58 protein-coding genes, 3 tRNA genes and 1 pseudogene (2 of these 62 cut by a window edge) are annotated in these 57,157 nt (G+C 62.9%); 33 read left to right on the forward strand and 29 right to left on the reverse strand.

Annotated elements, in window-relative coordinates:
- From CH271_RS21030 to CH271_RS21050, 5 genes are all read left to right on the forward strand, one after another.
- A protein-coding gene (locus CH271_RS21030) for a Mu transposase C-terminal domain-containing protein (RefSeq protein WP_032389201.1) crosses the window boundary here: on the forward strand, nucleotides 1-849 show its 3' portion. It extends 834 nt beyond the left edge of the window; only the last 849 of its 1,683 coding nucleotides appear in the window; its start codon lies off the left edge, out of view; the stop codon is at nucleotides 847-849.
- A 4-nt stretch (nucleotides 850-853) separates the two neighbouring features.
- Nucleotides 854-1,819 (forward strand): TniB family NTP-binding protein, encoded by a 966-nt coding sequence (locus CH271_RS21035; RefSeq protein ID WP_230074848.1) that lies wholly within the window; start codon nucleotides 854-856, stop codon nucleotides 1,817-1,819.
- A complete protein-coding gene (locus CH271_RS21040) occupies nucleotides 1,816-3,057 on the forward strand; it encodes a TniQ family protein (protein WP_052047645.1) in 1,242 nt (413 codons plus the stop codon). The genes CH271_RS21035 and CH271_RS21040 overlap by 4 nt, the downstream gene beginning before the upstream one ends.
- 190 nt (nucleotides 3,058-3,247) lie before the next feature.
- The gene (locus CH271_RS21045; RefSeq protein ID WP_032364181.1) at nucleotides 3,248-4,414 is read left to right on the forward strand and encodes a site-specific integrase; all 1,167 of its coding nucleotides are present in this window, start codon (nucleotides 3,248-3,250) and stop codon (nucleotides 4,412-4,414) included.
- Between the two features lie 368 nt (nucleotides 4,415-4,782).
- Entirely contained in the window at nucleotides 4,783-5,526 is a 744-nt protein-coding gene (locus tag CH271_RS21050; RefSeq protein ID WP_230591063.1) for a recombinase, read from the forward strand.
- Between the two features lie 137 nt (nucleotides 5,527-5,663).
- On the opposite strand, the gene CH271_RS21055 is transcribed toward CH271_RS21050, so the two are convergent.
- The gene (locus tag CH271_RS21055; protein ID WP_052047647.1) at nucleotides 5,664-6,692 is read right to left on the reverse strand and encodes a helix-turn-helix domain-containing protein; all 1,029 of its coding nucleotides are present in this window, start codon (nucleotides 6,690-6,692) and stop codon (nucleotides 5,664-5,666) included.
- Between the two features lie 109 nt (nucleotides 6,693-6,801).
- On the opposite strand from CH271_RS21055, the gene CH271_RS21060 reads away from it, so the two are divergent.
- From CH271_RS21060 to CH271_RS21085, 6 genes are all read left to right on the forward strand, one after another.
- Nucleotides 6,802-7,122, forward strand: a complete 321-nt coding sequence (locus CH271_RS21060) for a 2Fe-2S iron-sulfur cluster-binding protein (RefSeq protein ID WP_024793405.1) — start codon at nucleotides 6,802-6,804, stop codon at nucleotides 7,120-7,122.
- 24 nt (nucleotides 7,123-7,146) lie between these two features.
- Nucleotides 7,147-8,535, forward strand: a complete 1,389-nt coding sequence (locus CH271_RS21065; RefSeq protein ID WP_032364182.1) for a cytochrome P450 — start codon at nucleotides 7,147-7,149, stop codon at nucleotides 8,533-8,535.
- Nucleotides 8,532-9,740, forward strand: a complete 1,209-nt coding sequence (locus CH271_RS21070; RefSeq protein ID WP_032370840.1) for an NAD(P)/FAD-dependent oxidoreductase — start codon at nucleotides 8,532-8,534, stop codon at nucleotides 9,738-9,740. The genes CH271_RS21065 and CH271_RS21070 overlap by 4 nt, the downstream gene beginning before the upstream one ends.
- 69 nt (nucleotides 9,741-9,809) lie before the next feature.
- On the forward strand, nucleotides 9,810-10,550 hold the full coding sequence (locus tag CH271_RS21075; protein ID WP_032370982.1) for a transglutaminase-like domain-containing protein: 741 nt from the start codon (nucleotides 9,810-9,812) through the stop codon (nucleotides 10,548-10,550).
- Between the two features lie 396 nt (nucleotides 10,551-10,946).
- Complete coding sequence (locus CH271_RS21080; RefSeq protein WP_032364247.1) at nucleotides 10,947-11,783, forward strand: SDR family oxidoreductase; 837 nt, start codon at nucleotides 10,947-10,949, stop codon at nucleotides 11,781-11,783.
- A gap of 46 nt (nucleotides 11,784-11,829) precedes the next feature.
- Nucleotides 11,830-12,894: a BtrH N-terminal domain-containing protein gene (locus CH271_RS21085; RefSeq protein WP_032382558.1), complete on the forward strand. Its 1,065-nt coding sequence runs from the start codon at nucleotides 11,830-11,832 to the stop codon at nucleotides 12,892-12,894.
- Between the two features lie 55 nt (nucleotides 12,895-12,949).
- On the opposite strand, the pseudogene CH271_RS29385 reads toward CH271_RS21085, so the two are convergent.
- Nucleotides 12,950-13,069 (reverse strand): annotated as a pseudogene (locus tag CH271_RS29385) (transposase); the annotation flags it as partial.
- A gap of 242 nt (nucleotides 13,070-13,311) precedes the next feature.
- Here CH271_RS29385 and CH271_RS21095 point away from each other — a divergent pair.
- On the forward strand, nucleotides 13,312-13,866 hold the full coding sequence (locus CH271_RS21095) for a PaaI family thioesterase (RefSeq protein ID WP_032364186.1): 555 nt from the start codon (nucleotides 13,312-13,314) through the stop codon (nucleotides 13,864-13,866).
- Nucleotides 13,867-13,882: 16 nt separating this feature from the next.
- Here the strand turns inward: CH271_RS21095 and CH271_RS21100 are convergent, their stop codons facing one another.
- On the reverse strand, nucleotides 13,883-15,358 hold the full coding sequence (locus CH271_RS21100; protein WP_371828070.1) for an MFS transporter: 1,476 nt from the start codon (nucleotides 15,356-15,358) through the stop codon (nucleotides 13,883-13,885).
- Nucleotides 15,359-15,561: 203 nt separating this feature from the next.
- On the opposite strand from CH271_RS21100, the gene CH271_RS21105 reads away from it, so the two are divergent.
- From CH271_RS21105 to CH271_RS21155, 10 genes are all read left to right on the forward strand, one after another.
- The gene (locus CH271_RS21105; RefSeq protein WP_032364248.1) at nucleotides 15,562-16,266 is read left to right on the forward strand and encodes a TetR/AcrR family transcriptional regulator; all 705 of its coding nucleotides are present in this window, start codon (nucleotides 15,562-15,564) and stop codon (nucleotides 16,264-16,266) included.
- A 1,095-nt stretch (nucleotides 16,267-17,361) separates the two neighbouring features.
- Nucleotides 17,362-17,847 (forward strand): fluoride efflux transporter FluC, encoded by a 486-nt coding sequence (locus CH271_RS21110; RefSeq protein WP_027494245.1) that lies wholly within the window; start codon nucleotides 17,362-17,364, stop codon nucleotides 17,845-17,847.
- Complete coding sequence (gene crcB, locus CH271_RS21115) at nucleotides 17,844-18,209, forward strand: fluoride efflux transporter CrcB (RefSeq protein WP_027494244.1); 366 nt, start codon at nucleotides 17,844-17,846, stop codon at nucleotides 18,207-18,209. Before CH271_RS21110 ends, crcB begins: the two co-directional genes overlap by 4 nt.
- Before the next feature lie 26 nt (nucleotides 18,210-18,235).
- Nucleotides 18,236-18,796, forward strand: coding sequence for a universal stress protein (locus CH271_RS21120; protein WP_027494243.1), 561 nt, complete (start codon nucleotides 18,236-18,238; stop codon nucleotides 18,794-18,796).
- 367 nt (nucleotides 18,797-19,163) lie between these two features.
- Entirely contained in the window at nucleotides 19,164-20,042 is an 879-nt protein-coding gene (locus tag CH271_RS21130; RefSeq protein ID WP_051364869.1) for a phosphatase PAP2 family protein, read from the forward strand.
- A gap of 312 nt (nucleotides 20,043-20,354) precedes the next feature.
- The gene (locus CH271_RS21135) at nucleotides 20,355-20,786 is read left to right on the forward strand and encodes a MerR family transcriptional regulator (RefSeq protein WP_027494242.1); all 432 of its coding nucleotides are present in this window, start codon (nucleotides 20,355-20,357) and stop codon (nucleotides 20,784-20,786) included.
- Complete coding sequence (locus CH271_RS21140) at nucleotides 20,783-21,817, forward strand: arsenic resistance protein (protein WP_051364866.1); 1,035 nt, start codon at nucleotides 20,783-20,785, stop codon at nucleotides 21,815-21,817. The genes CH271_RS21135 and CH271_RS21140 overlap by 4 nt, the downstream gene beginning before the upstream one ends.
- Before the next feature lie 170 nt (nucleotides 21,818-21,987).
- Nucleotides 21,988-22,893 carry a LysR family transcriptional regulator gene (locus CH271_RS21145; RefSeq protein WP_230074817.1) on the forward strand — a complete coding sequence of 302 codons (906 nt, stop codon included), beginning with the start codon at nucleotides 21,988-21,990 and terminating at the stop codon, nucleotides 22,891-22,893.
- Between the two features lie 69 nt (nucleotides 22,894-22,962).
- Nucleotides 22,963-24,135 carry a TDT family transporter gene (locus CH271_RS21150; protein WP_080729195.1) on the forward strand — a complete coding sequence of 391 codons (1,173 nt, stop codon included), beginning with the start codon at nucleotides 22,963-22,965 and terminating at the stop codon, nucleotides 24,133-24,135.
- Between the two features lie 95 nt (nucleotides 24,136-24,230).
- Nucleotides 24,231-24,578, forward strand: a complete 348-nt coding sequence (locus CH271_RS21155; RefSeq protein ID WP_051364864.1) for a hypothetical protein — start codon at nucleotides 24,231-24,233, stop codon at nucleotides 24,576-24,578.
- Between the two features lie 31 nt (nucleotides 24,579-24,609).
- Here the strand turns inward: CH271_RS21155 and CH271_RS21160 are convergent, their stop codons facing one another.
- The 10 genes from CH271_RS21160 to CH271_RS21205 all read right to left on the reverse strand — a co-directional run bounded on the left by CH271_RS21160 (nucleotide 24,610) and on the right by CH271_RS21205 (nucleotide 35,758).
- Complete coding sequence (locus tag CH271_RS21160) at nucleotides 24,610-25,245, reverse strand: uracil-DNA glycosylase (protein WP_051364861.1); 636 nt, start codon at nucleotides 25,243-25,245, stop codon at nucleotides 24,610-24,612.
- 504 nt (nucleotides 25,246-25,749) lie between these two features.
- Nucleotides 25,750-26,427: a zf-HC2 domain-containing protein gene (locus CH271_RS21165; protein WP_027494239.1), complete on the reverse strand. Its 678-nt coding sequence runs from the start codon at nucleotides 26,425-26,427 to the stop codon at nucleotides 25,750-25,752.
- A complete protein-coding gene (locus CH271_RS21170) occupies nucleotides 26,424-26,975 on the reverse strand; it encodes a sigma-70 family RNA polymerase sigma factor (protein WP_027494238.1) in 552 nt (183 codons plus the stop codon). The genes CH271_RS21165 and CH271_RS21170 overlap by 4 nt, the downstream gene beginning before the upstream one ends.
- The gene (locus tag CH271_RS21175; RefSeq protein WP_080729192.1) at nucleotides 26,976-27,962 is read right to left on the reverse strand and encodes a DUF302 domain-containing protein; all 987 of its coding nucleotides are present in this window, start codon (nucleotides 27,960-27,962) and stop codon (nucleotides 26,976-26,978) included.
- Nucleotides 27,963-28,221: 259 nt separating this feature from the next.
- Nucleotides 28,222-29,211, reverse strand: a complete 990-nt coding sequence (locus tag CH271_RS21180; protein ID WP_052059180.1) for a hypothetical protein — start codon at nucleotides 29,209-29,211, stop codon at nucleotides 28,222-28,224.
- Between the two features lie 101 nt (nucleotides 29,212-29,312).
- On the reverse strand, nucleotides 29,313-30,485 hold the full coding sequence (locus CH271_RS21185) for a site-specific integrase (protein ID WP_027494235.1): 1,173 nt from the start codon (nucleotides 30,483-30,485) through the stop codon (nucleotides 29,313-29,315).
- A 204-nt stretch (nucleotides 30,486-30,689) separates the two neighbouring features.
- Nucleotides 30,690-31,922: a TniQ family protein gene (locus CH271_RS21190; RefSeq protein WP_179274840.1), complete on the reverse strand. Its 1,233-nt coding sequence runs from the start codon at nucleotides 31,920-31,922 to the stop codon at nucleotides 30,690-30,692.
- Entirely contained in the window at nucleotides 31,919-32,857 is a 939-nt protein-coding gene (locus tag CH271_RS21195) for a TniB family NTP-binding protein (RefSeq protein WP_094634705.1), read from the reverse strand. Before CH271_RS21195 ends, CH271_RS21190 begins: the two co-directional genes overlap by 4 nt.
- Before the next feature lie 4 nt (nucleotides 32,858-32,861).
- Nucleotides 32,862-34,544, reverse strand: a complete 1,683-nt coding sequence (locus CH271_RS21200; protein WP_094634706.1) for a Mu transposase C-terminal domain-containing protein — start codon at nucleotides 34,542-34,544, stop codon at nucleotides 32,862-32,864.
- A gap of 386 nt (nucleotides 34,545-34,930) precedes the next feature.
- Entirely contained in the window at nucleotides 34,931-35,758 is an 828-nt protein-coding gene (locus tag CH271_RS21205) for a hypothetical protein (protein WP_143546089.1), read from the reverse strand.
- 747 nt (nucleotides 35,759-36,505) lie between these two features.
- Between CH271_RS21205 and CH271_RS21210 the strand changes: the two genes are divergently transcribed.
- Nucleotides 36,506-37,384 (forward strand): serine/threonine-protein kinase, encoded by an 879-nt coding sequence (locus CH271_RS21210; protein ID WP_170944868.1) that lies wholly within the window; start codon nucleotides 36,506-36,508, stop codon nucleotides 37,382-37,384.
- Nucleotides 37,381-38,550 (forward strand): hypothetical protein, encoded by a 1,170-nt coding sequence (locus tag CH271_RS28505; protein WP_094681423.1) that lies wholly within the window; start codon nucleotides 37,381-37,383, stop codon nucleotides 38,548-38,550. Before CH271_RS21210 ends, CH271_RS28505 begins: the two co-directional genes overlap by 4 nt.
- Here the strand turns inward: CH271_RS28505 and CH271_RS29130 are convergent.
- The 5 genes from CH271_RS29130 to CH271_RS21235 form a co-directional block, all read right to left on the reverse strand.
- Nucleotides 38,511-39,248: a hypothetical protein gene (locus CH271_RS29130; RefSeq protein WP_143546090.1), complete on the reverse strand. Its 738-nt coding sequence runs from the start codon at nucleotides 39,246-39,248 to the stop codon at nucleotides 38,511-38,513. The genes CH271_RS28505 and CH271_RS29130 overlap by 40 nt on opposite strands.
- A gap of 414 nt (nucleotides 39,249-39,662) precedes the next feature.
- On the reverse strand, nucleotides 39,663-40,127 hold the full coding sequence (locus tag CH271_RS21220) for a hypothetical protein (protein WP_094634710.1): 465 nt from the start codon (nucleotides 40,125-40,127) through the stop codon (nucleotides 39,663-39,665).
- Between the two features lie 116 nt (nucleotides 40,128-40,243).
- A complete protein-coding gene (locus CH271_RS29390; RefSeq protein WP_249305506.1) occupies nucleotides 40,244-40,474 on the reverse strand; it encodes a hypothetical protein in 231 nt (76 codons plus the stop codon).
- Between the two features lie 128 nt (nucleotides 40,475-40,602).
- Nucleotides 40,603-41,454, reverse strand: a complete 852-nt coding sequence (locus CH271_RS21230; protein ID WP_256986480.1) for a ParA family protein — start codon at nucleotides 41,452-41,454, stop codon at nucleotides 40,603-40,605.
- Between the two features lie 1,060 nt (nucleotides 41,455-42,514).
- Nucleotides 42,515-42,727, reverse strand: coding sequence for a helix-turn-helix transcriptional regulator (locus tag CH271_RS21235; protein WP_230595287.1), 213 nt, complete (start codon nucleotides 42,725-42,727; stop codon nucleotides 42,515-42,517).
- A gap of 123 nt (nucleotides 42,728-42,850) precedes the next feature.
- Between CH271_RS21235 and CH271_RS21240 the strand changes: the two genes are divergently transcribed.
- Nucleotides 42,851-43,483 carry a helix-turn-helix domain-containing protein gene (locus tag CH271_RS21240; protein WP_094634712.1) on the forward strand — a complete coding sequence of 211 codons (633 nt, stop codon included), beginning with the start codon at nucleotides 42,851-42,853 and terminating at the stop codon, nucleotides 43,481-43,483.
- Nucleotides 43,476-44,693, forward strand: a complete 1,218-nt coding sequence (locus tag CH271_RS29630) for a tyrosine-type recombinase/integrase (RefSeq protein ID WP_094634713.1) — start codon at nucleotides 43,476-43,478, stop codon at nucleotides 44,691-44,693. The genes CH271_RS21240 and CH271_RS29630 overlap by 8 nt, the downstream gene beginning before the upstream one ends.
- A gap of 113 nt (nucleotides 44,694-44,806) precedes the next feature.
- On the opposite strand, the gene CH271_RS21250 is transcribed toward CH271_RS29630, so the two are convergent.
- From CH271_RS21250 to CH271_RS21265, 5 genes are all read right to left on the reverse strand, one after another.
- On the reverse strand, nucleotides 44,807-45,472 hold the full coding sequence (locus CH271_RS21250; RefSeq protein WP_141216546.1) for a hypothetical protein: 666 nt from the start codon (nucleotides 45,470-45,472) through the stop codon (nucleotides 44,807-44,809).
- Between the two features lie 22 nt (nucleotides 45,473-45,494).
- A complete protein-coding gene (locus CH271_RS28515; RefSeq protein ID WP_141216545.1) occupies nucleotides 45,495-45,731 on the reverse strand; it encodes a hypothetical protein in 237 nt (78 codons plus the stop codon).
- Between the two features lie 190 nt (nucleotides 45,732-45,921).
- Nucleotides 45,922-45,994 (reverse strand) — tRNA-Arg (locus CH271_RS21255).
- Between the two features lie 50 nt (nucleotides 45,995-46,044).
- Nucleotides 46,045-46,134, reverse strand: a tRNA-Ser gene (locus CH271_RS21260).
- A 123-nt stretch (nucleotides 46,135-46,257) separates the two neighbouring features.
- Complete coding sequence (locus CH271_RS21265) at nucleotides 46,258-47,022, reverse strand: dienelactone hydrolase family protein (protein ID WP_037187291.1); 765 nt, start codon at nucleotides 47,020-47,022, stop codon at nucleotides 46,258-46,260.
- Nucleotides 47,023-47,115: 93 nt separating this feature from the next.
- Between CH271_RS21265 and hisC the strand changes: the two genes are divergently transcribed.
- A complete protein-coding gene (gene hisC / locus CH271_RS21270; protein ID WP_094634735.1) occupies nucleotides 47,116-48,168 on the forward strand; it encodes a histidinol-phosphate transaminase in 1,053 nt (350 codons plus the stop codon).
- Here hisC and CH271_RS21275 read toward each other — a convergent pair.
- Nucleotides 48,157-49,203 (reverse strand): alpha/beta hydrolase, encoded by a 1,047-nt coding sequence (locus tag CH271_RS21275; RefSeq protein ID WP_037188761.1) that lies wholly within the window; start codon nucleotides 49,201-49,203, stop codon nucleotides 48,157-48,159. The two genes, hisC and CH271_RS21275, sit on opposite strands and share 12 nt — an antisense overlap.
- Before the next feature lie 291 nt (nucleotides 49,204-49,494).
- Nucleotides 49,495-49,698 (reverse strand): DUF3072 domain-containing protein, encoded by a 204-nt coding sequence (locus CH271_RS21280; RefSeq protein ID WP_037187289.1) that lies wholly within the window; start codon nucleotides 49,696-49,698, stop codon nucleotides 49,495-49,497.
- Between the two features lie 142 nt (nucleotides 49,699-49,840).
- Between CH271_RS21280 and CH271_RS21285 the strand changes: the two genes are divergently transcribed.
- Nucleotides 49,841-50,155, forward strand: coding sequence for an excalibur calcium-binding domain-containing protein (locus CH271_RS21285; RefSeq protein WP_094634715.1), 315 nt, complete (start codon nucleotides 49,841-49,843; stop codon nucleotides 50,153-50,155).
- A 78-nt stretch (nucleotides 50,156-50,233) separates the two neighbouring features.
- Entirely contained in the window at nucleotides 50,234-51,169 is a 936-nt protein-coding gene (locus CH271_RS21290; protein WP_179274842.1) for a pseudouridine synthase, read from the forward strand.
- Here CH271_RS21290 and CH271_RS21295 read toward each other — a convergent pair.
- From CH271_RS21295 to CH271_RS21305, 3 genes are all read right to left on the reverse strand, one after another.
- Nucleotides 51,155-52,117 (reverse strand): GGDEF domain-containing protein, encoded by a 963-nt coding sequence (locus CH271_RS21295; RefSeq protein WP_052047306.1) that lies wholly within the window; start codon nucleotides 52,115-52,117, stop codon nucleotides 51,155-51,157. The two genes, CH271_RS21290 and CH271_RS21295, sit on opposite strands and share 15 nt — an antisense overlap.
- 161 nt (nucleotides 52,118-52,278) lie before the next feature.
- Nucleotides 52,279-52,368 (reverse strand) — tRNA-Ser (locus tag CH271_RS21300).
- Nucleotides 52,369-52,427: 59 nt separating this feature from the next.
- Entirely contained in the window at nucleotides 52,428-52,940 is a 513-nt protein-coding gene (locus tag CH271_RS21305; RefSeq protein ID WP_373453606.1) for a MarR family winged helix-turn-helix transcriptional regulator, read from the reverse strand.
- Between the two features lie 77 nt (nucleotides 52,941-53,017).
- On the opposite strand from CH271_RS21305, the gene mgrA reads away from it, so the two are divergent.
- Both mgrA and CH271_RS21315 read left to right on the forward strand, forming a co-directional pair.
- The gene (gene mgrA / locus CH271_RS21310) at nucleotides 53,018-54,052 is read left to right on the forward strand and encodes an L-glyceraldehyde 3-phosphate reductase (protein WP_094634718.1); all 1,035 of its coding nucleotides are present in this window, start codon (nucleotides 53,018-53,020) and stop codon (nucleotides 54,050-54,052) included.
- 35 nt (nucleotides 54,053-54,087) lie between these two features.
- Nucleotides 54,088-55,077 carry an NAD(P)H-quinone oxidoreductase gene (locus CH271_RS21315; RefSeq protein WP_094634736.1) on the forward strand — a complete coding sequence of 330 codons (990 nt, stop codon included), beginning with the start codon at nucleotides 54,088-54,090 and terminating at the stop codon, nucleotides 55,075-55,077.
- Between the two features lie 39 nt (nucleotides 55,078-55,116).
- On the opposite strand, the gene CH271_RS21320 is transcribed toward CH271_RS21315, so the two are convergent.
- Complete coding sequence (locus CH271_RS21320) at nucleotides 55,117-56,322, reverse strand: cysteine desulfurase-like protein (protein WP_094634719.1); 1,206 nt, start codon at nucleotides 56,320-56,322, stop codon at nucleotides 55,117-55,119.
- 175 nt (nucleotides 56,323-56,497) lie between these two features.
- Between CH271_RS21320 and CH271_RS21325 the strand changes: the two genes are divergently transcribed.
- Together CH271_RS21325 and wzm are read left to right on the forward strand one after the other, a co-directional pair.
- Entirely contained in the window at nucleotides 56,498-57,094 is a 597-nt protein-coding gene (locus tag CH271_RS21325) for a bacterial proteasome activator family protein (RefSeq protein WP_037187254.1), read from the forward strand.
- Nucleotides 57,095-57,142: 48 nt separating this feature from the next.
- Nucleotides 57,143-57,157, forward strand: the beginning of a protein-coding gene (gene wzm / locus CH271_RS21330) for a galactan export ABC transporter permease subunit Wzm/RfbD (protein ID WP_094634737.1). Its footprint extends 867 nt past the window's final position; 15 of the gene's 882 nt are visible here — the first part of the coding sequence; it begins with the start codon at nucleotides 57,143-57,145; the stop codon falls past the right edge of the window.

Genomic DNA, 57,157 nt, shown 5'->3' on the forward strand with positions numbered 1-57,157 from the left:
CTCCAGCGCGGTTGCGAGCAACACGGCATCGACCTCGGCTACCGCCCACCCGGCAGGCCGCATTACGGCGGGATCGTCGAACGCATCATCGGCACCGTCATGACCCAGGTCCACGAACTCCCCGGCACCACATTCTCGAACCCAACTCAGCGGGGCAGCTACGACTCGGATAGTAAGGCGGCGTTGACGTTACGAGAACTGGAACGCTGGCTGGTCCTGGCGGTCGCGGCGTATCACGCAGAGGTGCACACCGGCCTCCGGCAGAGCCCGGCTGCGCGGTGGACCAGCAGCACCGACGCTGACAGTGCTCTGGCGAGCTCGACGGTGGTGGACGAGACCGCATTCCTGGTGGACTTCCTTCCCGTCATCCGCCGTCGCCTGACGCGGACGGGGTTCGTCATCGACCACATCCAGTACTTCGCGAACGCTCTGAAACCGTGGATCGCCCGACGAGAGACCCTGGGCCAGTTTGTGATCCGCCGGGACCCACGAGATCTGAGCAGGGTGTGGGTCCTGGACCCCGACAGCGGCGGCGGATACATCGAGGTGCCGTATCGAACGATGTCACATCCAGCGGTGACCTTGTGGGAACATCGCGCAGCAGTGACACGACTGCGCGAACACGGCCGAGCACATATCGACGAACACGCCTTGTTCTCGATGATCGACAAGATGCGAGAGATCGCAACATCGGCGCAGAAGGACACCAGACGGGCTCGACGTAACCGCAGTCGTCGTGCGCACCTGAGCAGCGTCGTGACATCACCGAACGCGATGGGCCCGCCCGAGCTTGGCCCAGGCACCGACGACGTGTCGGTTCCGATCTTCGACGACATCGAAGAATGGTGAAACGGTGAACAACGACCCCCGAATCACGCCCGCAGGCGACGGCGACGACCGTAGCTGCCAAGACATCGACCCCGGTAGTGCGGACCTCAACCATCTGCGCAGTTCGGTCAGACCGATCGCGGTTCTCCCTGCCGCGCAACGCATCAGGCACATTCGCACGGAACGGTGGATCGGGTATCCGCGTGCACGGTCGGTGATCGAGCACCTCGAGACGTTGCTGGGGTGGCCGGATCGGCAACGAATGCCGAACCTGCTTCTGATCGGACCGACGAACAACGGCAAGTCGATGATCATCGAGAAGTTCCGGCGTGCGCACCCTGCGGTCACCTTGCCCGACCGTGAGCAGATACCGGTGCTGTGTATGCAGATGCCCCCGGACCCAGCACCCGGACGGTTCTACCTGGCGATGCTCGCGGCACTCGGAACGCCGATGCGCCCGCGAAGCCGCGTTCACGAACTCGAACAGCAAGCGGTTACGCTGCTGCGAGCGACCGGGGTGCGGATGCTGATCATCGACGAGCTCCACAATGTTCTTGCCGGCCGCGACAACGTGCGCCGAGAATTTCTGAACCTGTTGCGGTTTCTTGGCAACGAGCTGCGGATCCCTCTCGTCGGAGTCGGTACCCGAGAGGCGTACCTCGCTATCCGCAGCGATGGGCAGTTGGAGAACCGTTTTCACCCCATGACGCTGCCGATCTGGACCAACGACACCGACACCCGCTCCCTGCTGGCGAGTTTCACCGCCAGCTTCCCATTGCGTGCGCCCTCGCATCTGACATCGGCGGAGATGACCGACTACCTCCTCACCCGGTGTGAGGGCACCATCGGCGAACTGGCCACGCTGTTGACCGCGGCCGCAGTGACCGCATTAGAGGCCGGAGAGGAAGCGATCACCTCACAGGTGTTGACGCAGACCGTCTACTCCGGGCCTACCGAACGCCGCCGCCACTTCGAGCGGCACCTGGCATGACAATTCCATCCGATGCCCCTGCAGCGCACACAGCGCTCGCCCACAGTGCGTATCCGCGGTGGCCCCTTCACCCGCAACCACTACCTGGTGAGACTCTGATGTCGTGGCTGGCCCGGACCAGCGCACTGTATTCGTTGATCAATACAGCGGACCTTCTCGACGGGCTCGGCTTCGAGAGTCCGGGCGTGGACCTGGACCGCTACACACCCGAGCCGGTGCTGGACGCCCTCGCCCAGAGGAGCACCTGTGCGGCGGAACGGCTGCGTGAGATGACGCTAGCGGGGTGCACGCCCTGGCTCCTCGACAGCACCGACCCCGCCGAATGTGACTTCGACACCTACGCCCATCAGTTCTCTGTCCTACTACCGGCGGGTCTGGCGATGGCAGATCGACGTCGACGCGCACCGCCCGCCGGCATGTGGCTTCCCTGGGTGAGCAAGCTCGATACGCGGGCATGTCCCTTGTGTATCGACGACCTCGACACAGACGCCGATATCGCGGTCATGATGGCTCATCAGTACCCGATGCTGACCAGCTGCACGAAACATCACTGTCGACTGGAATTCTGCAGTGTCGTACCCGGCAGGCTGGTCTTCTGGGAGAGGACACCAGCAGGCTCGGACGATCACGCATCACCGATACCGGTACCGGCAGTCGTCGCAGAAATCGACCGGCGCACCGCCGCCGCATTGACGAGCGGGTCGGTCGAGCTCGGCGCGGGCCGTGTTCATGCCGCAGTGTGGTTCAGGCTGCTGCGTACCGTCGTCGACGAGGTATCGACGCCGCTGGTCCGCACCGGATGGTGGGCGAAGCCACTGAGCGCGATCTGGAAGTCCACCGGCCATTCTCGCCCGCTCCGGACATCATGGGTTCCGTTCGAGCAACTGCGGTGGGACGAGCAAGCGAAGGTTTTGTTTGCCGCCGCGACCGCGATCATCGCGGTGGAGAACGATGAGATGGCCGCGAGCGGTGCTGATGCCTGCTTGCTGCGGCCGCGACGGTACGAGCCGGTCGATCCGGGGACCGCTCCGACAAGGTCTCGCAGTCCGGTACCCGCCCGCAGCGCTTGGGACGGTGTGATTGCGGCGATCGATGCCGCTGTCGCCGCCGCCCGCGTCGACAGCGACGCCGCCCGATCTCTGTTCGGATTGGCGAGAACGGGTTGCCGCACCGAAGAAGACATCGATGAGCTGGCCTATGCCTTCGTCGAGCTCGGCATCCGACTGGACTGGGACTGAAGCGCGCATGATCACCCCACGTTTTTCTACGCCCGCTTTTACGCGGGAATCAATCGCCTCCTGTAGTCACCCACGGTCTGTGTGCGGTGACCGACGAGAATTTCCGTTCCCGCACCGTCTTCGTCTAAATCCCTGCTCAGCGCGTTTCAACTCGAAAGAGCTGTCGGGGGTGCTCGCTACAGTCCCTGTCATGGCAGATCGGCAGCTAGGTGAGGTCCTGGACACGGATTCAGTCGTCCCGGTGAGGAGTGCGGAGGTGTTTCCGGACCTGTCGGGCGAGGTCGCCGCTCGGATCGAACGGTCGATGGCGTCGGCACGGTCCGGTGCTACCCGCCGCGCCTACGATTCGGCGTGGCGACGCTTCGAGACCTGGTGCACCGTCGCCGGGCACCACGCGTTGCCGGCGCATCCCGCTACGGTGGCGGCCTATCTCGTTGCGGCTGCCGACACGCTCACCGTCGACGGGACGCGGGCGTATGCGCCGTCGACGTTCGGCAAATGGATCGCGGCGGTCGCGGACCGCCACCGCGCTACCGGCTACGACAACCCGTGCGGGCACGAGATGGTGCGCGCCACTCTCTCGGGTATTCGGCGGGATTACGCGTCTGCGGGGGAGCGGCCCCGTAACCCGCGCGCACCGCTGCTGACCTCCGACATCACTACGATCGTCGATTACGCGCGTCGAGGTGGGGCCGGGTGGGCGTCGGAGGTCCTCGAACGCCGCGACACTGCGCTGCTCCTGATGGGCTACACCGGCGCATTCCGCCGCAGCGAACTCGTAGCGCTCGAATGCCGCGATGTCCACCGCGACCGCCTCGACGGCGCGCACGTACGTATCCGCAAATCGAAGACCGACCAGGACGGCACCGGAACCGTGAAAGCACTCCCGTTCACCGACCGCCACGAGTCATGTCCGGTCTGCGCGTGGGTGCGATGGCTGCAGATCGTCGCAGCGTTCGACACCGGCGGCAGAGTTGCTGTCATCCGAATACTTTCCCGCGCAGTGGAATTCGACTCCCATATCTGCCGCGGCACCCTTCCTGTAGTCGAGAAACGGTCCCCTCTGTTTCGGTCCGTCCGCAAGAACGGCAACCTCTCCGACACAGCCCTGTCCGGAGCCGCGGTGCACGCGGCGATCCGCCGCCGCGCTACTCGAGCTGGATACGGCCCCGACACCGTCGCCCAGCTCGGCGGGCATTCCCTCCGTTCCGGCTTCGTCACGCAGGCCTTCCGCAACGGTGCCGACGCGCATGCGATCATGCGCCAAACCGGGCACACCACACCCGCAATGGTCGAAACATACGCTCACGAGAATGCGCCACTGGTCGGCAACGCCGTCACCGAGCTCGGCCTATGACCAGGCACCCGACCGAACCAGTGAGCGGCGACGGGACGACAGGGGTAGATGCTGACCACGACGACCGCCCTTGTCCGATACGTGCATCGGACATCACGAACACGTCGATACCGAGGCGGGATCGGCACACGTGGTCACTGTTCGAGGACTGGTGCACCGCCCATGGCGAACCCCCATTGGCGGCCTCTCCTGAGTCACTTGCTCGGTTCCTGTATGCGCACCCCGCCGCGCCGACGACCCAACGCCGCCGGATCGCGGTGATCGACTCCGCTCATCATCGGCATCTATTACCTCCTCCAGGGCGCGCTGAGACCGTCCGGGCTGCGCTGGATGGGGCCCGCACGTCGCGCCTGCAGGAGGTGGCAGCCGTGATCGGCGGAATCATCGCCCGACTCCCCGAATACGGTTGGCCGTCAGCGTTGTTCGCGCGCAGAGACGCGCTGATCCTCACGCTCGCTACGACAGGTCTGCCGTACACGCAGATCGCGGCCCTGCGGGCATGCGATGTCACCGCCGATGCGGGTCTCGACGCCCTTCGCATCGAGACAGGCCGCGGCGTTCATACCCTCACCTCCCTCGCGCTGGCGGGGACGGGCATTTCTCCGCGCACGGTGTACCAGCGCTGGTGTGAGGTGCTCGGCCATCAGGCCCGGTATCCGAGCACCCGAATGCTCGCCGACGCTTTCGATGCCGTGGACGGCACCGGGCTCGGCGGATACGACCGGTATTTCGACCCGGCCGGTCAACATCCGCTGTCGACTGCGATCGACCGGTGGGGCCACACCCCGTTGGCTGCGACCCCGCTGACCGCCCGTGCGGTAGCGGGCATCGTGCGAATGCACTGGGACGGAAGGGCACCCACCCACCTGCAGCCCACTGCGCGGTCACAACATCCGGAGCAGATCGCGGCACCGGATCCAGTACCGCGGGTTCTACTCGACCCCGGCTACTACGAACGCGGAACGCTTGCGCGTAGACACGCCCACGGTCTTCTCGACGACGTGGACTCTGTCCTGGCCGATGTCGAAACCCGCGCGGACAGCCTGTTGGAAGCTCTCGTCGACTTTCTCGAATCGGAGACCGCACGCGTGCCGGCCGACACCGTCGAGTGACTAGTGGTTGGTACTCGGGTTTGCACACACTCTTCTTCTCACGGCAGGGAGGCGGTGACGTCTCAGAAATCTCCGAGATGAAGATCGATCAGGCCGCGAACGAACGAGGCATCGATCTCGACCCCGTTCTGCGGGGTCTACGTCGAATCCGGGTCGTCTGAGAGTCGGGGATTTCGGAAATCTTTCGGAGAGCGTCCGGTCCAGCGTTTGAAGGCGTGAGAGAAGTTGGCGAGGTCGCTGTATCCGAGTTCGGTAGCGATCTCGCTGACCGAAACCGATCGGTCGAGGAGCCGTAGCATCGCGCGCTCGTACAGCAGCGAGTGGCGCACCTTGCTATAGGTGGTTCCTTCTTCGGCAAGCCGCCGTTTCAACGTGCTACTCGACATCGACAATGCTTGTGCAACATCATGGTTGGTTCGCTGTCCGAGGTCCTTTTCCAACTGTTGCCTCACCTTCTCGGCGGATGACATGGACCCACTCCGCTGGGCGAGTGTTCGCTGCAGATCAGCGATAGCGAGACGATATGCGAGGGGGTCCGAGAAGCGACAAGCCTTGTTGAGGGTCTCCTCGGGTACGTGGACGAAGGAAATCGGAGCGTCGAAGAACCGGCGATTCGCCCCCGGACCTTCGTCGTGGCTCACCTCGGCCGGCTCCGGCCAGCTCAGATGGAGTGTCACCGGCGATATGTCACCGGCGAGCATGTCCAGCAGTCGTAGTAACGCCGACCCACCGTAGGTGATGACCAAGCAGTCCAGTGCGGAATCGCCTGTGTGCGCAGTGAGCCCGACGATCAGACCGTAGTCGCCGGTGTGGAACTGCGACTTCAACGCCGTGGAGATCAATGGTAGGTATGTCAGGAGATCGACGATCTCGGCGACCGAACCAGCGCTGATCAAAGGTGAACTCAGAGGCCCGAACGATGTCAACTGGGCCTGCTCGGCAAACGCAAATCCGAGTCGAGTGGCCTGGGCGATATCGAGTTCGGGATAGACCTCCCGAAACCACCGTATCGGTGCCTGAACGTCATGCTGAATGAGCGTCGCTTCACTGGTTCCTTCGCGGTGCATGATCACACGAAGCCGCGCGGCGGCGTCAGGGTCGAGTGCGCGGCGTTCGAGCAACTGAACGAACGCAAGCGGTGGCACGCCCTCGTCGCTCAGCTTCACGGTGACCCCTTTGACCCGAATTCACAAGTTTATGACTCCACCGAACATAGCCGTCACCCGCGTTTGCGACGACACTTTCGTCAATCACGCCGGAAAACGAGGAGTTGACATGGCAGCTGTAATTTTCGTCGCCCACGATGGTGAGAAGCACGAGGCGGCTCTGGTCGAAGGTCGCTCGCTGATGCAGATTGCAACCGACAATGCTGTGCCGGGGATCGATGGAGACTGTGGGGGCGAAACGGCCTGTGGCACCTGCCATGTGATCGTCGACCCGCAGTGGTCAGGAGAGGTGGGTCTGTCCGGCGCCGACGAGGAGGAGATGCTGGCGATGAACCCCGAGCGTGAACCCACGTCTCGGTTGTCGTGCCAGATGGTGGCCTCGGAAGCGTGGGATGGCCTGATCGTTCGAACACCTGAATTCCAATTGTGATGTGCGAAAGGCAGGCACGACAGCATGAAAGTTTCTGAGTCGATCGCCGACAAGGTCCAGTCGACCATCCCGATAGGGCTGCAGATCCAGGGCGCTCATTTGTACGACAAGACCCGACGGTGGGTGACTGGCACGAATGGCAAGAAGATCTTCGTCGAAAGTCCCATCCCACCGGTCGAGGATGTCGAGCTCGCCGACATCGACCTCAGTAACCCCTTTCTTTACAGACAAGGGCGGTGGCAGTCGTACTTCGAGCGCGTGCGGAACGAGGCACCGGTGCACTACCAACCCAATAGTCCGTTCGGCCCGTTCTGGTCGGTCACGCGCCATGCCGATATCGTGGCCGTCGACAAGAATCACGCTGTGTTCTCGGCCGAACCGTTCATCGTCATCGGCGTTCCGCCCCGGTTTCTCGATATCGAGATGTTCATCGCGATGGACCCACCACACCACGACAAGCAGCGCGCTGCCGTCCAGGGGGTTGTCGCACCGAAGAACCTCCGGGAGATGGAGGGACTGATCCGATCGCGCGTACGGGAGGTATTGGACGACCTCCCCTTGAACGAGCCGTTCGACTGGGTGCAGAATGTCTCGATCGAGTTGACAGCTCGGATGCTCGCAACTCTTCTGGATTTCCCCTACGAACAACGCCGCAAACTCGTCTACTGGTCCGATTTGGCAACCTCGATGGAGCAAGCCAACGGTGGGCCCTCGGACAACGACGAGGTGTTCGAAGGCATGCGTGACATGGCCCGTGGCCTCAGCGCTCTCTGGCATGACAAAGCAGCCAGGAGGTCTGCAGGGGAAGAGTCCGGTTTCGATCTGATCACCATGTTGCAGAGCAACGAGGACACCAAGGATCTGATCGATCGTCCGATGGAATTTCTGGGCAACCTCGTCCTGCTGATCGTCGGTGGCAACGACACCACGCGAAACTCGATGAGCGGTGGCGTTCTTGCGTTGAACCAATTCCCCGACCAGTTCGAGAAATTGAAGGCCAATCCCGATTTGATCCCCAACATGAACTCGGAAATCATCCGATGGCAAACACCCTTGGCGTACATGCGCCGAATCGCCAAAGCCGACACCGTTCTGAACGGACAATTCATCCGCAAGGGTGACAAATTGGTGATGTGGTATGCCTCGGGTAACCGCGACGAACGCGTTTTCGAGAATCCTGATGATTTCATCATCGATCGTGCCAATGCGCGCAATCACATCGCGTTCGGATTCGGTGTGCACCGGTGTATGGGCAATCGGCTGGCCGAAATGCAGCTGCGGATTCTGTGGGAGGAGTTGCTTCCCCGCTTCGAGAACATCGAGGTCGTCGGCGACCCCGAGTATGTTCAGTCGAATTTCGTGCGGGGCATCAGCAAGATGATGGTGCGCCTGACGCCTACTTCCAGCGTATGACATCGCAACGGGCGATCATCGTCGGCGCAAGCCATGCTGGGGCACAACTGGCAGCTAGTTTGCGCCAAGAAGGTTGGACAGGCGACATCGTCCTCATCGGTAACGAGTCTGCCGCTCCCTATCAACGCCCCCCGCTGTCGAAGGCATACCTGGCGGGCAAATGCGTACTCGACGATATCGCCATTCGCAGCACGGACTTCTACTCCAAGCAAGGTATTCAGCTCCTGAACGCGCAGGTGGAGACCATCGTTCGGTCGGAAGGCAACGTCGTTCTCGACACCGGGGAGAAGCTGGCCTACGACAAGCTCGCGCTGTGCACGGGAGCCCGCCCTCGTCGGCTCACCGTTCCCGGGGCCGATCTCCACGGGGTCTACTACCTGCGCACCGCAGCGGACGTCGAGAGGATACGTATGGCCACCGGCCCTGGCCAGCGGGTGGTGATCGTCGGAGGCGGCTACATCGGACTCGAGACAGCGGCATCGCTGCGCGCACTGGGCGTACAGGTCACAGTCCTCGAGGCAACTGGGCGTGTGCTCGAGCGGGTCACTGCTCCCGAGGTATCGACGTTCTTCGAGCGGATACATCGCGAACAGGGAGTCGACATCAGAACGAACGCGATGGTTCAGGGCCTGTCCGGTGACCGTGAGGTTCGTGAAATCACCTTGGCCAGCGGAGAATCGATCCCCGCAGATCTGGTCATCGTCGGTGTCGGCGTCGAGCCGAACACCGACCTCGCCGCCGATGCGGGTCTTGTCATCGACAACGGCATCGTGATCGACGATCACACTCGGACCAACGACCCCGACATCATGGCGGCGGGGGACTGCGCGAGCCACGACATGGCCCGTTACGGCCGTCGACTACGGTTGGAGTCCGTCTCGAGCGCAGGAGAGCAGGCCAAAGTCGCTGCGTCGACCGCCTGCGGGAAGTCCAGAAAAATCGAAGCGTTGCCGTGGTTCTGGTCGGATCAGTATCACTTCAAGCTGCAGATCGCCGGCCTCAACACTGGATACGACGAAGTGGTTCTCAGCGGTGACCCCACCCGCGACAGTGATTTCAGTTGCTTCTATCTCCAGGCCGGTGAGCTCATTGCCGCCGACTGCATAGGTCGCCCGCGCGAGTTCATGTACAGCAAACGGGTGATCGCCCAGCGACTCCCCGTCCAACGCGAAGACCTGATGCTCGGCGGACTCGCGCGCAACTGACCGATCCTTCGGTCGTTGTGCACACAACAGCAACCGGTTTGCTCAGAGAAGGGAACATCAGCGATGACCATGACAGACCGCCCGCCCGGAGCACATACTACGCAGCCACCACACGCATACCTGGGAGCAACGGACTTCCTCGACATCGAGCACGAATCCGTGCGGGCGTTCACCGCCGCGGCAATCGGAGATGCGAGCAGCGACCGTGACAAGGCCAGACGCCTCTTCGCCGCCGTCCGCGACCGAATCTGGTACGACCCATACACCGTGTCGGACGATCCGGCCCACTATCGAGCGAGCTTCGTCCTCGAGGCCGGGCGCGCTTACTGCGTCCCGAAGGCGGTGCTGTTGACCGCAGTGTGCCGGGCGGCGGGTATCCCAGCACTGCTCGGCTTCGCCGACGTCCGAAATCACCTGCAGACCGAGACGTTGCGCACGCTGATGGGCGGCACCGACCTGTTCGTCTACCACGGCTACAGTCGCCTCTACATCGAGGGCCGGTGGTTGAAGGCCACGCCGGCATTCAATGTCGAGTTGTGCGCTCGTTTCGGCGTGCCGCCAGTGGAATTCGACGGCGATCGCGATGCTCTCATGCATGCCTTCACCGCAGACGGAGCCCAGCACATGGAGTATGTCCGCGAGCGAGGAGTCTTCGACGACCTACCCTTGAACGCGATCTTGACGGTGCTTCGGCACGCCTACGGCCCCACGATCTTCACGGGCGCTCACCCACTCGATGATGTTTTCACCGGCCGCACCCGGCCGGACGAAACTCCCGGGGATCGAAACCTTCCGCGGGAGTCTCGATGAACACAAGCGGTGAGAACATACGCGCCGAACCCCGTATCGCGGCCGACTGCCGATCGGTCGGAGCTCTCTCCGCGAACAATCGCGATCGTGAACACTCGGACCGCCTCGGACACCTTCGAATCGGGTGAGCCGATACCTGCTGGCAGAGCTGTGCCACATGACTGTCTCGTCGCCGCGGCCGTGGTAAGGCCGACACCGGAAGTTGCACCGAACAGACGAGACTCGCTCTGCCGCTGGAATTGCGGCTGCGGGCGATGAACGACCGATCCGAACGCCTCCCCGGGCACGAGACGACGCGCGATACCCATATCCCTCTCCCGTGTGCGCAGCCGCTACCGCGAGAGCGGGCCGACAGGCGTCTACCGATGTCTCTCATCTATGCAAGGAGCGCAGCAGATGACAAACAACGCACCTCACACCCCCGCCAGGACCGTGGCGATCACAGGTGGAGCTCGCGGCATCGGCTATCAGACAGCGAAGGAGTTGATTCGACGAGGCCACCGGGTCGCCATCGGCGACATCGACGAGGCACGTGCGAAGGAGGCCGCCGCCGAACTCGGGGTGAAGGTCGTCACCCGACTCGACGTCACCGAACCTGACTCGTTCACAACGTTTCTGGACCTGGTCGAACGTGAACTCGGACCCCTCGACATCCTGATCAACAACGCGGGCATCATGCCTACCGGCCACGCCCACGAAGAGGACGATGCAGTAACCCGGCGTCAAGTCGAGATCAACGTCCTGGGTGTCATCTTCGGGACCAAACTGGCTCTTCAGCGCATGCTGCCGCGCCGCACCGGACACATCATCAACACTGCGTCATTGGCCGGCGAGCTCGCGGTACCTGGTTTGGCGACCTACTGCGCTACCAAGTTCGCAGTCATCGGATTCACAGAGGCCGCACGACTGGAGTACCGCAAGTCAGGGGTTCGACTGTCCACAGTCCGCCCGACGTTCACCAACACCGAACTCGTCGCCGGAACCGCCGGCGCAAAGGGATTACGCAACGCCGAGCCGGAGGAAATCGCCCGCGCGACAGCAGATCTGATCGAGAATCCACGCCCCTTCGTCCGCGTCACCCGTCTCGCAGGCGCAATGGTCGCGGCGGTGAAATTCGTCCCCCGGCGGCTGGCGACCGGACTGGGTGCGGCCCTGAACACAGATTCGGTGTTCCTCGCGGACGTCGACATGACTGCTCGCCGAACGTATCTCGACAGAATCCAGAACAGCTGAGCATGCCGACACGCGCGCTCGACCAACCACCCGAAAGGCAGCCACAGTGACCCCCACGACTCTGATCGAGAACTATCCCCACCGGATGGGAGGGCACTGCGGGTCAGGTGCAATGCGAGACCTTCTCCAGTGGCACGGTCTGGGATGGGACGGACCACCCGACGAGGGGTTGGTGTTCGCACTGGGTGGTGATCTCGGTTTGTCCTACCTGCGATCGGACGACCTGGTCCCACCGATGTACCTGGTCGGCCGCGGTGCCGACTTCGAGATCGACTTACCGCGCAGGCTCGGCGGACAAGTCGAGGTTCTCACGACCGACGATCCCGGTGAGGGATGGTCATGGGTTCGCGACGACATCGATGCGGGAAGACCCAGTCTGGTCTGGGCCGATATCGCTGAGCTGCCCTACTTACGGGTGAAACTGCAGATGAGTCGCCACGACATCGTGGTGATCGGCTACGACGAGATCGGGGGGACTGCCTCGGTCGTCGACAACGATCGGGCCGACGTGCAGAAGATCCCGCTCGACGCGCTGGCTCGGGCGCGATCTTCCACCTCGTTCCCGCAACCGACACGTCACTGCACGTACCGAATCACGTGGCCGCAGACACTGCCGCCCGTGTCGACTGCCGCGGCCGCGGCCTTCGCCCGATCCGCCGCCAGCATGCACGCCCCATCGACACCGGGAATAGCCGACCACATACCAGCAGCCGGTGCCGACGGTTTGGCCGCGGTCGACCAGCTGGCAACCGACGTCAAGAGCTGGGTCGACCTTCCGCCCGATGACCTCGAGACGCTGCTGTTCAGTCTCGGTATCTTCATCGAAAAGGCCGGAACCGGAGGCGGGCTCTTTCGTCGGCTTCTCGCCGACGGCTGTACCGAGATTGCACGTCTGACCGGTGATCCCGCTACCGCAGACCTCGCGGTGGCCGCCGATCACTGCGCCCAGGCCTGGACCGAAACTGCCCGCGCCGGAACACAACGCGGTCTCGATGTACGAACACGCGCAGCTGCGGTGGCCGTGTCGGCTGCCAGACTGTCGGAACTCGAGCTGATCCTGGTGGAGTCCCTGGAGTCTGCTTCACGCTCGCTGTCCGCCATCACGAGATGATGCCCACCGTCGTTCGATGGCGCGCGGTACACGGGGCGCATCGCACTGTGCTGCAGCTGTCGTCGCCGACACCGTACGCCCTGGCGACCTCACTGATCGGCTTGGAAGAGTCGATGACCTCTCGGCACAGTTCGTCTTTGAACTCGGTGCTGAAAGATCGACGCGATCTGCTCATGCTTGTAGATCCCTATTCCAAGCGGGTCTAGTGTCCGAATCCCTGGGCCGATCAGATCACGACGCCAGCCACTGGGCTGCGGGGTGGATGACCCTCATCTGCAACCTCGCCGACGTTTTCAACGCGCGGTTCACTTCTGACATAGTGCAGTTTATCTATCGAAACTAACAGCGGTGCAGGCCGAGCGCACGATGACGCGACAGACTCGGCACAATTTTTTTTCACGACAGAGAGGTCCGACCATGAAAAGAGTTCCGGACGAGGTCAGCGGGTCGGCCGGCCCGGCTGTCGAGAACTGGGCGCGCTCGTTCTGGAGCACGAGTTTCGACTCGCCTGATCTACCGCCCCACCACCCCGACTGTCTTGGTTGTGGGCCGCAGAACCCGCACGGCCACGCCCTGTCGGTCCAGCGTGACGAGAACGGCGTGGTGGCTCACCATGTGTTCGATCAACGTCATGTCGGGGCACCCGGGATAGCACACGGAGGCGCGGTGGCGACCGTTCTCGACGATCTGTTCGGCTTCCTGCTCTACACAGTGGGTGAGCTCGCCGTGACGCGGCGTCTCGAGCTCGACTACCTGGCGCCGGTTCTGCTCGGCACTCCATACGTATTGCGTGCTGCCGTTCGGTCTCGTGATGGGCGCAAACTGGATCTCACGGCCACGATGGACGATGCGCAGGGCCGCTCGGTAGCCACCGCTACTGCCCTGTTCGTGGTGGTCGAGGTCGAACACTTCATGCAGTCCCAAGCCCGAGCCCAACTCCGGGCCACGGACACGAATCACACCGAAGAATAGACACCCTGGCCGACCTTCACCGACGTCCATCACCCGCGGTGGCTGTCGTACGGCTGCGTCTACCTGGCGCAAAGACGGCGAGGACGAGTGCCCCAGCGGCGGTCAGCGCCGCCAACGACAGTGTCGCCTGACCACTTCCGTGTACGAATGCGGCTCTGGCGAACTCGGCCAGCGGCTGACCAGCTGGTCCTGCGCGGTCGGCGACCTGTAACGCGGCGGCCAGAGAATCGGCCACCGGACCACGGGCAGGCTCGGGTAGCTGGGGCAGAGCCGGCTGAATGTGCTGAACGTAACCGGCCGCGAGCACGCTACCGGCTACCGCAATCCCAATCGCGGCACCGATTTCGCGAGCTGCGTCGTTGACCGCGGCAGCCACCCCGTGCTTGGCCTCAGGAGTGTCCGAGACGATGGCGAAAGTCGCAGGGGCGGTACACAACCCCAAACCCGCACTCATGATGAGCAAGGGCCACAGCAGGTCAGGGTAAGTCGCCGCGACGGTCAGTCTGCTCACCATCACCAGTCCCGCCGCGATGGTGAGCAGACCTACAGTGGTCATCACCCGCAGCCCAACAATGTTCGACAGCCAGGGTGCAATCACCGAGATCACGATGAGCGGCACGACCATAGGGGTCAACGCCAACGCGGCGGTGAGCGGTCCATAACCGAGAATCAACTGCAGATACTGCACCAACAGCAAGAACACCCCGAAGGTCACCAGAAATTGGATACAGACAGACAGCGCGCCGGCACCGAAACCACGGCGGGCGAACAACCGGACATCGAGTAGGGGTGCCGAGGAACGTAGTTCTACGACGACGAACACCGCAACCGCAAACAAGCCCACCGCAGTGCTGATGGCGACGAGCGAATCCGACCAGCCACGGGCCGGAACCTCGATCACAGCGAAGACGATCGCCCCGACCGCGACAACTACGGTCACCGCGCCCACCCAATCGACCGGTGGATGCTCCTGCTGGCGGGACTCCGCGATACTGCATGCCAACCCGGCCAGAACCGCTCCGGCGACGGTCAACCCGACGAACACCGAGGTCCACGACCACTGCTCGAGCAGCACACCAGCCCCGAGGATGCCCAGGACCGCCCCGGATCCAGCAACCCCGGCCCACACACCTACAGCGCGGCCGCGATGCGCCGGTGGAAATCCCGCGGTCAGTATCGACAGCGTCGAGGGCATGACCAGCGCCGCACCCGCCCCAGCCAACGCGCGAGCAGCGATCAGACACGCCGGGTCGGCGAGAAACAAGGGCAATGCCGACGCGAAAGCGAACAACGCCAACCCCGCCACGAGCACCCCCCGGCGACCGTACCGGTCACCGATCGCACCGGCAGGCAGAACGAAGCACGCCAAAACCAACGTATAACCGTCGACTATCCAGGTCAGTTGGGCTTGCGTCGCCCCTGTCGCGACCGCGATCTGGGGCAACGCTGAATACAATGCTGCCATTGCGGCCACCACCAACGCGACTGCCATGCACGACACAATCAACATCCACCACTGGGCACCGCTCCATCGAGCGACGCTGGCAGAGTCGGATCTACGTTCGTTCAACGGCCAGCCTCCCAGTTCGAGACTGATCGTCTCGGTTCGAGACTATTAGTATCACAACTCTGCGGGTGTGACAGAATGATCAATCGAGGACATGTCTTGTCAGTCAAATGGAGCGGAGCCCGTTCATGGTCGACCCTCTCGTTGCAACCGAGGGCTCGGCCGACCCCCGGCTGGCGCGCTCACGTAACCGGTTACTCGAAGCGGCCGGTCAGCTGCTGTCCACCGGCGGTGTGGAGGCGGTCACCGTGGAGGCGGTCACCCGCATGTCGAAGGTTGCACGTGCCACTCTGTACCGACATTTCGGAAGTACCACTGACCTGCTCGCTGCAACCTTCGAGCGACTATTACCCCCAGTCGACACCGATATCGATACCGGTCCGCTACGTGAACGTCTGATTTCGTTGCTCACCACCCAAGCCGACCTCATCGACCAAGCTCCGGTGCAGATGACCACGCTGGCCTGGCTGGCAATGGGGCCCGTCAACAGCGGCGACGCCAGCCGGCGCGATCTCGATCCTGGCGCGGTGGTCTCGCTTCGGGCCCGTGTCATAGAGCAATACCGCAGGTCCCTGGATCAGATCCTGACGGCGCCTGACGCTCGCGCTGTGCTCGGCGAGATCGACACCACCTTCGCCCTCATTCAGCTCCTCGGACCGATAGTGTTCGCTCGCCTCACAGGACTGCGCCACATCCACGCCGACGACTGCATCCAAATCGTCGACAACTTTCTCGCCGCCCATGCCGCAAGTGTCCGATCGAGCACTTCGCGCGACAACAGCCGTCCATGGCCGGCCGCGGCGCTAGACCCGCAGCTCACCGACGGCCAGTAAAACTTGATGGGAAATTTCACCATCAATGCGCTATCCAGTCAGGGATCGCAGCGCTCACTGGATAAGGCCGGACGTGTGCTCGAGAACTCGGAGTTGCACTGCAGTGCACTTCTGACATCGTGCAGCCGTCTTCTGAAACTGACACCGTATTTGTGGCCCACGATGGTTCACTGTGCCACAACTCATCGGTTTCAATGTTTTGACATGCGCGGGTTTCGCGTACGTTTTTGGCACTACTCAACGGCTGGTCGACGGATCGGCTGATTGTCAGTTTCAGAAGACGACTGCACTAGTTCAGAAGACGACTGCACTTACCCACCACACGGGAGCGCCGGTCAGTAGCATTCATCCCGCCGAGCTACGCGTACAACCACCATATAGAACAGCTTCTGTGATCGAAAAGTCCTCGATCTACCAGTGAACATGATTGCCCTCGACACGTCGTGTGTGTTCCCTTGGAGTCTTTGACTTTGACGTAGCTCGTCACCGGTATGTTGAGTGCGCTTGTGCGCCAGACGTTCTATGCGTTCGATTCGAAGTATCCCGATTCACTCTCGACCTACTGCAGTGGGGTTAAATTGGGTGGCGCAGTTCATGTTCGAGTGTGGTCTAGTCGACTGCGTGTCGATGCGGCGTGGCAATGAACCTCGGTTCCGAGCCTGGTGCCCGCTCTGAGTTCGACGACAATGCTGTGTTCGGCGAAATGTTCAGCGTCTTGGTGACGCCGTGTGCCACGTACCCGTGTTGAGAAGATCGCGGTGGTCGGCGGATCGGGAATACCGGGCTTGATACGCGAACACAGGTGTCCAATCCGACCCGTTGCACGGCCGGTGCCGTCGTGGCCGGTGCCGTCGTGGCCGTTAGTCGAGCTCAACAACCGGGTTCGGTTGTTGAGCTGCAGCGCTGGCACATAGACACCTCGGCCTGCTGACCGAGAATCTCGAACGTACATCGGATCTGCTTGGGTCGATCCCTGGTCAGGCTATAGTGGTGTCCGGCGATGGATCTCCGCCGAGACCGCCCCGTAGGGGGTTGTCTGAACCGCCCCAACCCTGGGGCTGATGGCTCCTTTCCCTGAGTGGAAGGAGTCTGTCCATGAACGGCCATCACGACCCGAATCCGACCCTACCGGTCGATCCCGACAGTGCGCCCCCAAGCCCGCTGCATGCGCGAGCGTCCGCGATCGCCGCCGTCGGTGTCGGTGGATTGGTCGGGGCCCCGCTCCGATACCAACTCGGACTGTGGTGTTCCTCTGCCGCGAGTGGCTGGCCGGTGACGACCTTCGCTATCAACATCGTCGGGGCGTTCCTGCTCGGAATGCTGCTGGAGGGATTGGCTCGCCTGGGCCCGGACACAGGGTGGCGGCAGCGGGTCCGGCTGTTGGTGGGCACCGGGATGCTCGGTTCGTTCACTACCTACAGCACACTGGCCGTCGATACCGATCTGTTTCTGCGCAGCCATCAGTGGTGGGCCGCCGGCAGCTACGCGGCCGGCACCGTACTGGTGGGTCTGGTCGCCACCACCGCCGGAATCGCGATCGCCGCGCGACTGCGGACACGGCCCGCGGAGGCAACACAATGACGACACTCTGGATCGCCTGCGCGGGCAGTGCAGGGGCGATCGTCCGTTTTGTGCTCGACGGGGCCATCAGGCACCGCCGGGCGTCGGATTTTCCCTGGGCGACAGCGATCATCAACGTGACCGGATCACTGCTCCTCGGATTCGTCACCGGACTGATCCTTTTCCACGGACTACCCCAGGAACTTCAGCTGATCGTGGGCATCGGTTTCTGCGGCGGGTACACCACCTTCAGCACCGCCAGTTTCGAGACGGTGCGGCTGATCCAACGTCAGAAGTACATCGCTGGCGTGTTGAACGCGGTCGGCACCCTGCTGGTGACTGTCGTCGCCGGCGGTGCCGGTCTCGTCCTGGCTTCCGTATGAGGAGAAAACAATATGAGGAGAAAACAATGACCGAGGACGATCCCAGCCACGCCTCCTGCGACGACCTAGGGGACTGGCGCGCTCCGCTACAGGTGGACGGCCCCGCCGCCTCGGTAGAACCGGTGTGCCACCTGGTCGTGGGGTTCGACCGGCACCCAGCAAGCCACGCTGCCTTGACCTACGCGATGGACCTTGCCGGTCGACTGAACGCGTTCCTGCATGTAGCGCACATCGTCGACACCGATGACCTGCCGATCGACCCGGACAGCGACGACTGGGAACAACGCATCGCCGACGCTGTCGAACAAGAGCGCCGCGAGGCATGCGCGATGCTGGCCGCCATCCCCGGGAACTGGGCGTTCTACTCGAGGCGGGGCAACCCGGCTCGACTGTTGACCACGATCGCCGACGCCAACGACGCCCTGATGATCATCATCGGTACCACCCGCGGCGGGATGATGTCACTGGTGGAGAGGGCCGTCGGCGAATCGGTGTCCGCGACACTCGCCCGCCACGCCCACCGCCCGGTCCTCCTCGTCCCCGCTACCGATAGGCAGCATAGTGACGCAGCCCAAACACGCCGGTGACCCATCCGCCGCACCGGGTTCCCGCCGCGCGCTTCCAGAAAGAAATCCACCGAACCGCCACGACCATCGATGGGGGGCGTGTCGGTTCGTTGTCGCGTTCGGGACGGTCAGCATGCTCGCGGACTTCGTCTACGAAGGTGCCCGCTCGATCACCGGCCCCCTCGCCTCGCGGGGGGCTACCGCCTTCGTCGTCGGGGTGTGGTCACCGCATCCGACGAGGTCGCAGCGCTGATGGTGCGCTCGGTCTCCGGCCCGGTGGCATACACCAAGCCGCCGCTTCTGGGCGTCGACGTTTCCGGTTACGCCCACCCCGTCATCGCCGTGCACTTCCTCTGGATCGCCGGCGCACTGGCGCGTCTGCGTTCTCGTGATCGACGAACGGAGCGGCAAAGCCATCCGTTCCCCAGCCGAAAACCGATCTGCTCTACGACATTCGATTCCCGCGTCGCTCACCGTCGTTCCCGCAATCCAGGTCATCGCAGTGGCCGCCCTACTCGCCACCGGTCGTCGCCGCACCTGGCACCCCACCGTCCATCCCACGCAACCCAACCAAGGAAAGTCACCTATGTTTCCTGCTCGTCCGTGGATTCGGCCGTTTGCCGCCGCTCTGCTCGCATTTGCCGCACTGCTCGCCGCCGGCACTCTCGCCTCCACCACTGCTGTGACAGAGGCGGGTCTGCGGTTCCACGACCGTATCGCCCTTCATCGCGCCGGCTGGGCCACTGCCCTCGCCGAATTTGTCACGGACTGCGCACAACCGGTCGTCGGAATCGTGGTGGCGATCGGTATCGCCGCATGGCTCACGTGGAGAGGCCGACGGGTCGACGCGGCATGGGCCCTGGCAGTGATGGCATCTACCCTCGTCGTGTCGACAATCGCGAAATACAGCATCCGCGAACCCCGTCCCCCGCAACGGTTCTGGCTGATTCCTCCCGACACCGTGTGGTCGTTCCCGTCTGGACATACAGCGGTGGCTGCGGCCATGATCGGGCTTGTGGTCCTGCTCACCGCTCGGGCGCACGTAATTGTCCGGCGGTTGGCCCGCACGACATCAGTGCTGTTCGCGCTCGCCGTCGCTGCCTCCCGGCTGTACCTCGGCGTACATTTCCCGCTCGACGTCGCCGCGAGCATTCTTGCCGCCAGCACTGCGCTCCTCGCACTGTGGACCATGTGGTCGATCCCTCCGGTCCGACACTGGGTCAATGTCCGGCTCGGACCGACCCCTCAGGCAGCCTCACCCGACTGATCGCGGACCCACTCCGACTCCGAGCACTACGTGACGGGAAGGTGAATACAAGTCCGCCGTCGACCGTCCGCGGCTGGTAGCGCAGGTGAGGATCGTTGCCCACAACTCGATACCCTCAGGTTGGTCAGCCGTTGAGAGCGTGCACGCCGACGGGGCCTTCATCTCGCTGAGAGGCGTCAGGTCTAGACGGATGAGCGCCCGGACGTCCGGGCGCGGTCTCGCTGGGAACATGGCCCGACGTTAGCCCCAGCACCTGCGTGGAAGGTCAAGGATTTGACCTTCCACCCGACTCGAAGGTTTATCCTCGTGCGCATGTCCGCTCTGCGCATTTCACAGCTGTCATCGGCGACCGGCGTCCCGGCGACCACGCTACGGTTCTACGAAAGCGAGGGCCTGCTCCCGGCGGACCGTTCGGCGAACGGTTACCGCGTTTACGACGACCGCGCTCGGCAACGCTTGGCGTTCATCACCGCCGCCAAGAGCCTGAACCTGTCGCTGCCGGAGATCAAACTTCTCCTTCGTGTCTGGGAGAAAGACTCCTGCGCAGCAGTCAAAGCCGAACTCGGCCCCGCCATCGAGTCCCACATCGCGCACGCCAACGAATCGATCGCTCAATTGACCGCTCTGCGTGAGAGTTTGACCGACGCGCTGGCCCGGCTCGGGGACACACCCGACGCGCCGACGCCATGCAATCCGGACTGCACCTGGCTGATCTCAGCGAACACCGCGGTGGGCACCGCATGAACATATCGAGCACCACCTCGGTGGTGGCGTGGCTGGAGAAGTTCCAGATCCCGCTCTACCTGCTGGCCCTGCTCATCGGTGGCGGTGTCGGTTTGGGTGCGCCGTCGTCGGCGCATGCGTTCGAGATTGCTATCAATCCGGTACTGATCGTGTTGCTCTACGCTACGTTCCTCGCGGTTCCGTTCTCCGCCATCGGCGCATCGCTGCGCGACGGCACATTCTTGCTCAGCGTCGTAGTACTGAATTTCGTGCTCGTTCCAATCGTCGTATTCGCTCTGACCCGGTTCGTTGCTGCTGATCAGGCGGTACTCGTCGGTGTGCTGTTGGTGTTGTTGGCTCCCTGCATCGACTACGTCATCGTCTTCAGTGGGTTGGCCGGTGCAGCGTCGGAACGGCTCCTCGCGAGCGCGCCGCTGTTGATGTTGTTGCAGATCGCGTTCCTGCCGCTCTACCTGTGGTTGTTCGTCGGGTCCGAGCTGGTGGAGATCATCGACATTGCACCGTTCGTCGAAGCGTTCGTGCTGTTGATCGTTGTTCCTCTGGTGTTGGCGGCCCTGACGCAAGCACTTGCGCGTCGTCGGCGTATCGGCACCCAGATCATGGATGTGATGGCCGCGGCGATGGTGCCGGTCATGATGGCCACTCTTGCCGTCGTCGTGGCGTCGCAGATCGACGCAGTCCGCTCCGAAGGCTCCCAGCTGTTTGCCGCGGTGCCGATCTTCGTCGCGTTCCTGGTCATCATGGCGGTTGTCGGATGGGCGACGGCCAGAGTGACCCGCCTGGACGTCCCGGACGCTCGGGCCTTGATCTTCTCCGGTGCCACCCGAAATTCGTTGGTCGTTCTGCCGCTGGCGCTCGCGCTGCCACCAGCACTGTCTCTTGCTGCCGTGGTCGTGGTGACGCAGACACTGGTGGAGCTGATCGGAATGGTCGCCTACGTCCGACTCATCCCCTGCCTTGTCCCAGCTCACGCTGCGAGAGCACCGGTGAAGTTCGAAACAACTCGCACGAACCAAGGCAATCCTGGGTGACGAGAACTGGATAAAAGCAGGTGGCGTCAGTGAGGGTGAACGAACCACGGGATCCAGTGCCGCGACCCCGTTCCACTTCCCGCGAGCATTGAGCATCGAATGGGGACTTTTCCGGCAAACGCGCCTGTGGGCTCCGCGCCCGCTACGACTGCAGTCTCTACGCTGGCACCGTGCCCCTGCCGACCCATGTGACCGACCTGATCAGCTACGAATTATTGCTGTCCGTCGCCGAGCTGGGAAGCATCGGACGCGCAGGGGAGGCGCATGACATGTCGCAGCCAGCGGCGAGCGCACGCCTGAAAGCACTCGAAAGCCGCATCGGGGTAGCACTCCTGCATCGCGGGCAGCGAGGTGCCACCCTCACCGCAACCGGCGAACTGGTCGCCGGCTGGGCCGAGCGCGTCATCGCCGAAGCCGCCGAGCTCGCCACGAGCATCGCAATGCTGCGCACCGACCGCCACAGCCACATTCGTATCGCCGCAAGCCTCACCATCGCCGAATACCTCATACCGCGATGGCTCATCACACTGCGCTCCCACGACACTTCCATCACACCGACTCTCACCTCCGGAAACTCTGTCGACGTAGCCGCATCGGTGCTCGACGGCCGCGCCGACATCGGATTCGTCGAAAGCCCCGATCTGCCCAGCGGACTCCACTCGAAGGACGTTGCCCGCGACGAACTCGTCGTCGTCGTCGCCCCCGATCATCAATGGGCTCGACGAACGATCACGGCGAGCGAACTGGCCGCGACACCGCTGGTCACCCGCGAACCCGGGTCCGGCACACGTCTCGCGCTCGAACGTGCGCTCCGGACTGCGGGCCCACTCGCCGCGCCACTGCTCGAGGTGTCCTCCACCACTGCCATCAAAGCTGCCGTCATCGGCGGCCTCGCACCGGCCGTACTCAGCTCCCTCGCGGTATCCGCCGAGATCGCCGCCGGAACGCTGGCCCGCGTTCACACAGAGGGGCTCGACCTGCGCCGGTTCCTGCGTGCCGTGTGGCCCGCGGGCCGTGAACTGCGAGGACCGTCGAGCGACCTGCTCGTCGTCGCCCTCAAATCCCCGCAGTCATAACCTGAGGTTGGGACCGGCCAGGTAATCGGTGTCTACCGGTGACGACTGTGTGCGAGGACGCTGGAAGTCATGACCACGACAGCTCTGCACCGCTCCTCCATCACGTCTCGGCGCGGCGACGATACCGAGCGGCCGCGCAAGTGGCCGGTGCTCTCCGACCTCGACCACCCGAGCCAGATCTTCGAACACATCACCCCCAACTGGTTCGCCTCGGTCATGGGCACCGGTATCGTCGCCAACGCCGCCGCCACCCTGCCCGCCCACATCCCCGGACTGCACGTGTTCGCAACGATCGTGTGGATCGCAGCGTCGGTCGCCTTGATCACACTCTCCGGTGCCTTCGCAGTGCACTGGATCCGACACCGGCAGTATGCGCGTGAGCACGCCGCGCATCCGGTGATGGTGCAGTTCTACGGCGCACCCCCCATGGCGCTGCTGACCGTCGGTGCCGGGACGATGCTGCTGGGCAAAGACGTCATCGGAGCGGCGCCCGCAACCGTGATTTTTGCCGTCCTGTGGACCGCTGGCACAGCCCTCGGGCTGATCACCAGCATTCTCGTGCCCTACCTGATGATCACCGCCCACGATCACCAGACCGCCGTCGCACTCCCGGCGTGGTTGATGCCCGTCGTACCGCCGATGGTGTCCGCCTCCACCGGTGCGCTGCTGCTCCCTCATATCGCGGATGGGCAATGGCGCCTGGCCATGCTGTCCGGTTGCTACGCGATGTTCGGGCTGTCACTGATCATCGGAATGCTGACCATGACGCTCATCTACGGACGGCTCGTCCACGGCGGAATCCCGCCGGTCCAGGCAGCACCGACGGTGTGGATCACCCTCGGCATGATCGGTCAATCGATCACCGCCGCGAACCTGCTCGGCAACGATGCACCCTTGGTGTTCACCGGCGAGACCGCCTCCGTCGCAACCGGCCTGCACGTGTTCGGCATTCTGTACGGACTGACGATGGGCGGCTTCGGCGTCTTGATGTTCACCCTCGCAACCGCCCTCACCATCCATGCCGCCCAGAAGGGACTGACATTCTCACTGACCTGGTGGTCGTTCACCTTCCCCATCGGCACCTGCGTCACCGGTGCCACTGCCCTCGGCGGCGCTCTGGGGTCGGCCGCGGTCGAGGCCCTTGCAATCGGACTGTATGCGGCCTTGCTCGCAGCCTGGGGCACAGTCGCCGCCCACACTCTCCGCGGCAGCGTGCAAGGAAAACTTTTTCAACCCAGCTGAACCGACCGCCGGGTAGTACCCACTCGGAACGCTGATACCGAACGAACAGCGTTGATCCAATCGACCACTGACCCCGGAAAGGACTCACGATCACGATGAACACACCGAATGCAGACACACCGACTTCCGATACCCCGAGACGGGGCAGCCGCGGACGCGTCTGGGCACGAGTCACCGAAAATTATCTGACCTGGCTGTTGCTGATGGCGGGAACAGCTGCTGCGGGGGCCTTTCTCACGGCCCTCGCCGGCGGGTTCGAGGGCTGGACCGTCGTCGCAGCGATCGTGACAGTGGTGCTGTTCGCGGGATGTTGGTTCTCATATCGAGACGGTGCACGCCGGGGTGCCGCCGAACCACACATCATCCAGTACCACCCCGACAGCCCGGACGAGGTGATCGACATCGACACCGACACCGGCGAACGCCAGCCCCACCAGGACTGACCGGTCGGAGGCAGCAGCAGCACGATCCGCCCTACCTCAGCACAGTGCGGGGTTCAGGTGCCTTCTCCAGGTGCGTTGCGACCGACAGTGCTGCGTTGATCAACCGCTGGCGAGCAGCCGCCGGTGCGTGTGCGTTGCGAGCCGAGGGGTGCGGTGCCGCTATCACCGGGAGGAGGCGGGTGGGAGCAGATGCAGTGATGACGCGCATGTAGCCATCGAGAGCCTTCGCACCAAGAACGAAAACCACCTCCAGTTTCGGCAGCAAGGCCATAAGCTCGCCGACATATGGGCCCGCCTCACCGAGAACGGATGCCGTCGGCGATACCGGATGACCGGCGTCATCGAGCACTGCCCACGGCACAATATTCCACTTGACGCACTGCACCCGGTCGATACCCGCGTCGGCGAACACCGATTTCAGCACGGGGTTCGTTCGATCTGGATTGTCGAACGAACACATGTTGGTCCCGCCCGGACGTATCGTTTTCGGCCCCGGAGACTCCAACAGCACCAGACAGCGAGCCGCGTCGCCGCCGTCGTCGGGATCGAACAGTGGAATGGACCGTGCAGTGTCGATCCTCCATCGCAACACCGACGCATTGAGTGAGCGGACCGGGGCATCGTGCGCTCGGGCGTGCTTTCCGGACCACACGTCATCATCTGTCATACGCCGCACTCACTGCTGACCCACGCCACACGTACTGCTGGCCATGGGGAAACGCACCGTGAGCCGTAGACGCCAGCTCTCGGTGGCTCGCCTCGACGACCACTGCTGAGCGTTTGACGACTCCGCTGCCTGAACACACCTATGAGATAACCACGACAGGCCGTGTGGTGCCTATTGCACCCGTCTTCTCATCGACTTCGATTCCAGATCAGGTCGGATACCCCCTAGGGTACTTACATACCCCCCTTGGTATATGCCACAGTGGGTACCGAACCGACCGAAAGTATGCACGACTTTTCTGGAATGAGTCCGGAAAACGAGCGACGGACCGATGCGGTGCGGCGAACGCAGAGCCAGCGCGTTCGGACTCGGATGTCGATCCGGGGTACGTCGTCAGCGTCCCGATCTCACTCGACCGCGGTCCAGCCGTTCGGGCGGCCACGCGACCGACACGCTGTCCGAGGCACCGCATCGAAACCTGCCCGTGTCCGTGACGACTCGGTCTCAGCGAGAGGCCCGCGCGATCGTGTTGCCCGCCGGATCGTCGATCACGATCGAGTGGATGTCCTCGACAGAAAGGGACGTTGCGCCGGTCACCGCTGCTGCTCGGCTCGCGGTGACCGACCATTGAGCTGCTTGTTGTCGAGTCCCGTCGTTGCCGACCACTTGCAGAGTGAGGATGCCTGCGCCGGGGAGTTGTTGAACGTCGACGTCGATCGATGTGCCCCAGGCTTTCGTGGTGAGCTCGAGGTCACCTGTGGCCCCGACGGTGCTCGACAGAACGAGCGGGCGGGCACCCGCATCGTTCACCGTTGTCGAATCGTCGGAGCGGGCGAGGGTACTGAGCGGGACGATCGCCGCAGCGACTCCCAGAACGAGGGTCGCCGACACCGCAGTCCACACTCGCCGCCGCCTCTTCTCGGAGGTCCGTTGATGCCTCATCGCGCTCAGCAGGTGGTCGAGTCGCTGGTCTGCACCGGCCGTCGAGTGCACCGGTGAGAGATCTGCTGGCTGCCTGCGACGTCGAAGCACTCCTGCGACGGGTGCCAGGACGTCGATTTCGGTTCGGCAGGCAAGGCAGTCGTCGAGGTGTCGTCGTACCGCTGCTCGGTCGTCGCGCTCGAGTCCGTCGAGTACGTACGCCCCGAGCAGTGGTCGGATCTCGTCGTGCGCTGAGCTCATGGAATCAATCCCAACTCGTCGAAGATCCGGCGTAGGGCACGCACAGCGTAATAGGAGCGGGACTTGACCGTGCCGACCGCGATATCGAGGTGCGCGGCCACTTCGGAGACGGTTCGACCCTCGTAGTAGATGAGCACGATGACTGCTCGATGCTCCTCGGACAACCGACGCAGCGACTCGTCTATGAGCCACCCGTCGAGGACCCCGCCCAATTCGTCGTCGATGCACTCGGCGGCGAGTGCGATCTGATCGTGGACGAGAGTCGGCCTGCTCGTGCTCGCCCGCCACTGATCGGTGAGTACGTTTCGCGCGATGGTCATGAGATAGGACCGCGTCGATGCTGCCGTCACATCGATGCGGTCGATCCCGCGCCACGCGCGCAACATCGTCTCCTGGACGATGTCCTCACACTGCTCGCGGGTCTGGGTGTAGCGGCTGACGAATCGAGTCACTGCGTGCTGGTGCTCGCGGAAGAGCGCCGACATGGCGACTTCGGACGCATCGACGAGCTGGTGGTTGTGCTGTGAGCCGGATTCGACACCGTCCACCTAACTGCCCGAGCCGGAAGCGGCATCGGTGAAACCGGTCGTGGCGGCGGCGACCATGTCGAGAACAGGATTGGTCGGCGAGATCGAATGCCGAGCGGCGAGTACACGGATATCGGGGTGAGCCACGTGAACGATCCCTTCGGCATCCTGCCACGCCACGTATCGGGCGGGGAGGTCGATCCCCATGGTCTGCTGCGCTCCGACCAGCGCAGTCGAGACCGCAGGATTACCGACGTAGGTGACCATGGTGGGCCTCAGAGGTGTCTCGGCAGCGGCGGACGCGAGATCGACGGTTGCGACTGTGGGCTGATTCTTGGCCGCGAACGCTGCCTCGTATCGGGCAATGGACGCTGCAACCGATGCATCACTGGTCTTCTCGACCAGGTATCCCGGCGCTGCGGACACATCGGTGCCCTCTGCGGCGGCCGCCGAGGATCCCGTCGCATCGGACGCGGTCGATGCCGAGCCGGCCCGGAGTCCGTCGAGGGCGTCGGACGAGACCGGGATGCCTGCGAGCGTCGCGATGTACTCGGCGGAGTTGTATGCCAGAAACACCGTTCCGTTGGCGGCCTGCCAGACCAGGTACTTCTGTGGAAGGTCGATCGCGGCCCGTTGGTCCGCGGCGATCAACGGCGACGCCGCTTTCGGATTCCCCCCGATCACCACGGTGGTCGGGCGGATCGTCTCACCTGCTCCCTGTGCCAACTTCTCGAAATCCACAGTGGCTGCCACAGCTCCCGCCGTCTCCAGCGCGCGCTGTACCCGAGAGACCGTGTCACTCACAGAGTAGTTACTGGCGTACACCACCAGTCCGGGTTCGGACGGTGCCACATCGGGTGTCGCAGCCTTCGCGTCCGCCGACGTGGACACCGGAGTGCTCGACACCGCCACCGAACCGGTGGGTTCGGTGGAACCGCACCCGGCGAGGGCGATCACCGCCGCCGACGCGAGCAGCGACGTTGCCATACGGAACCTTGAAGTGCTCATCACGTGTCCTGTCCTCGTGCCCACGCCAGCGGTGGGCTTCACTGTGGTGTACGCACACCGAGCCTGAGGGGTTCACCCGAACCGAAGTTCCCTCCGGCGATTGCTCCCGGAATGTCGGTGCACCGGAGGGCGACACAGTCGAGTTCACGCAAGCGGAGATCTGATCGATCGGTTCACCCCGGTCTCGTCGAGCGTCTCCACGCCACAGAAGCGGCCTGAACGGGTGCAGGGACCATCTTCGCGGCACGAACGGCCGACCTCACGGCGGCACTTCTGCCTCGACGAATTCGAGAAGCCGCTTCAACAGTGAATCCGCACGCTCTTCGACGTCGTCGAGCGTCGAATCGACGCCACCGAGTAGCTGGTGTGCGTCTCGGCGTGCCCGAGTCCCGTGTTCGTAGTAGCCGGGGTCGAGTAGCGAAGCCGAGGCGGGCTTGGGTACGAGATCTGTGCTCGGCTGCCGTGCCTGCACCGAATGGTGTCGGTGCACAGGTGCTCGTCCGTCCAGGTGCGCTCGAACGATGTCGGCGACCGCATGGGCGGTAAGTGCAGTCGCAGTCAGCGGGGTGTGACCCCACCGGTCGATTGCGGTCGACAGCGGCTGTCGACCGGCCGGATCGACGTACCGGTCGAATCCGCTGAGCCCGGTACCGCCCACGGCATCGAGAGCGTCGGCGAGCATTCGAGTGTTCGGGTACCGCGTGTGATGGCCCAGCACCTCCAACCAGCGCTGGAACACCGTCCGCGGCGAGATACCCGTCTCCATCAGTGCGAGAGGAGTGACGGTGCGAACGCCGCGGCCTGTGTCGATACGAAGGGCATCGATCCTCGGATCGGCGGTGACGTCGCAGGGCCGCAGGGCCGCGATCTGGGTGTACGGCAGACCGGTCGAGGCAAAGACCAGGACGAGGGCGTCTCGCCGCGCGAACAGTTCGGACGGCCAACCGGATTCGGGGAGGCGCGCGATGACGCCGCCGATCACGGCTGCCAGCTCGTGCAGGCGCGCCGTACGCGCCACGTCCAGCGCAGCCCGGACGACCTCCGCACGGCCCGGCTGGGGTAACAGGTGCCGGGAATGGGCGGCGTCGATCACCGCGATCCGGCGGCGCTGGGTCGTGGACGCCGCGGGGTGCGCCGAGAGGAACCGAGCAAGTGAATCCGGGGAGGCCGCCAGTGGTGTTTCGTCATGGGCGGTGCACCAGTCCTCGAACAGTGACCACGTGTGCCGATCCCGCTTCGGCACCGCCACGTTCGTGATATCCGCTGGTCGAATCGAACCGGTGCAGTCGTCGTGGTCAGCATCTACCCCGGTCGCCCTATCGGCGTTCACGGGTGAAGTCACACGCCCGGTCATAGACCGAGTTCGGTGACCGCGTTGCCGACCAGAGGGGCGTGCTCGCGGGCATATGTCTCGACCATTGCGGGTGTGGTGTGCCCGGTCTGGCGCATGATCGCATGTGCATCGGCACCGTTACGGAAGGCTTGGGTGACGAATCCTGCCCGCAGGGAATGGCCGCCGAGCTGCATGACAGTCTCGGGGTCGTACCCGGCGTGAGCTGCGCGGCGGCGGATCGCCGCATGGACCGCTGCCCCGGACAACACAGTGTCGGAGAGGTTGCCGTTCTTGCGGACAGACCGGAACAGCGGCGACCGTTTCTCGGCGGTCGGCAGGGTGCCGCGGCAGAGATGGGAGTCGAATTGTGCTGCGCGAGAAAGCAGTCGAATGACGGCGGCTCTGCCCCCGGTGTCGAACGCGGCGACGATCTGCAGCCATCGCACCCACGCGCAGACCGGGCAGGATTCGTGGCAGTCGGTGAACGGAAGCGCTTTCACCGTTCCGATGCCGGTTCCGTCCTGGTCGGTCTTCGATCTTCGGATCCGTACGTGCGCACCGTCGAGACGGTCGCGGCGCACATCGCGGCATTCCAGCGCTACGAGTTCGCTGCGTCGAAATGCGCCGGTGTATCCCATCAGCAGCAGCGCGGTGTCGCGGCGTTCGAGCACCTCCGACGCCCACCCCGCTGTAGTGCGTCGGGCGTGGTCGACGATCGTGGTGATGTCGGAGGTCAGCAGCGGTGCGCGCGGGTTGCGGGGCCGCTCCCCCGCCGACGCGTAGTCCCGCCGGATACCGGCGAGGGTGGCGCGCACCATCTCGTGCCCGCACGGGTTGTCGTGTCCGGTAGCGCGGTGGCGGTCGGCGATCGCCGCAATCCACTTGCCGAACGTCGCGGCCGCGTACGCCCGCGTCCCGTCGACGGTGAGCGTGTCGGCCGCGGCGACGAGGTAGGCCGCCACTGTCGCGGGATGCGCCGGCAACGCGTGGTGCCCGGCGACGGTGCACCAGGTCTCGAAGCGTCGCCACGCCGAGGTGTAGGCCCGGCGGGTACCGGTCGAGCGGGACGCGGCCATGGAACGCTCGATCCGAGCAGCAACCTCGGGCGGTAGGTCTGGAAACACCGCCGCGGCACCCGGCACGACAGCCGGGATCGTGGTCGGGCCGTCTACGAGCTGGCGATCTGTCATGGCTGGACTGTAGCGGGCCCTCCCGACAGACTTCTCAGGCCGAAAGCACGCTGAGCAGGCGTTTCCGCGGAGACGGTGCGGGAAGGAAAATTCTCGTCGGTCACCGCACACATACCGTTGGTGACTATGACCCCGGGGCGAAAACGGGCTTCTGGGCTGTCGCCGCGCGTGCATCGCGGACGACCCCGCTCCATCGGGCGATAGCTATGTCGGCGGATGTTGCAGCGGGATCCCGTGGTCGAGGAACAGTTGCACCGTCTCATCCAGCTCCGCTGCGGTGCGGCACCCCCAGCGCAGGAAGTTGTACAACGAACTGGCGGATGCGGGATCGACGCGCGCTGCCGCGATGGCGGCCTCGGCCGCAGCGTGCGCGTCAGCCCATAAATCGCGCTCGGGTGCGGGATAAGACGAGCGCGTCGGAGCGGTCCCAGGATCGACCGGCTCATACGGTCGTGGGCTCAGCAGAGATGCGTGCGCACCGCCGGCATCGATCTCACCGCTCTCGACCATCGCAATGCCGATCGCTGCGGCCTCGAGGACTGTCGCCTGCTCGTCCCAGTGCAGGTCCTCGAACGGAACCCACGCTGTCCGCAACGGGCGAGAACGACCGGCGGCCTTCCAGATCGCAACGAGCCTCGTCGCCCACCGTCCGGTGCGAACCAGTGGCGAGGACACTTCGTCGACGACGGTGCGCAGAAGCCGAAACCAGACTGCGGCATGTACCCGGCCTGGGCCGAGTTCCACCCATCCCGTCGTCAGAGCCTCGGTGCTGCGCCGATCGAGGTCCGTGACCGCTGAGGGAACCGGAACGGGCGAGACCCGTTCGTCCGAACCGAACCGGACCTGATCCCAGAAGATTGCATGACCAGGGAAAGCAGAGCAGGGTTCGAGTCGACAACGGTGGTCGAGGCAGCTGCTCAGCACCGGATATTGCTGCAGCAGAGTCACCGTGATGTCGGCAGTGGATTCGAGGCTGTCGAGACATGCCGGGCATGCCCGACTGCGCGGAGTGCTCGCCCACGGCAACCATGCCTCGCTCGTGGGTGTGCGACGTCGTCGATCCTGCCTCGCGAGGTCGGCCGGTAGCAGGACCGAGAACTGGTGGACGTAGGTGTCGAAGTCGCAGTCGGCGGGGTCGGTGCTGTCGAGCAACCACGGTGTCCACCCCGCCAACGTCATCATCCGCACCCTCTCTACCGGGACTGCGCCGCGACCGGCCAGCTCGATAAGGATCGGCTCCGGTGTGTAGCGGTCGAGATCCTCGACAGAACAATCGACATCGAGGTCTGAAAGCAGGTCAGAAGGCTTGATGTGCGGATACAGCTCGCATATCCGGGCCAACCAGGACGAGAGGACCTCACCTGGCAGTGGCGGCGGGTGCAGCGGCCACGGGCGGACGTACGCATCATCGGGCATCGCCGCGAGCCGTGCGTTCACGCGAGGTGGCGTTCGAACTGGCGGCGTCGCTCCGTGGGGCCGAGGTACGGAGTGCGCGTGAGCACCGATGAGGTGATCGCTTCCTCTCCACTGTCGACGGCGGTCACTGCTGCGGCTGTGAGCAACGTTGTCAGTTCACCGATGGTGCCCTCGCAGCGAGTGAGGAGGTAGTCGGTCATCTCCGGTGATGTCAGGTGCGAGGGTTTGCGGAGGGGGAAGCTCGTGGTGAAGCTGGCCAGCAGTGATCTGGTGTCGGCAGTGTTGGTCCAGACCGGCAGAGTCATGGGGTGGAATCGGTTCTCCAGCTGCGGATCGGTGCGGATGGCGAGGTAGGCATCACGGGTGCCGACAGCGACAAGAGGAATGCGTAGTTCGTTGCCCAGGAACCGCAGCACGTTCAAGAATTCGCGGCGGACGTTGTCGCGGCCGGCGAGAACATTGTGGAGCTCGTCGATGATCAACATCTTCACGCCGGTGGCGCGGAGCAGCATCAATGCTTGCTGTTCGAGTTCGTGGACCCGATTGCGGGGCCTGGTCGGTGTTCCCAACGCTGTGAGCAGTACGAGGTAGAACCGGCCGGGTGACGGGTCCGGGGGCATCTGCATGCACAACACCGGTATCTGCTCGCGGTCGGACAAGCTGATCGGCGGATGAGTGCGCCGGAACTTTTCGATGATCATCGACTTGCCGTTGTTCGTCGGACCGAGCAACAGTAAGTTCGGCATACGCTGCCGGTCCGGCCACGACAGCAACGACTCCAGATGGTCGATGACCGTACGGGCCTGCGGATACCCGATCCACCTCTCCGACCGGATCAACCGGATCCGCTCCGCGTCGTCGAGTGCGGTGAGCGGTCGGACCGACTCCCGCAGGTGCCCAAAATCCTCGCTGGACGACTCGGTGGGTTCGTCGCTGCTTCCTGTCGGTGCGGTCATCGCCTCACCATTCCTCGATGTCGCTGAAGACAGGCGTTGCGGTGCCGCCGTCCGCTCGAGGCTCCACCGGCGGGTGGATCGCCGGGATCGGTGTACACGCGGCGTCGCCGGTGAGATGCGTGCGGCGGGCACGGTTGCGCCGGGCTTTGCGGGTGGCTTTCTGCGAGCGGTCGGTGACCTCGCGCATCTGCTCGATCATCGAAAACAGTGCGCTCTCATCGACGTTCGACCGACCTTGTTCGCGGAGACGGGAGATAGCAGCTCTGTGCTCCCACAGTGTCACCGCGGGATGTGACATCGTCCGGTACGGCACCTCGACATAGCCGGCACCGTCTGGTTCGAGGACCCAGATTCTGCTCAAATCGCGTGGGTCACGTCGTATCACGAACCGCCCCAAATCTTCTCGCCGCGCAACCCACGGTTTGAGCGCGTTCGAGAAGTAGTGCACGTGATCGAGGACGAAGCCCGTGCGCGTCAAACGTCGCCGGATGACGGGAAGAAAGTCCACCAGGAACGCGGTTTCGCCGAGCACCACACGAGGGGCATGACCAGCTGCGGCGACCCCGCCGGCCCACACGGCGGCCGGAGTGTTCCCGATCCCTGTGTGAACGCTCGCGTGATACGAGGCTATGGCCAGGACCAGCCAGCGCTCCAACTCATGCAATGTCAACGCCGCGTGCTTGTCCGAGTCGTAACTTCCTCGGTCCGCTGGGTTCGAGAAGGTGGTCCCAGGCAGCTCGTGCACCGCCGTCATCGCCGTTCCGATGATGCGTTCGACGATCCCGCCGTAGTGAGGTCGGCCCGGAGGACGGTATTCGAGTGTGATGGCGTGCTGGGCGCATCCGCGGCGCAGCGCTTCGCTTTTGAACTCGGAGGCGTTGTCGAGATACAACTGTTTTGGCTTCCCTGCCATCGGCCACTGCACCTGCTCCGCGAGCTCGCATGCCTCCAGCCATGTCTGCTTCTCGCAGCACACCCGGCCCAGGCACAACCCGACCGATACCGCTGATGGCGGCTCCAGAGTGACGACGAATCCGAGTACGGAACGGCTGAAGACATCGATGGCGATCGTCAGGTAAGGGCGACCGATCGGTTGCCGCTCGTACTCGTCAACGACCATCAGATCGACGACGGTGTGGTCGATCTGGACCTGATCGAGAATCCCCGAAACCGTCGGTGGACTGTCGCCGGCGGACTGACGCGGGCGGGCGGCATCGGGTCCTCCGCGGGACCTGGCGACCGATGCCGGATGGAGGGCGGCGATACGCGCAGTGACGGTGTTTCTGGCCGGCACCGGCAGACCCGCGCGGTGACAGGCCAGCGCGATACGTCGGTGCAGCGCAGCGACACTCGGCTTCTGGCAGTGAAGAAAATATCGAGTGAGATGGTCGCCGATCACGTCCTCGACGTCAGCCGCTACTCGGCTGCGGCCACGCCCTCCCGACGAGACCTTCGTCAGAAGATCGGTGACTGTCCCCGTCCCGTTCCTGAGCCTGCCGAGTAACGTGTAGACCTGCCGCCTGGACAATTCCAACCGCTGTGCTGCATCGTCAACCGCTTCCGAACGCACCGGATGCATCTCCAGCAAGGGAGCCAGGACAGCGAAACGGACCTCGGCCTGGGACCACCGCTCCCCCGACGCTGTCAGCACACCGGTCTCCACGACATCGAGCTTGTCGGGGTCCATCACAAGCCTCCCTGTCACCGAGAGCCGAACATGCGACCGTGCACCGCACTTCTGACATCAGAATGTCAGAAGACACGTGCACTCACCCTCGAAACGCCTGCAAAGAGTGCAGCCGTCGTCTGAAACTGACATGATCCGGCGGGACCTAAACGGCTCCGGGCCCTGTTCGGGACCGCGCCGACGGCCTGCGATCGCGCCTTCGTTCGGGCCGCACCCGTGTCTCACGGATCGGTGCCCCAGAAACGACCGTTAGCAAGACAACGCATGATCATGCATAGCCATGCACAGATCCCAACTCGTCGTTTAGCTTCCGGCGGCACAATCAGCATCGAGCTGGCGTCAAGCGTGTCAGCGGCAAACCTCTCGAATCGGGCAGCGTTAGGTAGCTACAGCTGTTTGCTGAGTTTGTAAAGATAGAAATAGGGCTCTTGATTGCGTTTGGTGATCTCGTCGAAGCGGGCCTTCGCAATACCCAACCCACTAGTGATCACGCCACCCGCCGCAGCGCTACCCAAGCCCATGGTGGCGAGGTCGGGCAGAGTGATTTGCGCGTCAGACAGCAGTAGAGATGCTTCTACGCCTACGCCGGAGACAACGGCGGCGACCGTGGTCTTCATCGCATTAGCGGCATCTAGCACGACCTTTGTCTTGGCCAGCTCGCGTTGAAAGTCACGCAACTTGGGCTCGACTTGGTCTCTGAACAGATCTTGGATGTCAGCTTCCAAATTGGAGTAGTCGAACGCATCTGACTTGATCGTTTCCGCGGCGATTTTCATCTCGGCGCGGTAGGACAGCAACGGTTCGCGCAGCTGATCTCGCGCATCGATAACGTCTTTCATTGACGCCTCGGGGAACGTGGGCAGTTGCGCAATCAACCCCGCACCCACGGCGGCTCTACGAGCTCGCGCCTGGGTGTAGTCATCCGTTAGCGGTTCGCCGGACGACTGCGCGTCCAAGACACGCCGCGACATCCTCTCGTCCAGGACCGGTTGCAAGCGACGATCTTTGAGCAGGCGGCCCAGTGCTTCGGTGTATACCGAAGCCTTGTCTTGGGTCGGGTCGAGTGCGAAACCATCCGGAGCGAGCGTCAATAGTCCGAGATCCATGACCTGCTGGAGGTCTTTCATGTGCCCTGATTCCAGTACTGAGCCGATGTCGTGAAGGTCGGGTGTCAGCTCCTGGATGGACAGCAGGTGTTCGACGGCCTCCATCATGCTGGCATTGATTCTCCGAGCGCGCCGGCGTATCTCTTTCCGTTGCCTGCCTGTCAGGGTTGAGTCTTGTAGAACCGAAGGGTCGAGTCCGAGCCCCCGGAGTACGTCGTCAGTGTGGGCAGCTAGGTATTCCATTCGTCGCTCGTAGCCAGCGAGGTCCGCGGCACAGAAGTCTTCGAGCATGGCCGCTGAGTACGAAAAGAGAGTTACTGAATCGGCGTAGAGAAGTGAGGACTTGACCATTCGGATGTCATCCTCAATTGAGAACGCTCCTCCGCCCCCTGAATGCGCAGTGACAACAGCCATACGGAGTGCAGAGGTTCGCCCGGCCGCTTCCAACCCTGTCTCCTTCATAGGTCATGACGTAACCGAGTCGCAACGCGGCGAACAACTGCCGTGCTTCGAATACTAGGTGTCTCACCTGCGAGTGTCCCGGCAACGTTCGTTTGTGGGGCATACGTCATCGAGGACCCAACCCGCCATCGCGGTCACTCTTCAGACCAAACCGACTCAGTTGATTCTGGCCGCGCCCGTGTCTCACAGATCGGTGGCCCAGAAACGACCATTTCTGAGGCACTGCTGCAAAATCAAGTTTGTGAAATAAGCACCACAAGGGTCGATTCGAGACATACTTGCGAATTGGCCCACACGCCCGTTGACCGCTACCCCACACTCCCGTTCACTGCTACTGAGTGCAGATCGACTCCCAGTATGCGAATATTGTCGGGTGAGCCAGAGCGAAAGCGCATGACGGTCCCCTTCTCCGATGACGAGTTGATGCAAGCATTTGCCGATTATCAACTGGCCTTACCTGAGCTAGGTGAGGGTTCTTACAAGGTTGCTTACCGGGGCCGTAGCGGATCAGACGACATTGTCATCAAAATTGTAAAGGAGCCACTTCCGGAGGACGACTTTGACTCCGACGACTCCATCCCGTTTCCGACCCGCTTCGGCCGCGAGATCGAGGGTATGTCCCAGGTCGATTCGCCCCACGTGGTAAAGCTCGTCGAGCCGCCCAGAAAATGCAGGCTCTCAAGACGAGACTACATTTGGTATGCAGAGCCCTACTACCCAGGGGGGACTCTCGATCAGGCTATTAAGAATTTCGGTGGAAACGAGGATCTTTCTCGACGTCTGGTTATTGCGCTACTTCGAGCAGTCAACGCAATGTGGTCGGACGCAGGAATTGTGCATCGCGACATCAAACCCGGCAACATCGTCTTCGACGATGCAGGTTCTCCGGTTCTGCTTGATCTGGGAATTGCGTACCACAATGATCTTTCGCCGCTCACCGATGCGTACGGCGCATCGCCACGCACAGGTAGATACGCCGCACCTGAGCAATTCGAGATGAGACGGATCGCAGAAATCGACTTCAGAACAGATCTTTTTCAGATCGGGATTGTCGCATTTGAAGCGCTTGTCGGGCACCATCCATTCTGGTATGAAAAAATAGACAGTAGCGAGTACTTTCGGAGACTACAAAGCTTCGACGCCTCCTCCTTTGAGGGCGTGTCGTGCGAAGAGGACCTGCAGGTAGTCATCACGCGTCTGCTGGCTCCGCGCCCCAGCCAGCGGTATAGAAATGTGTCAATTCCGCTACGCCGACTTGGAGTTACGGTATGAGCTTCTATGTTCAGCACGGATACGGCAAGGGCAGCAAGATCTTCGACGTCTCCGATCAGGGCTCCCTCTCCGGAGTCGTGCTCAGCCCTGGTGACGAAGATGTCGCCGCACTCACCACAACGGTGACGGGACTTCGGTCGAGGGGCCTCGATGCGCTCCTCGATCCTCAATCTTATATCTACTCCTCAACCCCAGCGGGTTCGGCTCGACGCCATTCATCTCACGCTTTGAACTTCCGCCGAATCAAGTGGTCACAAAGCGCTGGCGATGTCGCCAACCAAATAGCGTCAATCGAGGCCGCCAATACTGCGGTCGGAATTCACAACCGTTTGATAGCACCCACGTGCATCCAGTCGACTTTTACAGATATCTGGACACCTCTAGCACTCCAGTACGCCCGATCTGCCGTCGACGCATGGGGAGGAGATAGAACCATTGCCAGTGTCGCCATCGATGAGGGCGCGTTAAGTAACTGGAAAGACATTGCCGACTGGCTCGACGTTGTCACAACCATAGATGTTCAGGGTTTCTACATAGTTGTCAATCGGGCAACTAAAGGTTATCCGCCCGCACCGTGGGACTCGAACCGCTTGTCCAACTTGCTCCGGCTTATCTACACCCTGTCAGAGGTCAACGAATATGAAGTACATTGGGGGTATTCGGATCTCGAAGGACTCCTAGGTCTGGCCGCTGGCGCTACCGCAATATCTTCTGGCTGGTTTTACACCTTAAGACAATTCTTCATCTCCAAATGGCAACCGTCTCCCGCCGGTGGTCAGCCCCCAACTGCGAGGGTGTATCTACCCGCTCTGTGGGCCTCATTGAAGGCACAAGAGGAACTGTCATACGTTATGAACCTCCCCTACAGCGACGACATCGTGCTCCCAGAAATCAGCGCAACCTTCGCCGCCCGTGCCTTATCGTCCTGGACACGGGCGGAGGCCCAAGTGCAGTTCATGGCGCAACTGTCCAGAAGGGCCGAGGCAGGCACCACCTCAGCGGACGTACCGACTCGACTCGACGCAGTCGAAAAGTCACTCAACGAGGCATCGAGCCTGTACAGCCGTATTGCACGAGACCGGGTAGTGCTGCCGCCCGCTTACGCTGGACGCGTCACCAACTTGCTTCACGCGGTTGAGGAAATGCGCGTTGCAGAGGGAATCTGATCGCGCTGTAGCTGTCGATGCAGGAGCTCGAGAAGCCAGAGTTTTTGCGCGTCACCAAGCGGACGCTTAGGCGCGGTACGTAGCCACGACAGCCGATCGCCCGACATTTTAATCAGACCGCTCTCGTATACACCTAACGTGGGCAGGTCGACGCGAGCCGCAACGTTCTCTGGCATCAAAATTGCAGTGCGGTGGGCCATCGGCCCGAATCGCGCCACCTGTCTCACCGCACGTCGCCAGTCCGACATCTTCGCCTCCACTGCGAGTGAGTCGTGGACGAGGTTCCTCGCATGCGCGAGCTGCGAATCTTTCCAGTTTGCGGCCTGCATCTTCGACCGCAGGTCTCGGGCGTAAGTAGCCGACACCCCTACAGGTTCGTCGACATCGCCAGAAATAACCTGCGCCTCGGTGAAGGTCGCGAGTCGATTGGCCTTACGTAGGTACGAAATAAGTCCACTTGATGAGATTGCAAGTAGGAGCACATCCGGCCGACCTCGACCGATTCGTGGTTCCAACAGCAGATGGAGGCTACGACCTGCTCCAGGAGGCATAAGGTTGTGTGCGTCTTGAGCGAACGCTTCCGTCAAGCGGGCCTCGTGGATCGGTACCCCGACAGTCCGCGTACCCTTCCCTTTCGCCACATCCGCGACGACGTCGCTATGTTGTACCAAAACGCTGGTCGATAACAAGGTGTCCACCCCTCCACAATATGACCCCTGGCCTGTCCAGGCGCATCGGACTGGAGCCCGTGCCGTAACGACGGTGTCAGTCTCATCGGTCCTGGCCTGAGTAGGAGATCCGGACGGTGGCAGGTGGGGCTGTATCGGACAACGGAATGTCGAACAGATGCCTGCCTGCGGGGGCAACATCCACCTCCAGGATCATTCGAGGAGGACGTTATCGTGGAGTCGCATGGTGGCCGCGAACCCCTGTTACAACGCCTCCACCTTTTGTGCAACGCCCGAACCGATCTTAGCTTCTCCACCCTCTACGGCCTCGGCTTTATGGCCAACGTTAGCGATTCGGCCTGAGCGGTGGCTTCCGAACGGCGCACCATGGAGAGCACTCTGCCGTCGTAAAACGCCTTCGTGGACAGGGGCAGGAAGATCCGACTAGCGCGGCCACCACCGCACGAGCGCTCGAGCTCGGTCATGCAGCTCGTTGATTGAATCAACCAGGAGCGCCAGCCAAGTTAATGCACTTTCAGGGCTAGGAACGAGCGTCGATGGTACGGCGTTCTGAGCGGCATCATCGAGTTGGTTGATGTTCGATGGGTAGTCGGTTGTCTTCCCGTCAACGACGTTCGGTGCACCGTCCAACCCGTAGGTGATAACGAAGGTGATTTCATGTCGATTTGCTTCGGTGAAGTGTGCAGACAGAGCCAGTTGACCCCAAACGGAACGGTCGTAGACAACTGCACCGGACCGAATTGCGGCCTGCAGCAACCAGTGCGGAACAATCTTGCCGTGCATCCACGCTGAACCGCAGCGACGGAAGTCGATGTCGAGCGCCCGAGCTTTCGCCTCGTCCAACGTAAGCAACGGCAGGTTCTCGATACCGAGTACGGAACTATCCACCTATGTTGCCTCCTGATCTCCGGGAATGTGTCGGTCGGCAGCTGCGTCGGACCGACTTGGTGTGCGATGTACCCGCGATAGCGGGTGAAAAGTGCAGTGGCTAGGTAATAGACCGGTCAGCGAATCCTGGGTCCACGCGCGAGCGGACCTGTCCGTTTGGGGAACGGTTTGCCGTCGTTGAACCGGAGACGCAGCGACTCGAGGTACTCCTCCACCGCTGCGTTGACCAGATCCGATGGGCCACGCGGCGCTCCCGGTGTCGCGGATAGTGCCTCCGCGGCGTTGAGGAGATCGTCGACAGTGGCCGTGTAGAGATAGTACGAGCGTTTGCACTTGCTGTGATCCACCGTTGATTCCGAGTTCTTCTGTACCAGTAGGGTTTCTGCGACAGGCTGAGACGTGTCGTTGCCCGGGTGAGGTGGGTTCACGGGGCTTTGTCCGGCCAGTGCGCTCTTCATCCGCTCGGGCCGCGCCATCACTGCTCTCCATCAATGAGGATCTCGACTGTGTCGCGGTAGATAGTCCACAGGCTCCGCGCTTGGGTTGTTCCCCAGTCCTTCAGACTGGTCTGCGATTCCATCGAGTCTTTGATGACGACTCGTTTCGGCACTGGATCACCGAGAATGTCAATGCTGGCTGCAATCTCGATGAGCTGTTCTCGGCCGGCGATGGTTTGGTTCTCGTGCAGGTTGATCACCGCACCGAGAAGGCGGAGGTCGGCGTTGTAGCTTCGTCTGACTGCGTCAATTGTCCGGCATAATCGCGCCAAGCCGTTCGCCGAGAACAGCGCAGATTGGCTGACGACAACAACTTTGCGTGCCGCGACGAGTGCGTTGATGGTCAGCAGGTCCAAGCTGGGCGGGCAGTCGATCAGGATGACGTCGTACTGATCAGCAACGGTTTCGAGTGCATCTCGAAGTCGGCGTTCGCGCCCCGCTCCCGCAACCACCAGCTGGTCTCTCACATACGCGAGTGATTCGTTCCCGGGCACTGTCGGGACCAGGAAGACACCTGGCCAGATGCAGGGTACGACTGTGTCGCCGATCGTTGCTCCCGAAGAGTCCGAAAGCACGTCTGCGACACCAAGGTCGTCGAGAGCAAGAGTCTGTGCGGCGAGGACCGTACTGAGGTTGCCTTGCGGGTCTATATCTATGACGAGAACTCGTTTGCCCGCACGCGCGGCGGCGTCGGTGAGGTGGAAGGTCTCGGTGGTTTTGCCCACGCCACCCTTCTGGTTGCAGAACGCGATGATGTCAGCGGGCATGGCGGGTCTCACTTCCATTGCAGGAGTTGCGGGTGATAAGCGAAATGGTTGCGAGGGACGCATGGCACCCCAGTCTCCTGAGGGATGTATCTGAGCCGCGGCGGGCAATGGGTGAATAGGTCGCCTTACTGGTGACGGAGGCATCACCCGAATGGGGTCTATTGCCCGACAACACATGAGAGGGAAGCATCAGCGGTGAAGGACCTGTGGTTCGAGTGGGCTCTGTCGGATCCGATACGCCTGTGGCGTGTATTGCACCTGATGCACGCGACACTGGCACTGGTGGCCAATCAGGTGATGACCGATAGACGGGCGATTCAAGCCTTGCTGGTATTCGATGTACGGCCGAATACAGCTCGCGCAGTGCGTCATTGGATTCGTTATGACTACAGCCTGGATATTCATCACGCTTGGCCGCTGATGCCAAGGCAGGCTTGGGGATTCCGGCTCGATCGCCAATCCGCACAGGCAGTGACGGGTGAAAACGACGTGCGAGCGAAAGCAAGTGAGGCTCGATTCGATGATGGTCAGGGGTTCTCATGGGTCCTCTTCAGTAGTGACTGGGTTCAAAGGCGTGGTACTTCGTCGGTCTGTCTCGGACCCCCCATGGCCCCTGAGCCAATTTCCGCACCCACGTTGTCCGCTCCACGTCCGATAGCCCCGCGTCACGATGGACGCGCGGCTGCTCGGTATCGCCACTCGTTCGATGATCAGTCGAGCGTGTGGTGCCTCGAGGCCGGTCTCAGAGGATTTACACAGGGTGCACAGGCCGGCGGCAGGCTGGTGTAACGTCGGGCTCTGCCAGAAAACGACGCTGCTGCGACACATCAGGCCTTTGCTAGACGGTTCACAGCGAAGGCTTGTTCGAGTGCGAGCAGAGGGGTTCGACCGCGCGATCGCGAATCGAAGCGTGCGTCATCGCCCGTTCGGCCCCTGACCGAAATCAGGGGCGGAGAACGGTGCGTCAGCGAAATGTCTTGAATCACTTGTCAAGACGCTTTATGATCGGTGGCGAAACTCCTTCCTCACGGGTTGTGGTTTCGACGCCCTCGGCTTCGGTGCTGGTAACACCGAGATTCTCCGGGGGCGTTTCAGTTTCCTGAGGGGCAGTTGGCCCCGGGCCTTACGCGACGCCTGAACTGGCGTCGGATTCCGCCTCGAGACCTTCGATGTACTCATCGATGGCCGTATCCGGGATGAGCCGACGCTTGCCGACCTTCACGCTCCGGATTTCTCCGGACGCGATCTTGTTGAAGAAGTTGGATCGTCCAAGTCCCGTGCAAGCCATAGCCTCCGGGACAGACAGCAGCCGTCTGGGCATCTTCAGCACCTCCACTGATTGTGTGGTAGAGCCACATTTTGGGGGACTTATCGGATCAGTCCATGTGGTTCCACCACAGAGTAGCAACTACGTACCCCACCCACAAGACCGACGTATTTTCAGCTAGACTGCGTATCCATGACGCAGTCTTGGGCGGAATCAATCGTTGCCCGGGTCGCCTCGGAAGTTCGCCGACTCCGGGGTAAAGACCACTCCGCACTGTCCGCGGCAAAGCTCGCCGACAGAACCGTCGACTTCGGGTGGGGAATCTCCCGGTCGGTGGTTGCAGACTTGGAGACAGGTCGAAAGAAGAGCCTTGACATCTCGGAACTGCTCGTATTGGCTGCGGCACTGGGAGTCTCACCTGCACAGTTGGTCTTCCCCGACCTTCCCAAAGGGAAGGTCGAAGTACTCCCTGGGCTGCCGCAAGAATCTCACGATGCCCTCCGCTGGTTTAGCGGCGAGGCCGGACTCATGCGACCGAGCTCGGAATGGACCGAAGAGCAATCAGAAACTCCTCTCGACATGTGGGTCCGAGACACCTTCGACCCGAGAAACGATCGTGTCGGAATCACTCGCGAATGGCTCGATGCACTCAAGGCCATGCGTCGCGCCCGGGTACAACTACGAAACGGATTGTCCAAGAACGAATCCGCCGAACATATCGAGTCGATGCAGTATCTGTACGAGGATGCACGACGACGCTCGGAGGAGCTCTTTCGACGGATGACAGAACTGGGCATGAACACACAGGACGAAGAGGATGGCTAGGCAGCGCACTGCCCCTGGAGAGTGGGGAAAGATCACGAACACAAAGCGCGGGTCGGCTTTCGTCGCAAAGGTTCGTATCCGAGATTCCGACGGCGTGCGCCGCTTGGTCGAGGCAAGCGGCCGGTCCCCAGAGGCCGCTCGGCGGAACTTGAACGCGAAGTTACAGAACAGGCTGGCACCAACCCGCGCAAGCGGCCTGACGAGTAGTTCGACCGTCTCAGCCCTGGCCTCGAGTTGGTTTGCCGAGCAGGAACCATCACTGGCAGCGCAGTCCTACAGCCGCTATCTCGATGTTTGGAACAAGCTGTGTGCACCGGCCATCGGTGAACTACTTGTCAGGGAAGTCCGCACAGGCACCGTAGATTCGTTCCTCCGAGAACTGGCCGCGCGAGCTCCCAGTAGCGCCCGCATTGCACGTGTGGTGTGCACAGGAGTCTTCTCCAAAGCCGTCCGATTGGACCTCATGCCACAGAACCCGGTCCGAGAAGTGGCGCTGCCGAAGAAGGCCAGGCAGCCGGTCAGGTCCGTCACTCTTGACGAGCTGAACGAGATCCGAAGCCGAGTCGCAGCTTATTGCGCTCACGAAGAGGTTCTCGCGGACGGGACGGTGAAACGGAAGCCTGGCCCCAAGCCTGGCCAAGACCTACAAGACATCATGGACCTCCTGATTGCGACTGGGGCTCGGATCGGAGAGGTGCTAGCTCTTCGCTATCCGGATCTCCGTCTCGACGTCAGCCCTGCGACCGCGACGATTCAGGCGACTTTGATAGTTCCTCGGGTTGCGGGCGAGCGCCTATGGCGTCAGGAACACAGGAAAGGCGATTCCCCGCCGTTGACATTGGTTCTGCCCGAGTTCGCAGCGACGATACTGAGGCGCCGGGCAGAATCGCCGATATTCATCAACCCTCACGAGGCAGTATTCGTGACCAGCACCGGAAACTGGCTTTCGCCATCCAACGTCAGACGATCGTGGAGGGCTGCGCTCGGCGCGGATTTCTCCTGGGTGAGACCGCATTCTTTCCGCAAGACGGTTGCCACATTGATCAAGGAAACCTATGGCATCGAGACCGCGCAAACCCAGCTGGGGCATTCATCGACGCGTGTCACCGAAGCTCATTACATCCAACGGATCAATTCTGCGCCAGATCTGACCGCAACTCTAGATCTGTACGGACCCTCGAACTACTCCGACGAGTCATCAAATCTGTAACTCGGGTGGCGTCAGGTCATGCTGGTCAGGGACGGCGTGTCTGAATCGGATCGGTAGAAGATCCTCGTCTCTCGGAGCCCACTCACTGAATACTCGCCCATGACCTGGGCTGGTCACGACATCACTCCCGTGGCGAAGCCAAGTGATACCACTGACAACGAATAGGTCGGTTGGTTGAAATTCCCGTGCGTGATTGACCTCGCCGTGGGTGAGTTCGACGGCATTGGGTTCCCCGTCGAGCCCTTCACTTCGACATGCCGCTCGCTGGCTAGGTCCCCAGAACCGAAAAGCAGGAGGTCGAAAGGCCGGGATGCGCCGACATCCTTGCACTCGTACCCGAGCGACTCGTAGTGCTGAATCGCCTGCCGCACAGCCTGCATCTCGATCGCTCGCCGGACCTTGGGGTCCGACACGTGACCTGCCTCGAGGGCTTGCCGGCGATCCGAACGCGCCGTCGACGACGTCTCCGATCCCTTGCCATCCACGCCTCGGTCGGCTGAAGAGTGGATCTGCGCGACAGCAAGTTCTGGCAGCACACCGAATAGCGCGGAGGGGAATTTGCTGAGGTACCCACCTTGTTTGGGGCGGAGGGTTCCATTCGAGAGAAATGCGAACGGAAAGTAGACGCTTCCGTCACGGCCGATCTCGAGGACATCCTGCACCGAGCGGATGGCGGGTAGGCGTTCGTTCAAATCCTGGAAGGTAACCGACGTCGAGAACTCCGTGTAGTCGCGCAACAGAGCTTCTCGGCCGCTCGCGGGGCTGTTGTCGTTGTACACGAGGTTGTCGACCTCGTACGGCTCACCGTCGACGATCGACCAACCGACGAACCTGGATGGCTTCCCATCCCGGGCTGTCGTCCAGTGGAGTACGACGTCGCCGTCCCGAACGTGGTTGACGAGCTCCCAGTACGGAGTCGAGACTCCGTTTCGCTTCGCGAACGGGACTCTGATTTCCATCGCCGAAATCGTCGCGCCTGATCGTCTCCATCCAATACCGCTCGGCAGGGTCCGTCAGCCACCACTCGTTGATCGTCACGACGCCACTGTGTCATGGTCGAGCCGTTCCAATGTTGGGACTGAGGCTGTCCGGCCCCGACACCGTGAACTCAACACTTTCGTGCCGAATTCCGACCAATGTGTTGAGTAAGTGTTGAGCCGGGCGCAACTCGGATGGTCATCGAAAATGCCCCGAACCGCATCGCTGCAGCTCCGGGGCATTTCTTCTGTGCGCCCGAAGGGATTCGAACCCCTAACCTCTTGATCCGTAGTCAAGTGCTCTATCCGTTGAGCTACGGGCGCATGTTCAGTTATCCAACTGGTCTAGCTGAACGGTAACGATCTACCGTTCGTGGCGGAGGCGAGAGGATTTGAACCTCCGGTCCCGGTGAAAGGACAAGTCATTAGCAGTGACTCCCATTCGGCCGCTCTGGCACGCCTCCTAGGCTGCCGGCCCTCTCGGACCGCCGAGGAAAGAGATTACACACGGCAAAGGCCAGAAGGCAAAACGGCTGGTCGACGCCTCTGGTTCGCGCGGCGTTCGCGTAAAAGATGCTTGTTGCTCTTCAGCGCATGAAGCTGTCGAACCAATCGAAGATTCGGGTCTGCGCGTCGACGAGCGCCGCCGCTGCCGGGTCGCTGTGATCGGAGCTGCCGGGTTGTTCGCGGGGATGGTCGGCTCGATGCTTCAGCCCCGAATAGCTGACGACGTTCGTGGCCACTGAGGCGCGCGTGGCGGCGTCGCGAAGGGCTTCGATGTGATCGGGTGGGGTGTGCGGGTCATCCTCGCCGTAGAGACCGAGCCAGGGGGCCTGCAGCTTGGGTGCTGCCTCGACCAACGCGACTGCGTCGGAGTTGAGCGGTTCGACGATTCCGGCCGCAGCGACACTGACCGCCGCCCCGACCGGACGACTGGTGGCCACGATCAACGCTGCCGTCCCTGCGTCGTCGAACCCGATGACTCCGACACAGTCGGGGTAGACACCGCGTTGGACGAGCCAGTCGGAGGTGGCGTCGAAGTCCGCGAAGAGGTCGTCGCCGAATACTTCCTTGTCGTCGCCGTGACCTCGATGGAACAGGTTCGGCGCGACGGCCAGCCAGCCTTCCAAGGCGAGTGCGCGCAGCAGGTCGAGCAGAGACTCGGGCACCTCACGGGCCTCGTGCAGCACGACGATTCCGCCGCGAGGTGGCCCGTCGGGTTCGACGGCCGTCAACGGAACTTTCTCTCGCGGGGGTGATTCGTGCGCGGACGTGTCCACCACGTCGTCCGCGCCCACCGTGGGCGCGGAGGCGGACCGAAGAACTGCGACGTCGCTCAATATTCCCGACATACTTATCGAAGATAGGACGATCGGTCCGGTCGTGCACAGCAATATCACGGACGCGTAGAAGTCAACCCCGAACCTGGGCGCATAATGGCAGCCGTGACCGCGCGCATCCGCCCCGACCTCGACGCCATCCCCGCCTACGTTCCCGGCCGCACCTTTCCGGGTGCGATCAAACTGGCGAGCAACGAGACGACGCAGGGACCGCTGCCGAGCGTGCGCGACGCGATCGCGGAGGCCGTCGGCGGCGTCAATCGCTACCCCGACAATCGAGCGACCGCGCTCGTCGAGTCACTGGCGAAGAAGCTCGGCGTCGCCACGGAGAACGTGGCCGTCGGAAGTGGTTCCGTCTCGCTGTGCCAGGAGGTCGTTCAGATCACCTGCGGTCCCGGCGACGAAGTGTTGTTCGCCTGGCGCTCGTTCGAGGCGTACCCCATCGTCACCAGCGTCGCCGGCGCCACGCCCGTGCAGGTTCCGTTGACCGCCGACCACGTGCACGATCTGGACGCGATGCTTACCGCGATCACCGACCGCACCCGGCTGATCTTCGTCTGCAACCCGAACAACCCGACCGGAACGGTCGTTCAGCGCGACAAGCTCGAGGCGTTTCTCGACGCGGTGCCGTCGAACATTCTCGTGGTGCTCGACGAGGCCTACTTCGAATACACCCGCCCCGACGCGGGCAACCACACCGACGGAGTGGAGCTGGCACGCGGACGACGCAACGTGATCGTGCTGCGGACGTTCTCCAAGGCCTACGGACTCGCCGGTTTGCGGGTGGGTTACGCGATTGCCGATCCCGAGGTGATCACGGCACTGTCGAAGGTGCGGATCGCGTTCGCTGTCAGCACCGTGGCGCAACAGGCAGCGGTGGCGTCGTTGGATGCCTCGGCGGAACTGCTGGCTCGCACCGATGGTCTGATCGCGGAACGTGATCGTGTGCGCGATGCGCTCGTGGCGGGCGGTTACGACGTCGGTGCATCGCAGTCCAACTTCGTCTGGCTGCCGCTGGCCGAACGCTCGGGTGAATTCGCTGCTGCTGCCGCCGAACAGGGCGTACTGCTGCGCGCCTACGGAAACGACGGAGTGCGGGTCACCATCGGCGACCCGCACGAGAACGACGCATTTCTGAAGTTTGCTCTACAGGCCTAGCGCGCGCTCGAGCGTCGGCCACGATTCACGCAGGTCGTCCTGCCAGTACGGCCACTGATGGATGCCGTACGGGCGGTAGACAACTGTCGCGGGGATGTCGAGCGACCGGAGTCGAGTATCGAACACGGTGGTGCAGTACAGCGCGGCCGCCTCGAGCGGTCCGCCCATCAGTGCGCTCTCGACGCCGCTACCACCGGGGCCGAGCTCGTACGGACCGGGCAGGCCGGTGCCGACGGACAAGTAGACGTCCTTGCCGCGGAGCGCTTCGGCATTACGTGACGGATCGTGCTCGACCCACCGGGGATCGGTGTTCTCGCCCCACATGTTCGTCGCGTTGCCGCCGTTCGTGGCGACGGTGGCGCGCACCGCGTCCTTGAAGTTGGTCTGCGAATTGTCGTAGCAACCACTCAGGCCTGCGACTCCGGTGTAGAGGCTGGGGTGACGGGTGATCAGGTCCATCGCGGCCTGGGCACCCATCGACACACCCGAGATCGCGTTGGTGCCGTTACCGGAGAAGCGCGCATCGATCAGCGGCGGCAGCTCCGACGTCAGAAACGTCTCCCACTTGTTCACGCCGAGCACCGGATCCGGCACGTTCCAGTCCGTGTAATAGCTGCTCGATCCACCGACCGGGAGCACGACGTTGACCTGCTTGTCCGCGAAGAAGTCGACGATGTCGGTCTTCTGCGTCCAGGTGCTTTCCTTGTAATCGGATTCTTTGCCCGCGCTCACACCGTCGAGCATGTAGAGCGTCGGGCGGGACACGGCCTGCGCGGCCGGAAGAAGAACCTGGACCTGGATGGCGCGTCCCATCGCGGGCGAGTCGACCCACACCGCAGCGCGACGGTCGGTCAGCATGTCCACACGATCGATGCGTGCCGACGCCGCAGGCAGGGACTGAGCTGTGATTCCGGGAGCCGCACCGCCACCGTCGGAACTGCCGGTATCGGGAAGCGGCTGCGCCCCGGCAAGACCCGACCCCAGCAGCGACACTGCCAGAGCAGTTCCCGCTACTGCCAACACTCGGCGGTGCATCAGATTGCCCATCCTCCCCCGGCGCACCCTCACGGGGCGCAACACAAACAACATCCGTCACTCAACGTACCCACCGAGTTGCGCGCACGCTAAAGCTGTGGGTTCGCTCACAATAGCCGCGCACATGCGGGTCCAAAAGTCCGCGTGATCCTTTGTTACATGTACTCGAGGCATAACGGTCTACCTGGTCGGATGTCCTCGTACACGCCGTTCGCGCGGGGCACTCGATGTGACATTCGGTGGACTTTTCGGGGGTCAATGTCACATCGAGTGGACCTCTGCGGCGTCGATTCAGCCGCGGCCGGTTTCGCCCTGCAGCTTGTCGATCATTTCCGACGCCTGCGCCTTGTTGAGACCCTCGGGAACTTCCTCTCCCGCTTCCTGCGCAAGGGTGCCCAGGTAGCTCTTCTGTGGGCCGGTCATCGGCTCGTCGCCGGTGACCCAATCGTCGGGATCCTTCTCGGGGTTCTGATTGACCTGCTCGTTTTCGCTCATACGTTCGTAGATACGCCGAATCGCCGGGTTCCAAACACATCCGCGTTCGCGGAGTCGCGGCGTAGGTCACTCGAATGACTTGATTGACAGTTCAACAATTGGCCGAGAATGCTCCACAACACATCCCCTCGATTGGAGTTCCATGAAGACGAAGAACCTGCTGGTCAAGATCGGCATCAGCGGTGCGATCGCTGCGGCCGCTCTGGTCACCGCCCCGGCCGTCGCCTCGGCCGACCCGATCACCGATTTCCTCTGCAGCAGCGGATCGGCCCAGTTCTGCCCGGTACTCCTTCCCTCACCGCCGGCCCCACTGTCGGCACCTGCTCCCTCCGGCGGGGCATTCCAGTACAAGAACTGCGATGCGGCGCGTGACGCCGGTGCCGCCCCGGTCTATCGAGGCGACTACGGCTACGGGCCTCATCTCGACCGCGACGACGACGGCATCGGCTGCGAGTAGCGAATTCGCACTTGTGCAGACAGATGACACCGATTTCTCTGCACAAGTGCGATCTCGGCGGGCGGATACGCTCATCCGGTGAGACGACGCCAGCAACCGCCCCTGGCGAAGCGACACGGTCTCGATCCCGCGCGAATACGGATGCCCGAGGACGGCACCTGGCTCACCGTCCGCGAGTTTCTGACAGCGACCGAGTTCCGGATTCCTCCACACCGGATCGACGCCATGTTCGACGCCGACGAGATCGTCGACATGGCCGGTCCCATACCCTTCGACGCTCCATACGTTCCCGGCGAGGCAGTCTGGTTCCACCGCGATCTCCCGTCGGAAACCGTTGTGCCGTTCGATATCTCGATCGTGTACCGGGACGACGCGTTGCTGGTGATCGACAAGCCGCACTTTCTGCCGACCATCCCCCGCGGCGGACATATTCTGCAGACCGCACTCGTGCGATTGCGACTCGAACTCGACCTGCCGCAACTGGTGCCCGCTCACCGACTCGATCGCGTCACCGCAGGCCTGGTCCTGTTCGTCATCGACCCGACACTGCGCGGCGCGTATCAGACACTCTTCCAGGATCGGCAGGTGCGCAAGGAGTACGAGGCGGTCGCACTGCATGACCCCACGCTGACCTTGCCCACCGTCGTTCGCAGCCGAATCGTCTCGGAGAAGGGGCAATTCACCGCCCACCAGGTCGACGGAGAACCCAACGCGCACACCACCGTCGAACTCCTGGAGCATCGAGACGGGCTCGGTCGCTACCGACTGACACCGTTGACCGGCCGCACCCATCAACTGCGACTGCACATGAATTCACTCGGTGTACCCATCCTCGGGGACGACCTCTACCCGACGGCTACCGGCCGAGCCGTCGACGATTTCACGAATCCACTCCAATTACTGTCCAGTGCAATCGAATTCACGGATCCGATCTCGAAAGCAGTGCGACGCTTCGAGACCGGATTGAGCTTGGAGCGGTGGACTGAGGGCGCGCGACGGTCAGGGCCGCTCTGATCTGTCGGGTTTTGCCGAGTGACTGACTCGTTTGGCTTCGAGCAGTCGAGCATCCGCACGAGCCAGAAGCGAGTCCATGGTGTCGCCGCGCGAACTCACTGCCGAACCCGAAGACCACGCGCTGGAGGTGAGCGACTGAAGACGCTCCACCAGACTCTGGGCACTCTCCTCATCGATTCCGGGCAGGACGAGGGCGAACTCATCGCCTCCAATGCGCGCGACCACATCGGACGCACGAAGGCCGCGTCGAACTTCGGTGACGAATCGAGCCAGCACGCGGTCGCCGGCGTGGTGCCCGTACTCATCGTTCACTCGCTTGAAGCGGTCCAGGTCGATCATCACCAATGCCAGAGGTGCACCGGACTTCTCTGCCCACCGTAGGTACTGACTTCCGTTGCGCTCGAACCCGATCCGGTTCACAGCCCCGGTCAATGAGTCCGTCTCGACCTGCCGTTGCAAGCGGCGGTAGAGATAGCTCGCAGATTCGAGACAGAACAGCGACGCGAGCATCAGATTGAGCCAGGTGACTGTCAGCGATCCGCTGGGGCTGAGCGCAACGCCGACGCCGGATGCCGCAATCGCCACTCCTACAACCGACCTGGCGACCAGACGACGGAAGAACCATCCGAGATAGCAGGCGAGCAACGGATAGAAAACCAGGTTGTTGATCGCGACGATCCCTTGGGTCGATGTGGCCATCTGGACCGATGTGACCCCGATGAACAAAGCGCAGCCCAGCAAGGCGATGCTCCGCGGAAACCTCTCACCCATCGCCGCCGGGATCAGAACCACAACTACGGCGACGGCCGTCCAGAGCCATGTCCACAACCGACCGAGAGCGCCAGGATCGGAGGTGACGGCGTCGAGCACGCCACTGACGGCCACGACCGCGGAGGCAAGCGAGGTGACGTTCGCAAACGGTGGATTCGTCCACAACCGTGTCTTCAAGTGCAGTAACGGTCGACTGCGGCGCGTCCTCATGGCGACAATTGTGAGCGCAGAACGAGGCCACGGTCGACCGGGGCGGTGTCGACGCCTCTCCGCGGCACCCCGAGCGAACAAAACCCGGCCCACCCTTGCGGGCGGACCGGGTTCGAACGACGAACATGTGGCGGAAGCGGAGGGATTTGAACCCCCGGACGCTTTTACACGTCTCTCGCTTTCAAGGCGAGTGCATTGGGCCGCTCTGCCACGCTTCCGTGTGCGATCTTAAACGGCCGGGCCGCCCGAGGCCCAATCGCCCCTCATCGTCCAGCCCTCATCGTCGCGGTGTCGAGCCGGACGCGTCCATCGCGGCGTCGACCTTCTCGAAGATGTCGCCCAGCACCTCGAGTTCGTGGGGCGAGAGGATGTCGACGAGGTGTTGACGGACGCCGCGGACGTGGGTGGGTGCCGCCTCCGCCAATCGCCGACGGCCCTCGTCGGTGATCACCGCGAGCACGCCTCTGCCGTCGTTGACGCAGGTACTGCGAGACACCATGTCCTGGAGTTCCATTCGCCTGATCTGATGCGTCAGGCGACTTCTGGAGGACAGGACACCGTCGGCCAGCTCACTCATTCTGATGGAGCCGTCGACCGATTCCGACAACATCACCAGGATGCGGTATTCGGCCATCGACAGATCGTGGCGATCCTGCAGATCCTTGTTCAATACCCCCATCAATCGTTGCCCGCCGTCCATATAGGCGCGCCATGCTTTCATTTCCGCAGTGTCGAGCCACTGCGGGTCCCCCCCGGGACCAATGGCTAATTCGGCCGTCACGCGTGTCATCTTAGGCAGGAAATCTACCCACGAGTAGGTTGACGCGGTTCGAGGCCCTGTTCGGTACAGCGCCCTAAGGTCGAAGAATGACCGATCCCAACATCGACCCGCCGTACGTTGCCGCCGCCGACCGCTACGAGTCCATGCTCTTCCGCCGAGTGGGCTCACGTGGCCCCCGACTTCCGGCGGTGTCGCTGGGACTGTGGCACAACTTCGGTGACGACGTACCGCTGATGAACCAGCGCGCGATCCTGCGTCGCGCATTCGATCTGGGTATCACGCACTTCGATCTGGCCAACAATTACGGCCCGCCGTACGGCAGTGCGGAGAAGAACTTCGGCCGCATCTTCTCGGAGGATTTCGCCGGATATCGCGATGAGCTGATCATTTCGAGCAAAGCCGGCTGGGACATGTGGCCCGGCCCCTACGGCTTCGGTGGCTCTCGCAAGTACCTGCTGTCCTCGCTCGAGCAATCGTTGACCCGGATGCGACTCGACCACGTCGACATCTTCTACAGCCACCGGCCCGACCACGACACCCCGATCGAAGAGACTGCGGGCGCACTGATCAGCGCTGTGCAGCAGGGCAAAGCCCTGTACGCGGGCATCAGCTCGTACAAGCCCGAGGGCACGCAGAAGATGGCGGAGCTGCTCGCCGACGCGGGTGTTCCCCTGTTGATCCATCAGCCGAGTTATTCGATGGTCAATCGCTGGATCGAGCCCGAATTGCTCGGCACCCTCGATGCGGTCGGCGCGGGCGTCATCGCCTTCTCACCTCTGGCGCAGGGCATGCTCACCGACAAGTACCTCGACGGCGTCCCGTCGAATTCGCGCGCAGCGCAGGGTAAATCACTGAATCCGGACTGGCTCACCGATGACCACATCGGGCATCTCCGGGCGTTGAACGACATCGCCGCCACTCGCGGCCAATCCCTCGCGCAACTCGCCCTGAGCTGGGCCCTGCGCGACCCGCGCGTGACCTCGGTACTGATCGGCGCATCGAGCGTCGAACAGCTGGAGAACAACGTGGCGGCATTGAAGAACCTGGACTTCACCGAGGCCGAACTCGCCGAGATCGACACGCATGCCGAGGACTTCGGGATCAATCTCTGGGACCTGTAGGAGTGCCTGCGGCAGTGGAGGCGCACTATGGAGACATGCGTGCCATCACACTCAGAGAATTCGGCGATCCCAACGTCATGGAATGGACCGAGGTCCCCGACCCACGTCCGAGCCGCGGGCAGGTGATCGTCGATGTTTCGGCTACCGCCGTCAACCGCGCCGATCTGATGCAGCGTCAGGGCAATTACCCGCCGCCTCCGGGTGCCAGTGACATCCTCGGTCTCGAGTGCTCGGGCATCATCTCCGAACTCGGCGAGGGTGTCAGCGGCTGGAACGTCGGAGACAGGGTCTGCGCTCTGCTGGCCGGCGGTGGCTACGCCGAGCAGGTCGCCGCACCCGCCACTCAGCTGTTTCCCATTCCTCGGGGCCTCGATCTTCATGTGGCAGCGGCACTTCCGGAAGTCGCCTCCACAGTGTGGTCCAACCTGGTGATGGATGCACACATGCGTTCGGGGCAGGTACTGCTCGTTCACGGCGGCGGCAGCGGAATCGGCACTCACGCAATCCAACTGGCCAAGCAGATGGGCGTGACCGTCGCCGTCACCGCCGGATCGAAGTACAAGCTGGACATGTGCGCCGATCTCGGAGCCGACATCCTCATCGACTACAAGAACCAGGACTTCGTCACCGAGATCCGTTCACAGACACAGGATCACGGAGCAGACCTGATTCTGGACAACATGGGAGCGAAGTACCTCGACCGCAACCTCGACGCATTGGCCATGGACGGCACCGTCGTGACCATCGGTATGCAAGGCGGCGTGAAGGGCGAGCTGAACTTCGGAAAACTCCTCGCCAAGCGTGGCTCGGTACATGCAGCCGGGTTGCGTGGCCGACCCGAAACCGGGCCGTCGAGCAAAGCGAACATCGTCGCAGACATGACCGCGCATCTATGGCCGATGATCTCCGAAGGCCGCGTCACCGCCGTCGTGCACGCCGAGATCCCGATAACCGAAGCAGCGCAAGGGCATCGAATGCTAGATGAGGCCGAGACCATCGGGAAAGTGATCCTGCGAATCCAGTAGCGCGCAGGTCGGCGGTCGTGAGCGGGCGGCTACGCCGCTCTAGAGGGCGAGCGCGGTGAGCGCTTTGACGAGCTGATCGATTTCGTAGCGGGTGGTGTACGGAGCCAGACCGATGGTGACGGCACCACCCTCGTCGTTGACGCCCAAGGCGTCGAGCAACCGACTGCCACCGTGGACTCCGCTGACACTGCCGATTCTGGCCTGCGCGAGTTGCTCGGACACCTTCACCGCAGGCATGCCCTCGACAGTGAAGCTCAGGGTGGGAATGCGCGTCGGTGCGTTGCCCAGCACCATGACGTGGTCCAGAGAATCGAGCGCCTTCATCAGGTAATCGAAAAGACCGTCGTGGTAGTGCTGCAACGATCCGATCGACAGTTCGAGGCGCTCGCGACGCGTCCCGGCCGCTGCGTCGTCCAGATTTGCCAGGTAGTCGATGGACGAGACCACGCCCGCCAACAACGCGTACTGATGGGCGCTGACCTCGAGCCTCTCGGGTCCCTTGGCCGACGGGTTCAACGACATCGACGGCAGCTGTTCCAGGAGCGTCGGGTCGCGGAAGATCAGCGCACCGACCGACGGCCCACCCCACGCGGCCGTGTCGATCGCGACGATGTCGGCCCCGAGTTCCTTGATGTCGACGTGGGCGTACGGGGCAGCTCCGGCCGCGTCGACCACGATCAGGCCACCGACCTCGTGCACCAAGTCCGCCGCGACCCGAACATCGGGCGCACTACCGACGATCGGCGACGCCGCGGTGACCGCAACGAGCCGAGTGGTGGAGGTGATCAGGTCGTCGAACTGCCACGTGGGCAACTCGCACGTATCGATCTCGACCTCGGCCCATCGCACGTGCGCGCCCGAGCGGCTGGCGACCCGCAGCCACGGTGCAACGTTCGCTTCCTCGTCCAGACGCGAGAGCACCAAGCCGGTTCCCAACCCCAGCCGCGAGCTCATCGAATCCGCGAGCCAGGACAGCAACGTCGCGCGGTCCGGACCGATGACCACGCCGGACGGGTAGGCACCGACCAGGTCGGCGATCGCGACGCGAGCAGATTCCAGCAGAGCTGCACTGCGCTTGGCCGAGGTGTTGCCGGCCGAATGATTGGAGGCACTGTGCCGAAATGCGGTGGACACAGCGGTCGACACACGGTCCGGGATCAGCATGCCCAGCTGAGGGTCGAGATGAATCCACCCGTCACCGAGCGAGGGGATGGAACCTCTCACTCGTGCGACGTCGTAACCCATGCCGGACACTCTAAGCGCCGACCGGTGAAGCATGTGTTCCACGTCCTGTTTCCCCAGGGAACGGTTGCCCACCTCGCACGCTCGATCCTCCCGGCCTCCACTGTTCCCGACGACCGAACCAGGATAATCGCCCCGGACGATCGCGCAACGGCGAGCGACGCGTAAAGATGGATATATGACTCAATCCGAGCCGAACAGCGCATCCGAGGACCATGTCGTTGTGATCGGCCCCAATGGAGAACCACTCGCCCTGAGCCGCGAGGAAGCGACGGCCGCTGCGGCTCGCGCCGCCGGATCCTCCGCGAACGACGGATCGGACGATGGCTCGGGCCTGTCGGAGATGGTCGAGCAGCCCGCGAAGGTGATGCGCATCGGCACGATGATCAAGCAACTTCTCGAGGAGGTGCGCGCCGCACCGCTCGACGACGCGAGCCGGACGCGGCTCAAGGAAATCCACAAGTCGTCCATCCACGAACTCGAACAGGGCCTCGCACCGGAACTACGCGACGAACTCGAGCGCCTGGTACTGCCCTTCGGCGACGACGTGGTCCCCACCGACGCGGAACTGCGCATCGCGCAGGCTCAGCTCGTCGGCTGGCTCGAAGGCCTCTTCCACGGCATCCAGACGGCCCTGTTCGCTCAGCAGATGGCCGCGCGGGCTCAACTCGAACAGATGCGGCAGGGTGCGTTGCCGCCCGGTGTGATGGGCGCTCCGGGTGGCGGCCAGGGTGGCGGGGGCCACGGCGGCGGCGGTACCGGCCAGTATCTGTAGCAAGCTCGGAATGAGCGCAGTCTCCGAAGAGAGGTAGTGTCGACCGTCGTGTCGGCACCAGCG

The organism is Rhodococcus sp. 05-340-2, assembly GCF_002258915.1.
Classification (GTDB): Bacteria; Actinomycetota; Actinomycetes; order Mycobacteriales; family Mycobacteriaceae; genus Rhodococcoides.

Excerpts from the sequence above, each read along its gene's own strand:
- CH271_RS21265 (WP_037187291.1), bottom strand. The coding sequence starts at position 47,022 with ATGTCGGGAATATTGAGCGACGTCGCAGTTCTTCGGTCCGCCTCCGCG.
- CH271_RS21320 (WP_094634719.1), bottom strand. The coding sequence starts at position 56,322 with ATGGGTTACGACGTCGCACGAGTGAGAGGTTCCATCCCCTCGCTCGGT.
- CH271_RS21210 (WP_170944868.1), top strand. The coding sequence starts at position 36,506 with ATGACGGTCCCCTTCTCCGATGACGAGTTGATGCAAGCATTTGCCGAT.
- CH271_RS21105 (WP_032364248.1), top strand. The coding sequence starts at position 15,562 with ATGGTCGACCCTCTCGTTGCAACCGAGGGCTCGGCCGACCCCCGGCTG.
- CH271_RS21195 (WP_094634705.1), bottom strand. The coding sequence starts at position 32,857 with ATGACCGCACCGACAGGAAGCAGCGACGAACCCACCGAGTCGTCCAGC.
- CH271_RS21305 (WP_373453606.1), bottom strand. The coding sequence starts at position 52,940 with ATGACACGCGTGACGGCCGAATTAGCCATTGGTCCCGGGGGGGACCCG.
- CH271_RS21325 (WP_037187254.1), top strand. The coding sequence starts at position 56,498 with ATGACTCAATCCGAGCCGAACAGCGCATCCGAGGACCATGTCGTTGTG.
- CH271_RS21045 (WP_032364181.1), top strand. The coding sequence starts at position 3,248 with ATGGCAGATCGGCAGCTAGGTGAGGTCCTGGACACGGATTCAGTCGTC.
- CH271_RS21160 (WP_051364861.1), bottom strand. The coding sequence starts at position 25,245 with ATGACAGATGATGACGTGTGGTCCGGAAAGCACGCCCGAGCGCACGAT.
- CH271_RS21150 (WP_080729195.1), top strand. The coding sequence starts at position 22,963 with ATGACCACGACAGCTCTGCACCGCTCCTCCATCACGTCTCGGCGCGGC.
- CH271_RS21095 (WP_032364186.1), top strand. The coding sequence starts at position 13,312 with ATGAAAAGAGTTCCGGACGAGGTCAGCGGGTCGGCCGGCCCGGCTGTC.
- CH271_RS21080 (WP_032364247.1), top strand. The coding sequence starts at position 10,947 with ATGACAAACAACGCACCTCACACCCCCGCCAGGACCGTGGCGATCACA.
- CH271_RS21200 (WP_094634706.1), bottom strand. The coding sequence starts at position 34,544 with ATGGACCCCGACAAGCTCGATGTCGTGGAGACCGGTGTGCTGACAGCG.
- CH271_RS21140 (WP_051364866.1), top strand. The coding sequence starts at position 20,783 with ATGAACATATCGAGCACCACCTCGGTGGTGGCGTGGCTGGAGAAGTTC.
- CH271_RS21315 (WP_094634736.1), top strand. The coding sequence starts at position 54,088 with ATGCGTGCCATCACACTCAGAGAATTCGGCGATCCCAACGTCATGGAA.
- CH271_RS21165 (WP_027494239.1), bottom strand. The coding sequence starts at position 26,427 with ATGAGCTCAGCGCACGACGAGATCCGACCACTGCTCGGGGCGTACGTA.
- CH271_RS21175 (WP_080729192.1), bottom strand. The coding sequence starts at position 27,962 with ATGAGCACTTCAAGGTTCCGTATGGCAACGTCGCTGCTCGCGTCGGCG.
- CH271_RS21065 (WP_032364182.1), top strand. The coding sequence starts at position 7,147 with ATGAAAGTTTCTGAGTCGATCGCCGACAAGGTCCAGTCGACCATCCCG.
- CH271_RS21275 (WP_037188761.1), bottom strand. The coding sequence starts at position 49,203 with ATGCACCGCCGAGTGTTGGCAGTAGCGGGAACTGCTCTGGCAGTGTCG.
- CH271_RS21040 (WP_052047645.1), top strand. The coding sequence starts at position 1,816 with ATGACAATTCCATCCGATGCCCCTGCAGCGCACACAGCGCTCGCCCAC.
- CH271_RS21285 (WP_094634715.1), top strand. The coding sequence starts at position 49,841 with ATGAAGACGAAGAACCTGCTGGTCAAGATCGGCATCAGCGGTGCGATC.
- crcB (WP_027494244.1), top strand. The coding sequence starts at position 17,844 with ATGACGACACTCTGGATCGCCTGCGCGGGCAGTGCAGGGGCGATCGTC.
- CH271_RS21240 (WP_094634712.1), top strand. The coding sequence starts at position 42,851 with ATGACGCAGTCTTGGGCGGAATCAATCGTTGCCCGGGTCGCCTCGGAA.
- CH271_RS21230 (WP_256986480.1), bottom strand. The coding sequence starts at position 41,454 with ATGCGTCCCTCGCAACCATTTCGCTTATCACCCGCAACTCCTGCAATG.
- CH271_RS21070 (WP_032370840.1), top strand. The coding sequence starts at position 8,532 with ATGACATCGCAACGGGCGATCATCGTCGGCGCAAGCCATGCTGGGGCA.
- CH271_RS21110 (WP_027494245.1), top strand. The coding sequence starts at position 17,362 with ATGAACGGCCATCACGACCCGAATCCGACCCTACCGGTCGATCCCGAC.
- CH271_RS21205 (WP_143546089.1), bottom strand. The coding sequence starts at position 35,758 with ATGATGGAGGCCGTCGAACACCTGCTGTCCATCCAGGAGCTGACACCC.
- CH271_RS21120 (WP_027494243.1), top strand. The coding sequence starts at position 18,236 with ATGACCGAGGACGATCCCAGCCACGCCTCCTGCGACGACCTAGGGGAC.
- CH271_RS28505 (WP_094681423.1), top strand. The coding sequence starts at position 37,381 with ATGAGCTTCTATGTTCAGCACGGATACGGCAAGGGCAGCAAGATCTTC.
- CH271_RS29630 (WP_094634713.1), top strand. The coding sequence starts at position 43,476 with ATGGCTAGGCAGCGCACTGCCCCTGGAGAGTGGGGAAAGATCACGAAC.
- CH271_RS21100 (WP_371828070.1), bottom strand. The coding sequence starts at position 15,358 with ATGGCAGTCGCGTTGGTGGTGGCCGCAATGGCAGCATTGTATTCAGCG.
- CH271_RS21185 (WP_027494235.1), bottom strand. The coding sequence starts at position 30,485 with ATGACAGATCGCCAGCTCGTAGACGGCCCGACCACGATCCCGGCTGTC.
- CH271_RS21155 (WP_051364864.1), top strand. The coding sequence starts at position 24,231 with ATGAACACACCGAATGCAGACACACCGACTTCCGATACCCCGAGACGG.
- CH271_RS21060 (WP_024793405.1), top strand. The coding sequence starts at position 6,802 with ATGGCAGCTGTAATTTTCGTCGCCCACGATGGTGAGAAGCACGAGGCG.
- mgrA (WP_094634718.1), top strand. The coding sequence starts at position 53,018 with ATGACCGATCCCAACATCGACCCGCCGTACGTTGCCGCCGCCGACCGC.
- CH271_RS21075 (WP_032370982.1), top strand. The coding sequence starts at position 9,810 with ATGACAGACCGCCCGCCCGGAGCACATACTACGCAGCCACCACACGCA.
- CH271_RS21135 (WP_027494242.1), top strand. The coding sequence starts at position 20,355 with ATGTCCGCTCTGCGCATTTCACAGCTGTCATCGGCGACCGGCGTCCCG.
- CH271_RS21280 (WP_037187289.1), bottom strand. The coding sequence starts at position 49,698 with ATGAGCGAAAACGAGCAGGTCAATCAGAACCCCGAGAAGGATCCCGAC.